55 protein-coding genes and 1 pseudogene are annotated in these 53778 nt (G+C 35.8%); 18 read left to right on the top strand and 38 right to left on the bottom strand.

Annotated features, from left to right (window positions below; translation table 11 throughout):
* Window positions 1–115: 115 nt before the first annotated feature.
* The 9 genes from ACP3VS_RS21780 to ACP3VS_RS21740 all read right to left on the bottom strand — a co-directional run bounded on the left by ACP3VS_RS21780 (window position 116) and on the right by ACP3VS_RS21740 (window position 5727).
* Window positions 116–487, bottom strand: coding sequence for a hypothetical protein (locus ACP3VS_RS21780; protein WP_426389945.1), 372 nt, complete (start codon window positions 485–487; stop codon window positions 116–118).
* A 23-nt stretch (window positions 488–510) separates the two neighbouring features.
* On the bottom strand, window positions 511–705 hold the full coding sequence (locus ACP3VS_RS21775; RefSeq protein WP_036217086.1) for a hypothetical protein: 195 nt from the start codon (window positions 703–705) through the stop codon (window positions 511–513).
* Window positions 702–1559 carry a DUF3102 domain-containing protein gene (locus ACP3VS_RS21770; RefSeq protein ID WP_426389943.1) on the bottom strand — a complete coding sequence of 286 codons (858 nt, stop codon included), beginning with the start codon at window positions 1557–1559 and terminating at the stop codon, window positions 702–704. Before ACP3VS_RS21770 ends, ACP3VS_RS21775 begins: the two co-directional genes overlap by 4 nt.
* On the bottom strand, window positions 1556–3097 hold the full coding sequence (locus tag ACP3VS_RS21765) for a PcfJ domain-containing protein (RefSeq protein ID WP_426389941.1): 1542 nt from the start codon (window positions 3095–3097) through the stop codon (window positions 1556–1558). Before ACP3VS_RS21765 ends, ACP3VS_RS21770 begins: the two co-directional genes overlap by 4 nt.
* Window positions 3098–3109: 12 nt before the next feature.
* The gene (locus ACP3VS_RS21760) at window positions 3110–3595 is read right to left on the bottom strand and encodes a hypothetical protein (protein ID WP_426389940.1); all 486 of its coding nucleotides are present in this window, start codon (window positions 3593–3595) and stop codon (window positions 3110–3112) included.
* On the bottom strand, window positions 3570–4502 hold the full coding sequence (locus ACP3VS_RS21755; RefSeq protein ID WP_426389939.1) for a rolling circle replication-associated protein: 933 nt from the start codon (window positions 4500–4502) through the stop codon (window positions 3570–3572). Before ACP3VS_RS21755 ends, ACP3VS_RS21760 begins: the two co-directional genes overlap by 26 nt.
* Window positions 4503–4790: 288 nt before the next feature.
* Entirely contained in the window at window positions 4791–5141 is a 351-nt protein-coding gene (locus ACP3VS_RS21750; protein WP_426389937.1) for a hypothetical protein, read from the bottom strand.
* Window positions 5135–5308, bottom strand: a complete 174-nt coding sequence (locus ACP3VS_RS21745) for a hypothetical protein (protein ID WP_426389935.1) — start codon at window positions 5306–5308, stop codon at window positions 5135–5137. The genes ACP3VS_RS21750 and ACP3VS_RS21745 overlap by 7 nt, the downstream gene beginning before the upstream one ends.
* A gap of 254 nt (window positions 5309–5562) precedes the next feature.
* Entirely contained in the window at window positions 5563–5727 is a 165-nt protein-coding gene (locus tag ACP3VS_RS21740) for a hypothetical protein (protein ID WP_426389934.1), read from the bottom strand.
* Between the two features lie 159 nt (window positions 5728–5886).
* On the opposite strand from ACP3VS_RS21740, the gene ACP3VS_RS21735 reads away from it, so the two are divergent.
* The gene (locus ACP3VS_RS21735) at window positions 5887–6261 is read left to right on the top strand and encodes a helix-turn-helix domain-containing protein (RefSeq protein ID WP_426389933.1); all 375 of its coding nucleotides are present in this window, start codon (window positions 5887–5889) and stop codon (window positions 6259–6261) included.
* A 149-nt stretch (window positions 6262–6410) separates the two neighbouring features.
* On the opposite strand, the gene ACP3VS_RS21730 is transcribed toward ACP3VS_RS21735, so the two are convergent.
* Window positions 6411–6590, bottom strand: coding sequence for a hypothetical protein (locus tag ACP3VS_RS21730; protein WP_426389931.1), 180 nt, complete (start codon window positions 6588–6590; stop codon window positions 6411–6413).
* Window positions 6591–7072: 482 nt separating this feature from the next.
* Here ACP3VS_RS21730 and ACP3VS_RS21725 point away from each other — a divergent pair, with 482 nt between their 5' ends.
* Complete coding sequence (locus ACP3VS_RS21725) at window positions 7073–8998, top strand: recombinase family protein (protein ID WP_426389929.1); 1926 nt, start codon at window positions 7073–7075, stop codon at window positions 8996–8998.
* A 198-nt stretch (window positions 8999–9196) separates the two neighbouring features.
* A complete protein-coding gene (mtaB, locus tag ACP3VS_RS21720; protein ID WP_036217111.1) occupies window positions 9197–10546 on the top strand; it encodes a tRNA (N(6)-L-threonylcarbamoyladenosine(37)-C(2))-methylthiotransferase MtaB in 1350 nt (449 codons plus the stop codon).
* A gap of 81 nt (window positions 10547–10627) precedes the next feature.
* Here the strand turns inward: mtaB and ACP3VS_RS21715 are convergent, their stop codons facing one another.
* The 13 genes from ACP3VS_RS21715 to ACP3VS_RS21655 form a co-directional block, all read right to left on the bottom strand.
* A complete protein-coding gene (locus ACP3VS_RS21715) occupies window positions 10628–11395 on the bottom strand; it encodes a CsxC family protein (protein WP_012295322.1) in 768 nt (255 codons plus the stop codon).
* A gap of 122 nt (window positions 11396–11517) precedes the next feature.
* Window positions 11518–12918 (bottom strand): BC_2427 family protein, encoded by a 1401-nt coding sequence (locus ACP3VS_RS21710; RefSeq protein ID WP_426389927.1) that lies wholly within the window; start codon window positions 12916–12918, stop codon window positions 11518–11520.
* Window positions 12919–13183: 265 nt separating this feature from the next.
* Window positions 13184–13984 carry a CsxC family protein gene (locus tag ACP3VS_RS21705; RefSeq protein WP_012295324.1) on the bottom strand — a complete coding sequence of 267 codons (801 nt, stop codon included), beginning with the start codon at window positions 13982–13984 and terminating at the stop codon, window positions 13184–13186.
* 252 nt (window positions 13985–14236) lie between these two features.
* Window positions 14237–14974, bottom strand: a complete 738-nt coding sequence (locus ACP3VS_RS21700; protein WP_012295325.1) for a 16S rRNA (uracil(1498)-N(3))-methyltransferase — start codon at window positions 14972–14974, stop codon at window positions 14237–14239.
* An 80-nt stretch (window positions 14975–15054) separates the two neighbouring features.
* On the bottom strand, window positions 15055–15996 hold the full coding sequence (prmA, locus tag ACP3VS_RS21695; RefSeq protein WP_031417048.1) for a 50S ribosomal protein L11 methyltransferase: 942 nt from the start codon (window positions 15994–15996) through the stop codon (window positions 15055–15057).
* A 21-nt stretch (window positions 15997–16017) separates the two neighbouring features.
* A complete protein-coding gene (gene dnaJ / locus ACP3VS_RS21690) occupies window positions 16018–17136 on the bottom strand; it encodes a molecular chaperone DnaJ (protein WP_012295326.1) in 1119 nt (372 codons plus the stop codon).
* 235 nt (window positions 17137–17371) lie between these two features.
* Window positions 17372–19207, bottom strand: coding sequence for a molecular chaperone DnaK (gene dnaK / locus ACP3VS_RS21685; protein ID WP_012295327.1), 1836 nt, complete (start codon window positions 19205–19207; stop codon window positions 17372–17374).
* A 75-nt stretch (window positions 19208–19282) separates the two neighbouring features.
* Window positions 19283–19855: a nucleotide exchange factor GrpE gene (grpE, locus tag ACP3VS_RS21680; protein WP_031417049.1), complete on the bottom strand. Its 573-nt coding sequence runs from the start codon at window positions 19853–19855 to the stop codon at window positions 19283–19285.
* Between the two features lie 17 nt (window positions 19856–19872).
* Entirely contained in the window at window positions 19873–20901 is a 1029-nt protein-coding gene (hrcA, locus tag ACP3VS_RS21675; protein WP_031417050.1) for a heat-inducible transcriptional repressor HrcA, read from the bottom strand.
* Between the two features lie 89 nt (window positions 20902–20990).
* Window positions 20991–22136 carry a radical SAM family heme chaperone HemW gene (hemW, locus tag ACP3VS_RS21670; RefSeq protein WP_099806032.1) on the bottom strand — a complete coding sequence of 382 codons (1146 nt, stop codon included), beginning with the start codon at window positions 22134–22136 and terminating at the stop codon, window positions 20991–20993.
* Window positions 22137–22436: 300 nt separating this feature from the next.
* The gene (gene chrA / locus ACP3VS_RS21665) at window positions 22437–23633 is read right to left on the bottom strand and encodes a chromate efflux transporter (RefSeq protein ID WP_422761886.1); all 1197 of its coding nucleotides are present in this window, start codon (window positions 23631–23633) and stop codon (window positions 22437–22439) included.
* Between the two features lie 52 nt (window positions 23634–23685).
* Window positions 23686–24546 (bottom strand): DUF4179 domain-containing protein, encoded by an 861-nt coding sequence (locus tag ACP3VS_RS21660; RefSeq protein ID WP_243432729.1) that lies wholly within the window; start codon window positions 24544–24546, stop codon window positions 23686–23688.
* A gap of 102 nt (window positions 24547–24648) precedes the next feature.
* On the bottom strand, window positions 24649–25851 hold the full coding sequence (locus ACP3VS_RS21655; RefSeq protein ID WP_426389923.1) for a DHH family phosphoesterase: 1203 nt from the start codon (window positions 25849–25851) through the stop codon (window positions 24649–24651).
* A gap of 127 nt (window positions 25852–25978) precedes the next feature.
* Here ACP3VS_RS21655 and ACP3VS_RS21650 point away from each other — a divergent pair, with 127 nt between their 5' ends.
* The 3 genes from ACP3VS_RS21650 (at window position 25979) to ACP3VS_RS21640 (ending at window position 30362) form a co-directional block, all read left to right on the top strand.
* On the top strand, window positions 25979–26686 hold the full coding sequence (locus tag ACP3VS_RS21650; RefSeq protein ID WP_036164248.1) for a polysaccharide deacetylase family protein: 708 nt from the start codon (window positions 25979–25981) through the stop codon (window positions 26684–26686).
* A 351-nt stretch (window positions 26687–27037) separates the two neighbouring features.
* On the top strand, window positions 27038–28681 hold the full coding sequence (locus ACP3VS_RS21645) for a pyridoxal phosphate-dependent decarboxylase family protein (protein ID WP_031417059.1): 1644 nt from the start codon (window positions 27038–27040) through the stop codon (window positions 28679–28681).
* Window positions 28665–30362 carry a methyl-accepting chemotaxis protein gene (locus tag ACP3VS_RS21640; RefSeq protein ID WP_012295336.1) on the top strand — a complete coding sequence of 566 codons (1698 nt, stop codon included), beginning with the start codon at window positions 28665–28667 and terminating at the stop codon, window positions 30360–30362. Before ACP3VS_RS21645 ends, ACP3VS_RS21640 begins: the two co-directional genes overlap by 17 nt.
* 80 nt (window positions 30363–30442) lie before the next feature.
* Here ACP3VS_RS21640 and ACP3VS_RS21635 read toward each other — a convergent pair whose 3' ends face one another.
* The 4 genes from ACP3VS_RS21635 to ACP3VS_RS21620 form a co-directional block, all read right to left on the bottom strand.
* Window positions 30443–30871, bottom strand: a complete 429-nt coding sequence (locus ACP3VS_RS21635; RefSeq protein ID WP_031417061.1) for a GatB/YqeY domain-containing protein — start codon at window positions 30869–30871, stop codon at window positions 30443–30445.
* 414 nt (window positions 30872–31285) lie between these two features.
* The gene (locus ACP3VS_RS21630; protein WP_197149925.1) at window positions 31286–32275 is read right to left on the bottom strand and encodes a zinc-dependent alcohol dehydrogenase family protein; all 990 of its coding nucleotides are present in this window, start codon (window positions 32273–32275) and stop codon (window positions 31286–31288) included.
* A 198-nt stretch (window positions 32276–32473) separates the two neighbouring features.
* A complete protein-coding gene (locus ACP3VS_RS21625; RefSeq protein ID WP_289449602.1) occupies window positions 32474–33157 on the bottom strand; it encodes a VOC family protein in 684 nt (227 codons plus the stop codon).
* A gap of 295 nt (window positions 33158–33452) precedes the next feature.
* Complete coding sequence (locus ACP3VS_RS21620; RefSeq protein ID WP_012295340.1) at window positions 33453–34217, bottom strand: SMI1/KNR4 family protein; 765 nt, start codon at window positions 34215–34217, stop codon at window positions 33453–33455.
* 220 nt (window positions 34218–34437) lie between these two features.
* On the opposite strand from ACP3VS_RS21620, the gene ACP3VS_RS21615 reads away from it, so the two are divergent.
* The 4 genes from ACP3VS_RS21615 to ACP3VS_RS21600 all read left to right on the top strand — a co-directional run bounded on the left by ACP3VS_RS21615 (window position 34438) and on the right by ACP3VS_RS21600 (window position 36594).
* Window positions 34438–34992 (top strand): GNAT family N-acetyltransferase, encoded by a 555-nt coding sequence (locus tag ACP3VS_RS21615; RefSeq protein ID WP_426389919.1) that lies wholly within the window; start codon window positions 34438–34440, stop codon window positions 34990–34992.
* Window positions 34993–34995: 3 nt separating this feature from the next.
* Window positions 34996–35448 (top strand): GNAT family N-acetyltransferase, encoded by a 453-nt coding sequence (locus tag ACP3VS_RS21610; RefSeq protein WP_012295342.1) that lies wholly within the window; start codon window positions 34996–34998, stop codon window positions 35446–35448.
* Between the two features lie 227 nt (window positions 35449–35675).
* Window positions 35676–35810 carry a hypothetical protein gene (locus ACP3VS_RS21605; RefSeq protein ID WP_255250367.1) on the top strand — a complete coding sequence of 45 codons (135 nt, stop codon included), beginning with the start codon at window positions 35676–35678 and terminating at the stop codon, window positions 35808–35810.
* A gap of 598 nt (window positions 35811–36408) precedes the next feature.
* Complete coding sequence (locus ACP3VS_RS21600; RefSeq protein WP_012295344.1) at window positions 36409–36594, top strand: hypothetical protein; 186 nt, start codon at window positions 36409–36411, stop codon at window positions 36592–36594.
* Window positions 36595–37029: 435 nt separating this feature from the next.
* On the opposite strand, the gene ACP3VS_RS21595 is transcribed toward ACP3VS_RS21600, so the two are convergent.
* Complete coding sequence (locus tag ACP3VS_RS21595; RefSeq protein ID WP_012295345.1) at window positions 37030–37218, bottom strand: hypothetical protein; 189 nt, start codon at window positions 37216–37218, stop codon at window positions 37030–37032.
* A 694-nt stretch (window positions 37219–37912) separates the two neighbouring features.
* Here ACP3VS_RS21595 and ACP3VS_RS21590 point away from each other — a divergent pair.
* The gene (locus ACP3VS_RS21590) at window positions 37913–38950 is read left to right on the top strand and encodes an Ig-like domain-containing protein (protein WP_197225076.1); all 1038 of its coding nucleotides are present in this window, start codon (window positions 37913–37915) and stop codon (window positions 38948–38950) included.
* A gap of 790 nt (window positions 38951–39740) precedes the next feature.
* Here ACP3VS_RS21590 and ACP3VS_RS21585 read toward each other — a convergent pair.
* A complete protein-coding gene (locus ACP3VS_RS21585; protein ID WP_426389915.1) occupies window positions 39741–40151 on the bottom strand; it encodes a hypothetical protein in 411 nt (136 codons plus the stop codon).
* A 536-nt stretch (window positions 40152–40687) separates the two neighbouring features.
* Here ACP3VS_RS21585 and ACP3VS_RS21580 point away from each other — a divergent pair.
* Window positions 40688–41017, top strand: a complete 330-nt coding sequence (locus ACP3VS_RS21580; RefSeq protein ID WP_031417072.1) for a hypothetical protein — start codon at window positions 40688–40690, stop codon at window positions 41015–41017.
* 430 nt (window positions 41018–41447) lie between these two features.
* Here the strand turns inward: ACP3VS_RS21580 and ACP3VS_RS21575 are convergent, their stop codons facing one another.
* Both ACP3VS_RS21575 and ACP3VS_RS21570 read right to left on the bottom strand, forming a co-directional pair.
* Window positions 41448–41759, bottom strand: a complete 312-nt coding sequence (locus tag ACP3VS_RS21575; protein ID WP_426389913.1) for a DUF2834 domain-containing protein — start codon at window positions 41757–41759, stop codon at window positions 41448–41450.
* Between the two features lie 270 nt (window positions 41760–42029).
* Window positions 42030–42212 (bottom strand): helix-turn-helix domain-containing protein, encoded by a 183-nt coding sequence (locus tag ACP3VS_RS21570; RefSeq protein WP_324611252.1) that lies wholly within the window; start codon window positions 42210–42212, stop codon window positions 42030–42032.
* Window positions 42213–42314: 102 nt separating this feature from the next.
* Between ACP3VS_RS21570 and ACP3VS_RS21565 the strand changes: the two genes are divergently transcribed.
* Window positions 42315–42479 (top strand): hypothetical protein, encoded by a 165-nt coding sequence (locus ACP3VS_RS21565; protein WP_012295353.1) that lies wholly within the window; start codon window positions 42315–42317, stop codon window positions 42477–42479.
* A gap of 45 nt (window positions 42480–42524) precedes the next feature.
* The gene (locus ACP3VS_RS21560) at window positions 42525–43202 is read left to right on the top strand and encodes a hypothetical protein (RefSeq protein WP_197149905.1); all 678 of its coding nucleotides are present in this window, start codon (window positions 42525–42527) and stop codon (window positions 43200–43202) included.
* Between the two features lie 529 nt (window positions 43203–43731).
* Here ACP3VS_RS21560 and ACP3VS_RS21555 read toward each other — a convergent pair.
* A complete protein-coding gene (locus tag ACP3VS_RS21555; protein ID WP_031416922.1) occupies window positions 43732–44265 on the bottom strand; it encodes a hypothetical protein in 534 nt (177 codons plus the stop codon).
* Window positions 44266–44859: 594 nt separating this feature from the next.
* On the opposite strand from ACP3VS_RS21555, the gene ACP3VS_RS21550 reads away from it, so the two are divergent.
* Window positions 44860–45465 (top strand): hypothetical protein, encoded by a 606-nt coding sequence (locus ACP3VS_RS21550; RefSeq protein WP_031416923.1) that lies wholly within the window; start codon window positions 44860–44862, stop codon window positions 45463–45465.
* 50 nt (window positions 45466–45515) lie between these two features.
* Here ACP3VS_RS21550 and ACP3VS_RS21545 read toward each other — a convergent pair whose 3' ends face one another.
* Window positions 45516–45791: a hypothetical protein gene (locus ACP3VS_RS21545; RefSeq protein ID WP_051800291.1), complete on the bottom strand. Its 276-nt coding sequence runs from the start codon at window positions 45789–45791 to the stop codon at window positions 45516–45518.
* Between the two features lie 242 nt (window positions 45792–46033).
* Between ACP3VS_RS21545 and ACP3VS_RS21540 the strand changes: the two genes are divergently transcribed.
* Together ACP3VS_RS21540 and ACP3VS_RS21535 are read left to right on the top strand one after the other, a co-directional pair.
* A complete protein-coding gene (locus tag ACP3VS_RS21540; RefSeq protein ID WP_426389910.1) occupies window positions 46034–46339 on the top strand; it encodes a hypothetical protein in 306 nt (101 codons plus the stop codon).
* 44 nt (window positions 46340–46383) lie between these two features.
* Window positions 46384–46536, top strand: a complete 153-nt coding sequence (locus ACP3VS_RS21535) for a tyrosine-type recombinase/integrase (protein WP_012295360.1) — start codon at window positions 46384–46386, stop codon at window positions 46534–46536.
* An 83-nt stretch (window positions 46537–46619) separates the two neighbouring features.
* Here ACP3VS_RS21535 and lepA read toward each other — a convergent pair whose 3' ends face one another.
* From lepA to gpr, 4 genes are all read right to left on the bottom strand, one after another.
* Window positions 46620–48446, bottom strand: coding sequence for a translation elongation factor 4 (gene lepA / locus ACP3VS_RS21530; RefSeq protein WP_031419709.1), 1827 nt, complete (start codon window positions 48444–48446; stop codon window positions 46620–46622).
* A gap of 258 nt (window positions 48447–48704) precedes the next feature.
* Window positions 48705–50588 (bottom strand): acyltransferase family protein, encoded by a 1884-nt coding sequence (locus ACP3VS_RS21525; protein WP_031419710.1) that lies wholly within the window; start codon window positions 50586–50588, stop codon window positions 48705–48707.
* A 414-nt stretch (window positions 50589–51002) separates the two neighbouring features.
* The gene (gene spoIIP / locus ACP3VS_RS21520) at window positions 51003–51845 is read right to left on the bottom strand and encodes a stage II sporulation protein P (protein WP_012295363.1); all 843 of its coding nucleotides are present in this window, start codon (window positions 51843–51845) and stop codon (window positions 51003–51005) included.
* 86 nt (window positions 51846–51931) lie between these two features.
* Entirely contained in the window at window positions 51932–52948 is a 1017-nt protein-coding gene (gene gpr, locus ACP3VS_RS21515) for a GPR endopeptidase (RefSeq protein ID WP_012295364.1), read from the bottom strand.
* 163 nt (window positions 52949–53111) lie between these two features.
* On the opposite strand from gpr, the gene rpsT reads away from it, so the two are divergent.
* Window positions 53112–53360, top strand: coding sequence for a 30S ribosomal protein S20 (gene rpsT / locus ACP3VS_RS21510; RefSeq protein ID WP_012295365.1), 249 nt, complete (start codon window positions 53112–53114; stop codon window positions 53358–53360).
* A gap of 203 nt (window positions 53361–53563) precedes the next feature.
* On the opposite strand, the pseudogene ACP3VS_RS21505 reads toward rpsT, so the two are convergent.
* Window positions 53564–53778 (bottom strand): annotated as a pseudogene (locus ACP3VS_RS21505) (transposase); the annotation flags it as partial.

Here is a 53778-nt window from a genome sequence, read left to right as displayed (position 1 = left end):
TGACTGTAGTGACAGCCCTCCCATTTCATGTATATACATTTATAGGGAAACGTTTCGCACACTGAACATTTTCTTTCGAGAAACTAATTACTACCCGCTTCGGAAACCGTTACCATTAGCTGAATTTACAAGTATCAATTCCGTTATACAAACCTAAGTTCTCACAACCTTCATCTAAAGCCCAATGTCCCTCGTCTTGGTCAAATCTATAACAAATGATTTCTCCATCTTTATTGATTACAGGAGCAGTCCATGTATCATAGCAAGGTCTTTCAGGGTTCCAGTAAGTCATTACTTCCCCTAAATGGGGGTGATGGATTTTGCCCCATTCAGCCCCATTCGACCATTTCAATTCCTTCCCGACTTCTGCTGTAGCATAATGTACCGTTTTACAACTACACTCTTTTTCATGCCAAGTATCTTTTTCTGAAAAAAGTTCTTCATTTTCTTTGCAAAGATATATTTTCACTTTTACAGCACCCATCATCAATTCCCCCATTAGAATGCACTCTATTGGCTTCTTTTTGTTTTAGACTTAGATATATTTTTGGGTTGTCCATATTTCTTCATTACTTCCTCGCGGGTCATACCATGTTCAATTCGACAGTGAGCAGCTGTAATAACGATACCTATATGGTTACAACCATTAACAGGACATTTGATATATCCCCCTTGTGTAGCACTCCAGTACAGCCCTGCCATCATGACACCTCTCCTTCTAAAGTAGCGCGCATTTTATCCATCAATCTGTGAACAGCGTTGGTATACATAGTCTTAGTTTCGCTATCCCCAATCCCATCAAGTGAACACAACGTTAAATCAAATTCATTCACTAATAACTCAAAACGCATTTTAAATTTTATCTCTGCAGGATCTGTTGACTCATTCATTTTGCTACGAAGTTGGTCTAGCTCCTTTTGTACTGATTCAGGAATTACCTCCACAGTTGCCGCTTCAATAGGTTTTGTTTTTAAGTGTTCTTCTAGTTTTTTCGCCCTCGATTCAGCAACAGCCAATTCTTGCGTTAACCTATTAATCTCTTTTTCGGAAACCTCATTCTCAACAGATTGCTCTCGAGCATGTTCTAACTGTTTTTCAAGTTCCTGAATATCCTTTTCTAATAAACTGTTTGCTTTTATGGCATCCGCTTCACGCTTGGCCATTTCCTTTTCAAGTTTCTGTTTCTCCTTAATGATTTTTTGAAGCTCTCGTGTAGACATTTCATCAACATCATTTTCTTGCAAAAATGCCTCTCGATCCTCAGAATCAATACCTAATAAAGCCACTGCTTTTGAATAACTCAAATCCCCAAACGCTTGGGAATTTGAACTATACTCCAAATGAATTTGCATTAAATTATTTGCTGTTGATTGACTGTACTCTACGTTCTCTTTTAACCATTTGCCCCACTCACCATGAGGTAATTGCTCTTTTGCTTCAATCAGCCTCTTTCCTATTTCAGCTGATGCCTGTAACATCATTGTTTGGGTTTGGAATTTAATCGCATTTATCTCAGCTGCAATAACATCTGCAGAACGTTCTGTGATTAATTGTGTCATACCGCTTTCCTCACTTTCTTAGTTAGTTTTTGCTTTTTAAATTCTTCAACAAATGTTTTCACTTCTTCTGTTGGGGGTTGATTCTTGATTCCACGTACCTGTGCTACTTTCTCGTTTTTAACTTCTACTGTGTAAAACGATTCATTAGGCTCTTTGATATTTCGTATGAATAATATTGTCGTCTGACCATCCACATGTCTTTGAGCATATCCTCCAACACAATGTGATAACTTACTACCTTCATCGATAATTTCTTTAGGAGTAAACGGAACAACTATTTTCAACTGGCCAAGTTCAAACTCGTAATGCTTAATCTTTTCATATCTATCTTTTGCCTTTTTACGCATTAACTCATCTTCATAGTGTTTCACTCGTTTAATAGTTTCTTCATGGGCCTTACGTAAATTTTTTGGGAAAATGTTTGTTTCATCTATATGAATCTTTAACTTTTGGCAATCATTTATATAATCCTGCCATGTGATCAATACTTGGTGACGCCTTACGAAATGTTTCCCATCCTTTTCAAATTGCTTGTTTGCGTAATTAAACAGTCGGTGAAGGGAAGTGAACTGTCTAATGAACTTAAATGTTTTCAAGTCATCTTCTACACTGAAGCTTTGCATATTTTTTTGAAGTTCATCTATATTCATTTTCGACTTTTCTTTACGCCATTGCTGAACCACCCAAGCATTAAAAAGAAAATCTCTTACGTAATACAATGAACTTTCGGGATTTTTCTCTCTTAACATTTGGAAGTCTTGTTTAGACATCTTGAAAATGTGATGCAATTTTGATTTCGACCAATTAACTGCGCTGTAAGTCTTATAACCGTATATTTTTGCTTTTACAAAACTATCTAAACCAGCTTTCGTTAGAATTTCTACACTTGGATATTTAGCTACAAGTGGCAGGTATTTTAATACATCTTCATAATCGTATCTTTGCCATCCGCTGTATTGGAATGGCGTCCCTGCTATACCATCCTCAAAGGTCCCATGCATGATATTCCTGGACATAAACGATCTATTTTGTAAGAAACTCGGTGTACTAAATCCGCTTTCCGTCCACCATCGACAACCGCAACCACCTTCAATTTTTTGGCACACTTTGCGGTCATAGTCGAACACATACCGCGCAACAGCTGCATACTCTGTACTCACATTTTCGAAACTCTCTCTATAATCCCTTGAAGCATATAGCCATTCCACTGTTACTACAGATGGATTTAATACAGATTTTTGGCAATGTAATATACAAGCTGTGTCGATTAAAGCCTTTCTCCCAAGCCAAGCTTTTTTGTATCTACATTTCGAAAAACATGCAGGGCATTCACCCTTGCCGTTTTGTTTGATTGGATTCTCAATAGGGAAAGTATTTCGACAATGTGTACAGTAGCCTGTCCGATTCTTTCCGCTATTAACAAAAATATACCTGCTTAATAACAACGCCTTTTCGTCTGCTTCAAACTGCACATGTTCAGGTACTTCGGCCGGAAAATGCGCAAGTAATGATTTAATAAATTCTTCATTGTTTTCCATCGATGTCACCCCTTATAAAAGTTCATCCAGTGATGCTTCAAAACGACGTGCAGGTCTTGAAGTAGCAACTGATTCTTTCGGTGTATGATTTGAAGTACTAGGCACAACAGCTGTATTAGTTGCCATGTTACCTGTTGGTTTAATACCAAAGTATTTAAGTACAATTTGAAAACCCTGCTCACTTGTTAATACTCCACAATTATTCACTTGCACCTTTTGAGCTTCCTTTCGTACTTCCTTCATACTGTCAATAATCGTTTTACCTTCAGCCATAAACTTTTCAGCAGAAGATGGATTATCCTCCAAGAAATCCATTAGAAAATTACCTACTGCCGCTACGTATGGATTCACTCTTTCCACTCTAAGTTCTGCACTTAATTTCGCCATCGCTTGTTCAACCATTTTTAACGCCTCCTGTTCCTTCTTCTGGTAATCCGCTTCAAAAATATTCATTTGCCCTTCCTGAATCATTTCAATGTGATGACCCTTCTTCTCCATCCTTATCTCCTCCGCTATTTACTTTTCTTTTGACAGACCTATCAATCCGCTTCATTTGCACATATAAATACGCTCCACTTACGTAATCAGAAAATGACACATTCATTTGTTTGAATTGATAATTTTTATACATTTTTTCAAAGATTTCTTGCGCTCCAATTTCTTCTGTTGCAATTTTAGCAGCGCGTCTACGAGTTAATTTCGTGTCTGATACCGTCACTTTTGTATGCTTATCTAAATTGCGCGAAGGTGTATATCCTTTTCTTGTCTTTTCTCCCTTTTCTTTAACTAGGTACTCCCCTAGCTTTTTAAAACCTAAATCATCATCTACTAAACGTTCTGATCTAGCTCGCCCACTATTCCATAGTTCTTCGGCTACTTCTCTATCTGGAAAGTTTGTGACCATATGATGATGTGCTCGGACTTTTTGGCCATTTCTTGCATGCTCTGTTGTGTATAAATATTTCAATTCAAAATCTGCATACTTCTCCTGTTTCTTTAGCCAATACTTCATACGCTTTATTAGATTTGACATATCTTTTTTTGCTTGCTCATAGTCTTTAGGTACATACTTGTCCGAATACGTGTATGTCATGTATAAATCGTGAAATGGACGAAAATTTGTATTCAGTAATCTCACTACATGTTTTTGCCTGTTCTTTTCATTTAACTTTTCTTGTGCCTTACTACTGTTTTTATCCGTTTTTACACGTTTATTTTGAGGTATCTCCCAATACGGATATGCCTCCACCTCTAAAACTGATCCACACCAAATACTTTTCACACGGTATCCCGCAATAGCCCTATCTAGTAAGCTATCTTCATGCATTTTTGTTAATTCTGTCTCAACAAATGCATCTTCATATGCCTTTAAAACATGTTTTACCTTATGCTGTTTATTCTTCATGGCTACTCTCTCCCGATGTATTAGTAATCTAGTATCCTTGTTATTTTTTGGATTTCGTCATAAACCTAATATCCATTACAAGGACGCTAATTGACTGTTTGCCATGAAAGTTGCTATACTAGCAGTAAGATGTTTGGCAATAGTCAAATAAAGCCGTACCCTTCATAAGTACGGCAAAGGTTTTAAGGTTTACTAACTATGTCCAGTAGTTAGTAATTGAAATCAGTAAATTTACAGGTTTTACATGCTGTTTAATCGCTCCAACGATTAAGCAGTTTTTTTTTGCTTTTAATTAGGTTTTGCATCGTTGCTCACCACATCTGCCAATTTACCTTGTTTGCGTAAATGACTAGCATTCTCAAATAGTTTATTTCTTCGATGTGCTGTAATCTGCATTTCTAACCGTTGAATGTACTTAGCTCTTTTTGTCAGAACATCGATCCGTTCCTTCGCTAAATCAAAGTGGCCTTTGCGAAAATGGTAATTAATAGCTGTTATCAAGTCCTTACAGCAAGCATTTTCTTTCTCTAACTCCATTTCCAGAACTTCAAATCCACCTATTATTTTCTTATTCACAAAATCAACAAACACTAGATTTTTCAATGCATGTCCATAAGCATGTTGTAATTGTTCTAACATTCTTGTCCCTCCAATACTTTCTTTGGCGGAACAGGTGAAACCATACATCCTATATTTAAAGGTTTCATATTTTTAATCGCTTCTTTCAACTGTTCCTCACTGAAAATTCCGTATTTTTCTAATGCCTTTTTGATTTTTTCTAGTTGAGTGTTCTCTACAGCTTTCATTTTTTACCTCCTGAAAATGATTTGACGTTGCTACCGTCTTATAAGCTATAAATTCCATTTATTTATACCGTCATCGGCTCGGTATCACAGCGCATTAATTTTTATGTATGATGATTCACATCGAGCAACTTGCAAAAAATAACAAAGTCTACTAATCAAACTTTCTTTTACAGGCTGCTCGACATGAGCGAGTTATGTACTCGCAAATGCCTTTTGCTTTTGTACATTTTTTCAATAGATTGCCCTCTAGGAAACTACGAAACTTTTTCTGTTTTTTTTAAGCTATGTTCTAACATCATTCCTGTCATGACACCTTTTGTAAGAGTTAACTGATCCTCATTCAATTGGAGCATTAATTGAAGAACTTGTTTCATCACTTCTTCTTTTTTGCTGTGTCGTTTATCATTTACAAATCCCATGCTGTTCACTCCTTATAAGTTAAATTCAATTCTATCGTTTTCGTCCTCTGAACATATATTATCATTCTATTTCGTCCTTAGTCAATAATATTTTTATATAAATATTGCCACAGGACGAAAAAGACAGTAAAATGCAACATAGGAGGTGGAAATATAGAAATGACTAATACTATTGGAGATAGAATAAAAGTATTACGAAATGAACTAGGGTTATCTATGGCAGCTTTCGGGGAAAAAATAAAGATGACAAATAGTAATATTTCGAAAATGGAGAAAGATTTACGTGTTGTTACAGACAGAACAATTGCTATAATTTGCACTGAATTCAACGTAAATGAAGAATGGTTACGAACTGGTGAAGGCGATATGTTTGTAGAGGAAACATTTGATGAAGAGTTCGCTAATATCATAGCCGAAGCAACTTTGAGTGGAAATGAAAAGATAAAAGAATTGATGATTATGGCTAGTAAACTAAACGATAAGCAATTAAAAGCTATTGTTAATTTCTTAGAAGCTATGGTAGAGGAAAAATAGTTTTATTATAACTAGAAACTTTAAATTTGATAATGGATTTTAATTATTAACGACTGAAAAAACATAAAGTAAATATACTTAAAAAACGACCTAATTAATAAATCTTTAAGTAGTACAAATTTTTAATTGTTAAAGCAAAGAAAAGCAACTCAATTGTGAGTTGCTTTTTTTACAAACTTATCTGATAAATTATTTAATAGCCCTAATGCTTTTTCATTGTCAATTTGTAATACCTTTTCGATGATGTCCGAATGTTCCTTCATTTTATTCCCCTGATAATTCTCTGTCATTATTATAAATCTTTGTCGTAACTCATCTCTTACCGGCATACAATCACCTCTATTGTTATTTTCTTAATTCCAACCACTTATGTACAACAGTCATTTTCTCTCTACGCTTTTTAACCACCTCTTACTTCATTATACAAGAACACATGTTCTTATCCAATCATAAATTATGTATCTAAAAACATTCAATAATGACAACATTCGACATTATTGGATTAATAATATTTTATATCCAAATACCTAATATTCATAATCCTTTTGTACGACTACCTTCGACATATGAAGAAATATTTTCCTCATTATACATTTCCTCCGTCTAGGACATACTATTTCATGTCGTATTTTGTAGTTTTTTGACACAATGTAATTACTGTCATTTTTCCTCTTTTTCAAATATTTTCTATTTTTTTATATAAATAAGGAATTAATCACAATACTATTGAAATCTTGCTCATTCCATGATTAATATACTATATGAAAGAGCTTACTAGTTTTCTTGCTCTTGTCTTTAAATGAAAGGAGCTATGTCATTGAAAAAGGCAGCATTATATGTACGGGTAAGTACATTGCATCAAATTGATAAAGACTCTTTACCCTTCCAGCGACAAGAGTTAGAGAATTATGCTAAATACGCTTTGAATATTGAAGAAGTTGAAATTTTCGAAGATGCAGGATATTCAGCAAAGAATACTGATCGTCCTAAATATCAAGAAATGATGAAGCGTATAAGAAGTGGAGAATTTACACATTTACTCGTATGGAAGATAGATAGAATATCTCGGAACCTCAAAGATTTTTCGGAGATGTATGAGGAATTGAAAGATTGCAAAGTTACTTTCGTTTCAAAAAACGAACAATTTGATACATCCACAGCAATGGGCGAAGCTATGTTAAAAATAATCCTCATTTTTGCTGAACTAGAAAGGAAACTAACTGCTGAACGTGTATTTTCAATTATGTTATCGCGTGCCGAAAAAGGACTGTGGAATGGTGCAACGGTCCCCTTCGGATATGTATGGTCAGAAGAAGAAAAGTTTCCAGTTATTGATCCTGATGAATCGAAAATCATTCAATATATTTTTAATTCATATGAATCATTACGTTCCACATTAAAAGTTGCATACCGTTTGCACGAAGAAAAAATAGCTACAAAACGTAATGGTCAGTGGACAGCCAAGACCGTCCGCGATATTTTACGCAACCCTTTCTATATTGGTACATATCGCTACAACATGCGTGAAAGTGGAGGTAGTAGAAGGCTAAAAAACAAAGAGGAATGGGTTGTTGTTGATAATAACCACCCTGGCATTATCGAAAAGGAACAATTTGATCGTGTAAACAAATTGCTATCTGACAATTATAGAGGATTAACTGATGTCCAAAGGGCAGATATTCATAAACACATCTTTTCTAAGATGTTGTATTGTGGCAAATGCAACTCACTACTTACCGCTGGATTAGATGCAGCTCGTAAAGACGGCTATCGCCCCTCTCGTTATACATGCGTTACATCAGGCGGTGCAAAACGATGCAGCAATTACGTTAGTGACATCATCATTGGACCATTTATTTTTAACTATGTCTCTAACTTAATTAGACTACAAGAGCGCATAACACCTAAACACTCTTTACGGGACATGGAAAGAGCCCTATTACGTGGTAATTCTTTTATTGATGTAGTTGGTGTCGATAATGAATCTTTGAAAGAAACCCACTTCGCCCTAACTGGCAATATGTCAGGACAAGGACAAGAATATTCGCTCAATGCTAAAGCCGAGATTGAAACACCTAATATTGAAATTGAACGTTTGCAAAGAGAAAAAACTAAATTTGTAAGAGCACTCAAACGCTTAGAGGATTTATACTATTTTGGCGAAGAAGAAGATGCTATTAGCCAAAAGGAATATATTTTTAAGAAACGTGATCTTCAAGAACGATTAGAAGAACTTGATGATGAAATCAATTTACTGAAACAAAAAAACGATGATAAAACCAGCGATGTATTCATTGACTACGCTCAACACTTTTTAATAACTAAAGAAATGCAGCAAGCCCGTCAAGTTGATTACCGCGAATTATCCGAAATAGTAGGTAGAGAAGCCTTATCAGATTTTATGCAAACGATCATTGATAATATTGTTGTTATTGATAAACGTGTCCAATCCATTACTTTTAAAAATGGTATTACCCATACATTTGCGTATAGATCACTTTTGCAAAGCAAATCTTCGGCACCGACTAAAAAACAATATAAAAATTACGAAGGCCCTGTATTAGAATATCTCAAAGAAAACGGACCCGCTTCACGTTCGGATTTGCAAAAAGCTACTAACATAACTCGTGACGGTATCTTTACTTTACTAAGTGAACTAATTGAGCGTGAGATCATTATAAAGACAGGACAATCTACAGCTACACGTTATCATTATAACGAAAAACAGAATAATTAGATTGAATATATAAATAACAAAGAGAAGGACAGATAGATTCTGCCCTTCTTTTTTCGTGTTTTAAATCTTCGGGACGAGTTTAAAGATTCTTTAATGTATTGATTTTAAACAGTTTATGTTATCATAATTCAAGTATCGAATATACTCAAAAGTTATTTAGCACAGGTACAAAGTGCAATTGAAAGGATGAATTAAATCATGTATAACGAGCTTACGAAAACCGTATCTCTATATACGTTAGGTTGTAAAGTGAACCACTACGAAACAGAAGCCATTTGGCAACTATTTAAAGATGAAGGCTATGATCGCACTGAATTTGATCAGCAGGCGGATGTTTATGTCATTAATACATGTACAGTTACTAACACTGGGGATAAGAAGTCACGTCAGGTGATTCGTCGAGCAATCCGCCAAAACCCAGATGCAGTTATATGTGTAACAGGCTGCTATGCACAAACTTCGCCAGCAGAAATTATGGCGATTCCTGGAGTCGATATTGTTGTTGGTACGCAGGACCGTACAAAATTACTTGGTTATATTGACCAATATCGTGCTGAGCGTCAGCCAATAAATGCTGTACGTAATATTATGAAAAATCGTGTGTATGAGGAGTTAGATGTACCTGCATTTACAGACCGCACACGTGCTTCCTTAAAAATACAAGAGGGCTGTAATAACTTCTGTACGTTTTGTATTATTCCGTGGGCACGTGGCTTAATGCGTTCTCGCGATCCACAAGAAGTATTACATCAAGCACAGCAATTAGTAGATGCAGGCTATCTTGAAATAGTCCTGACAGGTATTCATACTGGTGGCTATGGACAAGATTTAAAGGATTATAACCTTGCCCAATTATTACGTGATTTAGAAGCCAATGTTACAGGATTAAAGCGTCTCCGTATTTCGTCCATTGAAGCTAGCCAATTGACTGATGAAGTCATTGACGTATTACGTGAATCTAAAATTGTCGTAAATCACTTACACATTCCTATTCAATCTGGATCGGATACTGTGTTAAAACGTATGCGTCGTAAATATACTATGGAATTTTTCGGCGAACGTTTAACAAAATTACATGAGGCTTTACCTGATTTAGCTGTCACGTCTGATGTAATTGTCGGTTTCCCTGGTGAGACTGAAGAAGAATTTATGGATACGTACAACTTTATTCGTGATCATAAATTCTCCGAATTACATGTTTTCCCATTCTCTCCACGTACAGGAACTCCTGCTGCACGTATGGAAGATCAAATTGATGAAGACATTAAAAATGAGCGTGTACACCGACTCATCTCACTAAATGATCAGCTAGCTAAAGAGTATGCTTCTCGCTTTGAAGATCAGGTGTTAGAAGTTATTCCCGAAGAATTTGTTCATGATGGTAGTGAAGAGGAAGGCCTTTTAACGGGCTATACAGATAATTACTTAAAAGTAGTGTTTGAGGGTCCTGAAAGTCTCATCGGACAGCTTGTAAAGGTGAAAATTACACAAGCAGGCTACCCACATTCACAAGGACAATTTGTACGTGTTTTAGAGACAGTTAAATAATGAACAATAAATGGGTTGCCTGGAATATGGGCAACCCCTTTTATTGGTTTATTTTTCTTTATCATTTTTAACTAGCAATGATCAAGGGCTAGTAGGAGGTGTGAGTCCGAATAGTACTGGTGTTATAACACTACTTCCTACGCCTAAACGGATTTGTTGAACTTGCAATACTTTCACAGTTAATTCTAATACAATTTTTTCACGCAATGTGCTAAACGTACATTCTGGCGCAGCCATAATTGGTGAAAAATCAAGCTCAAAGAAGTTCGCTGCTACTAATTCCCCAAATGGTTGTTCATTGTATTTCACAAGATTTTGGAAGAAAGCCTTATCTAGACGAGCATCCATTTGAGTAGCTTCATTCAGGAAATTCGCTTCTGCAAACTCAGAAATTCCTAAAATGGGTGTTGAGCCTCCAATTATTTGTGGGAAAGTAAGATCTGTAAAACCAGAAAATGGAACGTCAGCAATTCTATCTCGAAGTGCTCCATTACATGCTGATGAAGCATATTCGATATTTTTACGAATATGTCCTGCTACAAATAATTTAGCTCTTGTTACTCTAAAGAAGTCTGTACCATCAATACGCGCAAAGCTAACTGGTACTAGCTTCACTTGATTTAGGAATACATTTTTTTTCACTCTTTTGATTTCAGTTGCTGCCGGAGTAAGTGTAATATCTGACTCTACAACGATTTGCAATGTTGGTTCTGCCAGCACAACTGGAACTTTTATAGTGGGTGCCAAAACCGGTGTAGTAATGACTGGTGTAATTTCATTTGTTAATGGTATTTGCTCCGTTGATGCTACAGGACAAGGTAGATTTTGATTTTCAAATTGTTCACTCAAAAAAATTTCCTCTTTTCATTTTTAGTATTAGAGAGCTCTCCTATCGCTAGAATATGTAGCAATTAAATCTATACATGGACGTATATATTAGAAAACGAACTTTTATACTGAATGAAATTCATTTATTGTCCAGAGTACAGACTGTCATATAGAACCCGAATTTTTTGTACTTGTATCATATGAATCGTTAAATCTAATACTATATTTTGACATAATTGATTGGCATAAGTTGTTGAGGCATTTTGTGTATCTAAAGCTGTATATTCAATACTCTGCTGTATATAGCCTTCTATCAATAATTTTCCATTTTTTGCTGTACATGTTCCATTTCCAAATGATTGGGATAAACGATTAGGTATAAATCTACAATTGGTGAGTGCTACTTCATTCGAGATTTCTTTCACCCCTACAATCCCTTTTTCAAATGGCATAACCTCTTCTAGACATATTTCAATTTTATATTCCCCAACTATAACAGGTACTCGAATATGTATTAAATCAGATTCGTATGAGGTGGCTTCCCCTTTTTTAATTGATGGTGAATGATGTAAGGGAGTGACCACTGATTGAAAGGATTGATGCTGCCCATTATTTTTATCATTCTTATCAGTTTGCATGATTGAAATCAATTGATTGATGTCTGAACGAACTAAACGACATTCAGGATGTTCAGGGTAATCTGTTGTCGTTTGGAAAAGCTTTGTTTCAAGCTGTGGAGTTAAGGGATCTTTTACGTTTAGAAATTCAAATGTAGTATTTTGAACATGGTCGCCATAAATAGGAGCATGTAGAAAATCATGAATTTCTACATACGTAGAAAACAAGCATTTTTGGGTGATGGAGTATATCTCCCCATCCAACGATTTAGAAGTAGGATTGTTTTTCTCCGAATTCCCTGTCCCCTCAAAATGCCATTTATGTTCAACTGTGGATTCAACATCTGAGTGAATTGCTAAATCTTGTTTTTCCACTTGGGATTCATCACGGTCAGAAGGAAATTCATCAATGTCCTCAACCGTCGTTTCTGTAGGTTCGGATACAATCTCTGTTACAATCGATTCCTCTACAGTCCCCTCTTTCATGTCTGGGGAGGGTTCGATTTCTCCCTCAATATTCGTCTCGGTTGAAATGGATAGGTCTTCATTGGCATCTGATAGGTCTGTTAAAGCTATTTCCTTATCAAGGTGCTGTTCACTATTTTGAAATTCCTCTTTAGGTATTGCTAAGTCTAGATCGGATAGTACATGGTCCTCCAAAGGATTCTCATTGCTACAAAGCTGGAGCTTGTTATCTACCTCAACAAACGTTTCTACAGAACTAGGTATGTCCTGATTGGAGGCTACAGGATCTGGTAATTCCTCTCCAAGCCTAATCTCATCTTTTATATCCCTAAGCAGCGTATTGCTTTCTTCTTGATTAGCTGGAGATTCATCATCTATTGTTTGATACGCCCAATCAGAGTATTTATTTAGCTTAGTGGATACTTCTCTCATTTCTCTAAAGTTAATCCATGGAGTATTCATTTATTCACTCCTAAACAATATTAAGTACATTTACAACACAATGAACAACGTTATTAATGTAAAGATTACCATTCTCATTACAATTTATAGTATGCTTGATTTTCCCTTTTGTCACAGTATCCCCGGGGTCATATGTTTATGGCTTTATTCCTTTTTTAGATGTAAAAAGGCAGTTAAAAGTTCGGGTACATCCGAACTTTCAACTGCCAGCTAAAATAATGAATTTTTATTAGTGCCCTGTTATGACTCTATTCAATATTTGAGATTAACAAAATTCTGAAGGAGGCGTAGGATTAACTATTGGTGAAGCTGGTGGTGTAAGTCCTGGAAGAACAGGCGTTACTACGCTACTTCCAGCTCCCAAACGAATTTGTTGAACTTGTAATACTTTCACAGTTAATTCTAATACGATTTTTTCACGTAATGTGCTGAAAGTACCTTCTGGCGCTGCCATAATTGGTGAAAAATCAAGCTCAAAGAAGTTCGCTGCTACTAATTCCCCAAATGGTTGTTCATTGTATTTCACAAGATTTTGGAAGAAAGCCTTATCTAGACGAGCATCCATTTGAGTAGCTTCATTCAGGAAGTTCGCTTCCGCAAACTCAGAAATTCCTAAAATGGGTGTTGAGCCTCCAATCGTTTGTGGGAAAGTAAGATCTGTAAATCCTGAAAACGGAACATCTGCAATTCTATCTCGAAGTGCCCCATTACATGCTGCTGCAGCATATTCGATATTTTTACGAATATGTCCTGCTACAAATAATTTAGCTCTTGTTACTCTAAAGAAGTCTGTGCCAGCAATTCGTGCAAAGCTAACTGGTACTAGCTTCACTTGATTTAGAAAGACATGTTTTTTGACTCTTTTGATTTCAGTTGCTGCCGGAGTAAGTGTAATATCTGACTCTACAACGATTTGTAAAGTTGGCTCTGCCAGTACAACTGGAATTTTAATAGTTGGCGCTGTTACTGGAGTAGCAACCAGTGGCGTAAAATCATTCGTCAATGGAATTTGTTCTGTTGATGTTACTGGACAAGGTTGAATCTGACTATCAAATTGTTCACTCAAAAAAATTACCTCTTTTCAATTTATAGTTTTAGTGAGCTCTCCTATCGCTAGAATATGTAGCAATAAAAACTATATATGGACATTGAACTTGTTCTCTTACATATTTTATTTGGAATTTTTGCGCCTAAATTTTTTTATGAATTTGATTCCACTCCTTTTACCGTAGTGGGAAACCCATAAAAAAACCACCTAAATTAATATTAGGTGGCCTTCTTATTGCTCCTCATGAAAGAATTTATATATGACTCAGTATTATTCAAATTCATATGAGATGGCAGACAACGCATACAGTGGTGCTGTTTCTGCTCGTAAAATTCTTGGTCCTAAAGACATGGTTTGAGCACCTGCTTGTAACAAGGCCTCTGCCTCTTTACGAGAAATGCCACCCTCTGGACCAAATATAATAAGGATTGATGTTAATTTTTTCTCATGCACAAGTTTAAGCTTGTCCGCAAATCTGGTGCGTTTCTCAGCCTTTGCATCCTCTTCGTCTGCAATAAAAACGGCATCAAATTGGTCTATATCTTGTAACAATTGTTTAAATGTAACAGGTTCATACACCGCTGGAATATGTGTACGATGGGCTTGTTCAGCCGCCTCTTTTGCAATTTTTTGCAATCTTTCTTGCTTTTTAGCCCCTTTTTTCTTGTCCCATTTCACAATTGAGCGTTCGGCTTCGAATGGCAGTAAGGCAAACATGCCAAGCTCTGTCGCTTTTTGTGTAATCAGCTCTAGCTTATCACCCTTTGGTAAGCCACATGCTACTGTTATTTGAATAGGTAGCTCAGAAGAAGGGATTGTTTCGCCCGTAGCGTCAATCGCTACCTCATCACCTTCAAAGCCTGTAATCTTACAAATATGAGCAATATTTTGTGCAACAACAATGATCTGATCGCCTTGTTTCATGCGCATCACTCGTTCAATATGCCGTGCATCTTCTCCGCTAATACGTGCATTCTCTATGGCTGTTTCAATAAAATAACGTTGCATGCTCCACAGTCCTTTCTAGCAAGAAATAAAGCACCAAATCACCAGCACATGGCTTACGATTTGGCGCTTCCTCCGTCAAGTTATAGTGGACGACGGGCAATGATCGCTACCCAATCTTCCATTAATAATACTTCTTCAATCATAAAGCCTGAAGCCTCAAGAGCTACTTTAACATCATCGCGTTTGGCACCGATAATGCCTGAAGTGACATATAATCCACCTGGTTTCACAATGGTAAATGCATCGTCAGTGAAGGACATAATAATTTCTGCCAAAATATTTGCGACAACCACATCTGCTGGTTCTTTAACAGTGTCTAATAAATTTCCATGGAAAACAGCTACTTTGTCTTCTACTTTATTTAAGGCAACATTTTCTTGTGCTGAGCGAACTGCTACCTCATCTAAATCAAGGGCATGCACATTTTTAGCCCCAAGTAATGCCGCTCCAATAGACAATACGCCGGACCCTGTTCCAATATCAACAACTGTATCCCCTTCTTTAATGACCTTTTCAAGTCCTTGTAGACACATGACTGTAGTTGGGTGTGTTCCTGTACCAAATGCCATCCCTGGATCTAATTCTATAATTAATTCATCTGTAGAAACAGGCGTATATTGCTCCCATGTAGGGACAATGGTAAAGCGTTCAGAAATTTTAACTGGATGGTAGTATTGCTTCCATGCAGTTGCCCAATCCTCTTCGTTGACCTCAACAATTGATACTACATTTTCACCGATATCAATGTTAAAGTTCGTTAGATTCGTAATAGCTGCTTTAATCTCCTCGACCGTTTCATTTAAGAAACTAGACTCTGATAAATAAGCTTTAACAATGACGCCATCCTTCGGGAAATCCTCTTCATTTAGTGCATAAATTTCACCATATTGATCTTCACGGGGCTTCGCAAACTCTGCAGAATCTTCAATAACAACACCACTTGCTCCTGCTTCATGCAAAATATTCGAAATTGCTTCTACCGCTTCATTTTTTGTATGAATGGATAATTCTGACCACTTCACGTAGCTCTTCAGCTCCTCTAATTATTCACCTTGGAATTTTTTCTTAATTTTATCGAATAGTGAACTTCCTTGCTCTTCAGGGATATCGCCACTAATTTCTGCAAATTCTCGTAATAATTGCTTTTGTTTTTCCGTTAACTTCTCTGGTGTCATCACCTTCACGGTAACATACTGGTTGCCCATGCCATAGCCATGAACATTTTTTACACCTTTGTCTTTTAATCGGAATTGAGCTCCTGACTGTGTTCCGGCTGGAATGCGTAGTTTTACTTTACCGTGAACAGTTGGTACTTCAATTTCATCTCCAAGTGCAGCTTGCGGGAATGTCAATTTCAACTCGAAATAAATATCATCCCCATCACGTTCGAAATCATTATGACCTTGAACACGGAACATAATATATAAATCCCCTGCTGGTCCACCGTTTATACCTGGCTCACCTTGACCAGATACACGAATTTGTTGACCATCATCGACACCAGCTGGAATTGACACTTTAATTTTTTTGCGTTTTTGAACTTTTCCTTCTCCACGACAAGTTGAACATTTTTCTTTAATGATCTTCCCTGTACCATGACAAGTTGTACAAGAACGACGGTTCATCATACGACCAAATGGTGTATCCACTGCTTGGTTGATTTGGCCAGCGCCATTACATGTCGAACATGTTTCAGGTTGCGTACCAGGCTTTGCTCCTGAGCCATGACAAGTCTCGCAAGTTTCATCTTTAGGAATTTCAATTTCTGTTTCTTTCCCAAAAATAGCTTCTTCAAATTTAATATTCATGCGATATTGCAGGTCGTCACCTTTGCGTGGCGCATTTGGGTCCTGACGACGTCCACCTCCGCCAAAGAATGAACTGAAAATATCCTCGAAGCCGCCAAAGCCGCCGCCTCCAAAGCCACCACCAAAGCCAGCATTTGGGTCCTCATGACCAAATTGGTCGTAGCGTGCTTTTTTCTGATCATCACTTAATACTTCATATGCTTCAGCGATTTCTTTGAATTTTTCATCTGCACCCGGCTCTTTATTTAGGTCAGGGTGATATTGCTTTGATAATTTACGGTATGCTTTTTTGATTTCATCTTTTGTTGCCGATTTTGTTAGGCCAAGCACCTCGTAATAATCGCGTTTCTCCATGATTCACACTCCGCTCTGTTTGCATAAAATCTATTGTAACATGCAGTCGATAAAACTGCCTTATTTTTTCGAGTAATCGCTCTATAAATTTGAGGTTTTTACTACTTCCTAGCAGTGTTAACGTATGCAAGTATTCCTTAATTGGTACCTTTACTAGTTCCATAACCTTACTTCATGACAAAAGCCAAAGCCGCAAGCGGTCTTTGGCTTTTTCACTTTACTGTGCTTTTAATTCTTATTTATCGTCTTTTACTTCTTCGAAATCAGCGTCTACAACACCATCATCTTTTTTACCAGCACCAGCGTCTGCTTCTCCGCCTTGTGCTGCTTGAGCAGCTGCTGCTGCTTGTTCATAAACTTTCATAACTAATGGCTGTAAAACACCTTCTAATTTTTCTTTAGCTGCTTTAATGCCTTCTAATTCGCCAGCTTCAAGTGCCTTTTTCAATTCATCACGAGCATCTTCTACAGATTTTTTCTCGTCTTCTGTAATTTGTTCACCTAGGTCAGTAATTGTTTTATCCACTTGGAATACTAATTGGTCAGCTTCGTTGCGAAGATCTGCCTCTTCTTTACGTTTAGCATCTGCATCAGCATTAGCCTCTGCGTCTTTTACCATACGTTCAATTTCTGCCTCTGATAAACCTGAATCAGATTGAATTACAATTGTTTGCTCTTTGTTTGTACCTAGGTCTTTCGCTTTTACCGATACGATACCATTTTTATCAATATCGAAAGTTACTTCGATTTGAGGTACACCACGTGGTGCTGGTGGAATATCAGCTAATTGGAAGCGACCTAATGTTTTGTTGTCTGCCGCCATTGAGCGTTCACCTTGAAGTACGTGAATATCTACTGCTGGTTGGTTGTCAGCCGCTGTAGAGAATACTTGTGATTTAGAAGTTGGGATTGTCGTGTTACGGTCAATTAATTTTGTGAACACGCCACCCATTGTTTCAATACCAAGTGAAAGTGGTGTTACGTCAAGTAATACAACGTCTTTCACATCACCTGTTAATACGCCACCTTGTACTGCAGCACCCATTGCTACAACCTCGTCTGGGTTTACACCACGGTGAGGTTCTTTGTTAGTTTCTTTACGTACTGCTTCTTGTACTGCAGGAATACGAGTAGAACCACCAACTAAAATAACTTGATCAATTTCAGAAGTTGAAAGACCTGCATCAGATAATGCTTGTCGTACTGGACCAACTGTACGATTTACTAATGGTAATGTAATTTCATCAAATTTTGCACGAGTTAAAGAGATTTCTAAGTGTAAAGGACCTGCTTCACCAGCAGTAATGAACGGTAAAGAGATTTGAGTGGATGTTACACCAGATAAATCTTTTTTCGCTTTTTCAGCAGCATCTTTTAAACGTTGCATCGCCATTTTATCTTTTGATAAATCAATGCCATTTTCTTTTTTGAATTCTGCTACTAGATATTCGATAATCGCGTCATCGAAATCATCCCCACCTAGTTTGTTATCACCAGCTGTTGCTAATACTTCAAAGACACCATCACCTAACTCAAGGATCGATACGTCAAACGTACCACCACCAAGGTCAAATACTAACACTTTTTGATCTTGATCTTGTTTATCTAAGCCATAAGCTAGCGCTGCAGCCGTTGGTTCATTGATGATACGCTCTACTTCTAGACCAGCGATTTTACCAGCATCTTTTGTTGCTTGGCGCTGTGCATCGTTAAAGTAAGCAGGAACTGTAATTACTGCTTTCGTCACTTTTTCACCTAGGTAATCTTCTGCATAACCCTTTAAATATTGAAGAATCATAGCTGATACTTCTTGTGGAGTGTAATCTTTGTCTTCCACCGTCACTTTTTCAGCTGTACCCATTTTTGATTTAATAGAAATGATTGTGTTTGGGTTTGTTACTGATTGACGTTTTGCTACTTCACCAACTTGACGTTCGCCATTTTTAAATGCAACAACAGATGGTGTAGTACGATTACCTTCTGGATTTGGAATTACTTTTGGTTCGCCACCTTCAAGTACAGAAACGCAAGAGTTTGTTGTTCCTAAGTCAATACCAATAATTTTGCTCATTAAAATTTCCTCCTATTAATTCGACGCACGGGATGCGTTTTTTCACTAATTTTAATTGACTAAATAGTGCTAAGACTATTCGTTCACAGATACCATTGTTGGGCGTAACACACGATCTTTTAAGATATATCCTTTTTGTAGCTCGCGTAAGACTACACCCGTTTCTTTTTCACTATCCTGTTCCTGCATAACAGCTTGGTGGATATTTGGATCAAATTGCTCGCCTTCTGCTTTTATCACTTGCAGGCCTTCTTTTTCTGTAGCTTCTAGCAATGAGCGATACACCATTTCAATTCCTTTAATAATAGATGCAGTTTCTTCAGAAGTTGTCTCCACCTGTAATGCACGCTCAAAATTATCAAGGACTGGCAATAAATCAGATAATAAGCTTTGCGCTCGGTACTTTTCAGCAGCCTCACGATCTAGTTGTTGACGACGACGCATATTATCGAAATCTGCACGTAGGCGTAAATGTCGGTTTTCCTCGTCATCTAGCTTTGCTTGTAATTCAGCAAGCTTCGCCTCATATTGCTCTTCCACTGATAATTCAATTTCCTCTTGAACCTCTGAACGTTCTACTTCCTCTGTTGCCGTTTCTGCTTGTACATCCTCTTGTACTAAATCTTTGTTTTCAGTTGTTTCCGTCACTTGAATCCTCCTCATTATCATTCACTACGATTCTTCGTAAATGCTTGTGTTAAGTCCAAGCGTATTACGTCTAATAATGCCACCACACGCTTATAATCCATGCGTGTTGGACCAATAATAGCAATGGCCCCCTGTTGATCATCACCAATAGAATAAGTAGTGGTAATGACACTGCAATTTTCCATTTCTAGCTGTTTATTTTCTGAGCCTATTCGAATATGAATTCCTGATTCATTTGGATGGAATAGTGACTGCACTTGGCTGGTCGTTTCCATTAAGTCCAATATCATACGGACTTTATTTAAATCATGAAACTCAGGTTGGTTAAACATATTCGTTTTACCACCATAGAAAATTTTACTTTCTGAATTATGCATTGTCGCTGTTACGAGTGCGTGGATAAAATCATCCGCTGATTGTACATGTTGCTGTAATACTGCCAACACTTCAGCTTCAAGGCTTTTATGGAGCTCTTCTAATGACACACCTATTAAGCGATCATTCAAGATATTGACCATTTTTTCTAAATCCGAAGCGGTAAAATCAGGTGGTAAATTAAATAAGCGATTTTCAACATGTCCATTATTCGTCACGATAATCGCTACTGCTGTATCACTAGACAGTGGTACAATCGAAAATCTTTTGACACGATGTCTTTGAACATCAGGCCCTAATAGTATGGAAGTATAAGATGTCAGCTCTGATAGAATATTGGCTGACTTTCGGATAATATGCTCTACTTCTACAAGTCGATCATTGAAAATCGATTGGATCTGTTGAATGTCTCTCGAATTAATACCTTGAGGACTCAACAAATGATCTACATAAAATCTGTAACCCTTTTCCGAAGGCACTCGACCAGAGGAAGTGTGTGTTTTTTCTAAATAGCCTAATTCCTCTAAATCCGCCATTTCATTTCGAATTGTGGCTGGACTAAATGTAATCCCTTGTTTTTTGGAGATTTGGCGAGAACCTACCGGCTGTGCAGATAAAATAAAGTCATCTATAATTACTTGCAAAATCTGTAACTGCCGATTTGTTAGCATGATTATCACCTCTGTTAGCACTCAACCAAGAGGAGTGCTAATACTATTATTAAATTATCAAATCCCACAATTTATGTCAACGATATCGCTCATTCTTCTAGCAAAAATTGTTGAAATACTTCATTCCCCACAAAACGTCCTTTTCTTGTGAGTCGAACACCTATATCATCATGTTCTAAAAGTCCTTTTGATACTAGCTCTTTCAGAACAGAATCATAATGAGCTACGATTGGTGTTTTCAACTTTTCTTCATATATTCTGTGCTTAACTCCATCTGTTTTACGCAGTCCTAAAAACATTTGTTCTTCTCTTTTTTCAGCCTGCGATACCTCATGCTCATGGACAATTGGAAGCTCCCCCGCCAAAACAGTTTCCATATATTTTTTTAATGGTCCATGATTGGAGTAGCGTACACCTGCTAGATATCCATGAGCACCAGCACCAAAGCCAGCATATTCGTCATTATCCCAGTAAATCTTGTTATGTTCTGAATGATAACCAGGCTTCGCAAAATTACTAATTTCGTATTGTTGGAGACCATGCAATTCCATTTGCTGCATTAAAACATCGTACATATCTGCTTCTAAATCCTCTGTTGGTAAAAGGAGCTTTCCTTTTGCGTACTGATTATAAAAAATCGTTTTTGGCTCCACAATAAGGGAATACGCAGAAAAATGAGGCAAATCAAGGGCCAATGCTTTTTCTAATGAGTCCTTCCATTGGGCCATCGTTTGTCCTGGCAATCCATACATTAAATCAATACTAATATTTTGGAAGCCGATTTTTTTAGCTAAAGCTGTTGTTTTATACACATGCTCATTACTATGTGTGCGTCCGATTTTTTGTAACAGTTCTTGATTGAAGGATTGCACGCCCATGCTTAGTCGGTTGACACCGCCATCAAACAAAACTTGCAATTTCTCCGCAGACAATTCATCTGGATTAGCCTCTGATGTAAATTCTGTCACACTATTCATTGGAATATACGTATGAATTAATGTTAGAAGTTTGTCCAATTGCTGTGGTGATAATGCTGTGGGTGTTCCCCCACCTAAGAAAATTGTTTCGATATGACGAAAGCCTTCGGGATTTTTTTGCGTTGCAAGCGCCATTTCCTTTCCAAGAGCTTCTATATATTCATCCACTGGTTGATTTTTAAAGTAAAATTTATTGAAATCACAATAATTACAGATTTGATGACAGAAAGGAATATGAATGTAAACACCTCGTGCCATAGCTATCCCTTCTTTCTCGTTAAGTCTTTTCCATTTCTACATTATAACGAATCAATAGAAGGAACGCTATGAAACCATCTAGTGGGTTTACACAAATATTCTCCCCCATTATTTTTTTACAAACTAAAAACTAGTAGCCAAAGATATTCCTCTAGCCTACTAGTGAACAAATGATTCTATGATGTTATAAAAATACCTACAGTAACAAGTCCTGCTTTAATGGAGAAATGCGAAAAAGAAGCAAAAAAATTAGCTAATTTCCTAAGTAAAGCATGAATCGAGCACTAGAAAAAATGTAATTCATGAATAACAAACGATTCCGACTACTATACCTAAAAGCACCAATAAATAAGGCTGCATTTTCCATCGAATTAAACCCCATAAAAAGACCGCGACAAAGATAATATCTAAACCGTTTTGAATAGTCTGTGTCACAATCGGATGGATAAAGGCGGCGGTCAAAATACCAACAACTGCCGCATTGGCTCCTGCCATTGCCCCCTTCAGTCGGGTATGACGACTTAAGCTGAACCAAAAAGGAAGGGCGCCTATTACTAACAAAAATGCCGGCAGAAAAATTGCCAAAGTGGCTATCATTGCTCCTGGTACACCTGCAATAGCCATGCCGATATAAGCTGCAAATGTAAATAAAGGCCCTGGAACTGCCTGTGTCATACCGTAGCCTGCTAAAAAGTCTGCTGTACTCATTTGTCCACTTTGAACAAACTGTGTCTCTAATAAAGGTAAGACCACATGGCCCCCACCAAATACCAATGCACCTGCTAGATAAAACTTCTCAAACATTGTTATCCATTCATCATTCCATAAAGCACTTATCATCGGTAAGCCAAAGAGCAGTATTAAAAAAAAGCTTAATAAAACAATACCCGTGGATTTAGAAATAGGTACTTGAATCACTAAAGGGGCATCTTCATTACTTTTTTTTATTTGTTGAAAACCGATACAAGCAGCTAGTACTATCGCTGCTATTTGTGCCAACGGATGGATCCATACTAGCACGATGATGAGCGCCATTATAGCCATTAACCAATGTAATTTTGTTGACAGTAATTTTTTGCTCATATCAAATATTGCATTTGCCACAATCGCAACAGCCACTAACTTCAAGCCATGAATCCAATCCATTTTTATTTCTGTATACATGGAAAAATAGGCAAATACCATCAATAACAACACAGAAGGTAGCGTAAAGCCCAAAAAGGAGAGTACACTTCCTAATAAACCACCCCTTAATAAGCCAATTCCCATACCTACCTGACTAGATGCAGGTCCTGGTAAAAATTGACTCAATATGACAAGCTGGCTATAATCCTGGGCTGATAGCCATTTACGCTTTTGCACATATTCTTGTTGAAAATAACCTAAATGAGCTGTTGGTCCCCCAAACGAGGTACAGCCTAATTTTAATGAAACATAAAAAATCTCCCATAGCGTTCGCAAACTCTCCACTACTTTCCATAGCTTTTTATCCATCATACATGGAAAATAGATTTTTTCAGATTAAGAGTTTGTAAATTTTCATTCATTGCTAATCTTTTTTTATTTTAATGGTGGTATCAAGTTTACGGCCATCCTTATCGACAGGGGTTAACGTATAATTTTTCTCAGATAAGTATAGTCCATCCACACGGCTTCCCCATTTTGTTCCTTCTTTATTTAAAGGATAGGGTGTTTCAAAAGTCCATGATTGCCCTCCTTTAGATTGAATTTTAAAGTGTAAAGCATCGTTGACAATACTCTTCTCCGTAGAAAAATAAATTGTAGTTGAGATAGGTGTGGAAACAACACGATCAATCATTAATTCCTGCTGATCAATATGTTTTACTTTTTTTTCGATTGAAAAAATGTGTCGATCTTCTTGTAATTGCTCTTGTGATGCCTCTACTTGAAATTCCCACGGCTTTTCAATGCGTGTTTCTACATTCCAATCTTTATAACGAATGTCCAATTCCACATGTTCATCTGTCGGGAAATCATCCATTTTGATGCTATTGTAGATGGTATAAACATTTGCAGATTTGGCAATAGACTGCCCTCCATTACGAACCATATAATCCTTACCATTCACAAGTATTTGAGGAAAGAAAAACACCTGATGATCTGGCTTAAACTCTTTGGTTGGTTTGAAGGTTGCATTCAGTAAAATTTGATTGTCATCCATGATTACTTCATTTAATGTTAAACGCCCTAAACTATTGTTAGCTGTTTCCCCTACCTCTGTTTTATAAGCTTCAAAATCCACCCCCCTATCCCGCAGCCAATACAGCAAAGAGGAACTACTAACTACTAAGACTAATAAGAATACAACAACAATTCTCCACTTTTTGCGTCCTCGATTTTCCTTATTTAAATCTACAACTCGAAAGATATCATCGGACAACAAGTACACCTCTTTTTTTTAAATAGTTATGTTTTATTGTAGTTAGTAAAGAGTCATTATATAACCTGAATAGAAAGCATAGTTGGACAAATTCAATATGAATAAAAGGAATCATTCAATCCCTTTTTTTAGTTGACGCACCTTATTTACTTCTTCCATTAAATAGTCCACGAATAGATCATCTCTTACTAGCCAAGCCTGGTAAAATCGCTTTACATACCATTCGGCATCCTCAAAGCTCCTATAGGTTTGCTCAAGTCGATTTTTATTTATTTCAATGATCCAATTCATTTCATTATTTAAATAAAGAAGAAAAAATTCATCATGGCGATTTTTATAGAGGGTTCCAAAGGTGGCGCCCTTAAGGTTATAGCGATTTCTTTTTGCGTCCTCAGGAATTGGCTCTAGGTGGAATGTTTCTAACACAAATTGCTTATATGCCTCCACTGTTAATGAGCACCCTGCTGCTTTTTGATGCCCTCCTCCACCAAATATGGCTGCGATGGAAGCCACATTAATATGATCATGTATCGTACGGAAGGAAACTCTTTTACTCCCCATGTTAATCATTGCAATATAATCAAGATGTACATTTTCTTTTCCTAATTCATTGCCAAGCTCAGAATGATAGGATTCTGCATAAACCACTCCACCATAGAAGTCACCTAAATTAGTTTGTATAAGCTCACGTTTTTTTCGGCGAATATAACGTTCTATTTTCTCCTCTTCCATGCTTAAAATTTTCTTTTCGAATTCATCAAAGTCGAAATGAGACTGACTTTTTAAACGATCCAGCATTTTCTCTTCGAATTCCTCTATAGACACTAAAAAAAAGAGTGCATTCAATCGTTGAGCCTGATAATTTCCATTCTTTTCCCATTCCCATGTATCATATTGTCTCACTAACTCAACAAACTCTGTAAGAACATCTGTTTTTTCTAACAGTCCATGCATGACAAGATATTGATAAAATAATGATGTGGCAGACGTTAAAAGGCCATGCTCATCTTCCATTACAACCTTACCCCACTCGTACTGATTGAGGTGGAGGGCTGTTTGATGATGGTCTAAAAGCTGCACGTTCCCAGTAGCCTGAAAGTAATCATCAATTCTTTTTTCGTTCCCCTCATTCGGAGAAAGATCTGTAATAAATAAAAAAGTTTTTGACTGTTCATGGTCCAAAAAGAACTCAATCTCGCGGTCAAGTGCCGTAACAGAGTTATACCGTATTTTCACCTGATCGCTAAACGCTAGCTTAGCTAGAATCCCACAACCTACACCATCTAAATCGTTATGTGATAGTAATTTATACATATCTTCACCTCCGATATAGTATGGTTACTTTTTTGTTATTCAAACAATAAATGTCATTGAAAAAGAATACGTGATGACATACATTTACTTCAGATACACAAATTCATATTAGAAGGAGATATTTTTCATGAAACGTAGGCTCGTCTATTGTGGAATTGTCACTTTAATAATACTCACTTTAGCATTTTCCTCCTATAAACTAATGAACGCCCGCAATTATCAATTATTTGGAAACCTAACCTCTCATGTTGAAACAAACAACAAAGTTGTTGCGTTGACTTTTGATGATGGACCCACAAAAAATTCGGATGCTATTTTATCGTTACTAGACGAGTATCAAGTGAAAGCAACTTTTTTTCTAATCGGAAAGGATATCGAGGATCAGCCTGAAGAGGCAAGAAAAATTGCTGAGGCAGGTCATCAAATTGGTAATCATACGTATTCACACAAACGTATGGTATTGAAAAGTCCTTCCTTTATCAAACATGAAATCGAAAAAACCGATGATTTAATTGCTGATATTGGCTATACGAAATCAATCGTAGTAAGACCTCCATACGGCAAAAAACTAATTGGACTTCCCTATTACTTAAATAAACACCAGCGAGAGACGATTACATGGAACTTAGAACCTGATACGTTTTTCACTCAGGCTGATGAAAAAGTGAGGTATGTAAAGGAAAACATCCAACCGGGTTCCATTATTTTAATGCATCCTATGTATGATGCTACAGATAATGAATTACAGGCCATAAAGGAGATTTTACAGACATTGAAGGATGAGGGTTATACATTTGTAACAATTGATGAACTTTTAACCATCAAAAACGATTAATAAAAAAACACTAAGGAATCTGTGCCTACTATAGGACAGATTCCTTAGTCAATAATAGCCATGAAGCAGCAATATTTAGGACATCTACTATAATATTAACATTATAGCATTTTATATTATTTACTCTCCTACTATTCCACCTTCACAAATTTTACACAGCCTATATTCCCTTATTACAAAGTTAAACAACAAAATTCCTCAATGTTGGATTTTTCAGAAATGTTAATATATATTTTTTCAGTAAAATATAATCACCACCTCTGCTAAAATATGCTATTATACTTTTAGTATAAGGACCTATTTTCATTTAATTGAAAATAGAGGAAATATGAACTACGAAGGATGATGATGATGCAAAATATCCAACAATTATTCCAGAGCGAAGATGGAAATGTTCAACAAAGAGAGAATTTTTTATCCTTATTAGAGAAAATTGTTTCTTCATTAGATAAGTTAAAGGATCCAAATAAAACTACACTAGGTCCAATGAAAGACCGCTCTGCTAATTTTTATCAAGAGCTGATGCAGGATCATCAAGTGCCAACTACTGGTGTTGGGCTCGATCAAGTGGTAGAAGAATTAACACAATTAATGCAAGGGCATCCTTATCATACGCGTAACTTTGTCACTAATGTTTTACCTATGGCCAGCATTCCTGGCGTATTAGGCCAGTTTACAAATGCCCTTCTGAATGGCAATAACTTATGGGACGTTTATGGACCGGCTGCCGCTGAATGCGAAGTAAAAGTAGTGGCCATGATGTCTAAATTAGTAGGCTATGATTACACGAAAAGCTTTGGCTATACTACATGGGGCGGTCAAGGGGCTGTTTTCAGCGGATTACGTCTAGCTATTGCAAAGCAATTCCCACACGCTAAAGAAGATGGTATTCCTAATAATTTATATTGCTTTGCTTCAGAAAACGCACATTATAGTCTTTTGAAATCTATTGAAGCAGTAGGTATTGGTAGTAAACATTTAGTACGCGTAAAAGCAGGCAAAGATCACGCAATGGATGTGGAAGACTTACGCGCACGTATGACTGAGGTCATTGAAAAAGGCGGTATTCCTGTCTATGTCGTAGCAACAACAGGTGCAACAGATCAATTTGGCATTGATGATGTAAAGGCGGTAAAAGAAGTCACAACTAGCCTTGAGCAAAAGTACAATCTACAACCAGTACATATTCACGCGGACTCAGCTTTAGGTGGTTTTTATGCATTCTTCAATGATTATGATTTCAAGAAAAACCCACTACAATTTGAAGAGGATGTTTTACAAGGTCTGTCACAGATCCATGAACGTATGCAGCATCTAGCAATTGCCGATAGCCTATGCTTTGATTTCCAAAAGCTTGGACAAACACCTTATTTAACAAGCTTATTCTTAATTAAAGACGGTAAAAGCTTACAGCTATTAGATATAGAGGACTTTGATACACCATATGTTGGTAATCGTGGCTACGGCTCCTATCATACAGGTTACACGTTAGAATGTTCTCGCATGGGTAGCTCTATTGCCATTTTGGCTGCTTTGCAGGCATTTGGGAAGGAAGGCTATCAACAAATACTAGCCAATTATGTACGCGTGAATTTAGCATTCCGTTCACAGTTAGCTGCAAAAATACCAAGCCTACAGGTTGTCAATGAAATGAATATTGGGCCAGTCACTGCCTTCCGTTTATACCCAGATGGTTTGAGCTGGCAAGCAGAACAAGCTGGTCACTATTCACAAGATCAAATTGAACGTATTAATGCTATCAATGCTTCTTTATTTGAGATTATCGGAGAAGGTCGAGACGAAGTATTTTTTGGTGATACAACTCGAGTTTGCACAGTACGTACAAATGATACAACACAACATGTCCCAGTGGCTGCGGCAAAGTTCTTCTCCATTTCACCCTATACAGAAATTGAGCATATCCCTAATATGATTCAGTTCTTACAGAAAAAGCTTCAAGTATTGGAGGCGTCTCAAATTGCGTATCGTCAATAAATTTAAGAGTTCTTTACTCTATAAATATATTGCTAGCTTTACTATTCCGATAGCAATTATTTCATTAATATTTAGTATTGTATTGTTTGCTGTTTCGTATCGTATTATCGACAATTTTGTTATTAAACAATTTGAATCGACATTAGAAATAACATCGAGCACTATATTTGAAGATATCGAGAAAAATGATGTAAAGGCTGCGGATAATGGTAGTCCTGATAAATATAAAAAATTATTAGATCAATTGAACGCAACAGTTAAAAAATACGATATTGAAAATGCCTATGTGCTTTCTAATGCAAATGGTAAAGAGCATATCGTCGCTTTAAGTGATACTGACAATCATCAACAAGATTATGAATTTAGTGAAGAAATGCGTGAAGCTATAAACACAGGAACGATCCAAACTAGTGATATTTATAAAGATGAGTATGGTATCCATAAATCCATATTTATTCCATTTAAAGATACAGATATTATTTTTGGTTTAGATATGGACGCATCCTTCATTTCTAAACTTCAAGCAGAAACACTTTGGATTTGTATTATTATGACGGTTATTTTTGTGATTTTAGGTATCATTGTTGCTTACTTTATTAGCGTAGGCATTACGAAGCCAATCAAAAAAATGACGCAATATGTAGGACAAGTTGCACAGGGAGAATTAGCGGTTGAACCTCTTAAAATAAAGGGTTCCAATGAAATTGCTCAACTTTCATCAGGCATTGAAAATATGACAGAGGATTTACGCATTTTGATTCAGCAAATTGCTCAAAATGCTGAGCAAGTGGCAGCCATGTCTGAGGAATTAACGGCAAGCTCTGAACAAACAAGTGCATCCATACAGCAAATTACTTCTTCTATGCAAGAAGTTGCAGCCGGTTCAGAAAAACAAACCCATTCAATTGAGGAAGTCGAGAGTCATATTACATCTATCTCGGGCAAAATGTCTGAAGTTGTGACAAGCGTTACGGATGTGACGGAAAAGGCCTTTGATGCGTCAGCGATTTCAGAAAAAGGCAATACGACCATTAAAGATGCCACTGAAAAAATGGCCGTTACCTCTCAAGCTATTCAAGAATCCGCAACAGTTGTGGAGCGCTTAAGCACATACACAAATGAGATTGGAGATATTGTAACATTAATTACACAGATTACGGATCAAACCAATTTACTTGCTTTAAATGCTTCGATTGAGGCAGCTCGTGCAGGCGAACATGGGAAGGGCTTTGCAGTTGTTGCAGAGGAAGTACGTAAACTAGCAGATCAATCATTAGATGCAACAAATAGTATTCGTACACGCATTGAAACGATTAAAGAGGAATCTGCGCAAGCCGTGAAATCAATGGCGATTAGCAGTAGCAATCTCGCGGAAAGCTCCACAACCTTCAATGCCTCAGGCGAAGCATTTGCTGATATTTACGCCCACATCACAGACCTGACGAAAGAAATGGATCATGTGAATAATATTATGTCCAATATCAACGAAGGAGTTAGCAGTATTGCTGTTTCTGTTGAACAAGTGGGAGTCGTAGCTGTCCAATCATCAGGCAATATTCAAAACGTGGCAGCTGCTTCCGAGGAGCAATCTGCAAGTATTGAAGAAATTACTGCATCCTCAAATAACCTAGCTGAAATGGCACAAGAACTTCGTCATATCATCCAGAAATTTAAATTATAAATAAACAAAACCGCTGTGCTCAAAAAGGCATAGCGGTTTTGTTAGAGGACAAAAAAATCTCCTACCAAGATGGTAGAAGATTAAGCAATAATACTTTTTACAACTTTTGAAATCACTGCACCCTCAGCTTGACCAGAAAGTAATGGTTTAGCAATTTTCATAGCTTCTCCCATATTCATTCCTTTTTCAACACCAGCGGCTACTAATTTTTCAGCAATCTCTTCTTCCGATAGTTGCTTTGGTAAGAAAGATTTCAAAAGTACTAATTTAGCTTCCTCTTTCTCGATTAAATCTGCTCGCTCAGCTTTTTGAGCACCCTCTAAAGCCTGATTTGTTTGTTTGACCTCTCGATTTACAATGGCCATTTCTTCATCTGCAGTTAAAGGCTCTCCTTTTTCTTTTTCAGCCAAATCTAAAGCTGATTTTAATAGAGATAATACACCCTTTGCTAAAATATCTTTTTCTTTCATTGCCGTTTTTAATTGTTCAAATACCTCAGTTTTTAACAATGTTCTCACTCCTTTAAGCCTTTATAGTCCACAAAATTATACCATAAAACCAGCCTGAACACTTTAATCAAATAACTTTACTTACTAATGGAGCATTCCTTTTAATTTCCCTAATAAGATTTGCAGATTCGTACAATAAAGACAAAAAGAGCATGGACTTTGCATCTGCTTCACTCAACCGATTTATAACCTCTTTCAGTTTGTTCCCCTTTTCTAAATACAGCACTTCTGGTTATTAACTTTATATGACGGAACAAAAAGTGTTTCTTCAAAAAACAATTCTTGATTCATTCATTTTTAAATAGGATATTTTTGTATCGAGCCATTTCCTTGCATAATAAATCCTCACCAATAAAAAACACACTAACAAAATTAGCTTAACATGCTGCTGTTTGTTAATGTGTTCTTCTTTTATTAAGTTGTTAAAAAAACCTTTCCTTTATTAATATGGGCAGATTCAACAGCATCTATGGCCTTGTGAATGTCCAATAATGGAAAGCAGGTATTTACGCTCATCATTGCTAATACCCCATTATGTACGAGGTTTATCAGCCGTTGCATGAATTGTTGCCATTTCTCTGGGGTCGACTGATGTTGCCAGTGGCGTAAATGAAACATCCTAGCCTGAACCTTTGCTTCATTCACAATGGTTGCCCAATTTACCTGTACTCCTGATAAAAGACCAATGGCTAAAAAATTCCCACCAGGTTTCACACAAAATGCAAGTTGATTGCCAGCGTCTCCTCCTATGGAATCGATGGCAGCATCCGCACCTTTTCCATTCGTTAATGCCATCACGGTCTCATAAAGTGGCATATGAGACGTATCAATGACATAGTTGGCGCCAAGTTGCTGTAAGGCATTTGTATGCAGACCATTTCTTGTAACCGCAATTAATTGGAAACCTAATACTTTCGCGAATTGCGCATAAAGATGTCCAATAGCAGAGCCACAAGCGTTCACTAATAAAACATCACTTGATCGTAATTTTAAAACCTCTGTACAAGTTACAAGTGCTGTAAGGGGATTAATATACATTTGTGCCGCAGTAAAATTATCCATCTCAGTAGGAATAGCTACAGCAAACGCAGCTTGTGTTTTCACCATTTCTTGCCAAGTTCCCTCTCCACGTAAAGGCAGCACTCGCTGACCAAGAAGCTTGGGTGTAACAAGCGGTCCGACAGCCTCTACAATTCCAACGCCCTCATAGCCAGGAACAGTTGGTAAAGTGATTCGATGAGCATATTTTCCCCATATTGGTATTAGATCAGAAGGATTGATCGGCCTTGCTAGCATACGCACAAGAATTTCCTGTTGAGTAGGAAGTGTAATGGTTTTATTTTCAACTCGTATTACCTCTTTAGGATTTCCATATTCATATATTTTAAGAGATTTTACTTTCACTATTACTAGCTCCTTTATGGATTATCTATTAAACAGCGTCATTCCAGTGGCTCGTTCGTCACATTCTTTTCCTGCTGACAATGATTTAACTGAAAATCCGAGTGCACCATCACATCACTGATCACATACAAATAATAACCCGCCCTAGCTATCAGAATGAACATACAATTTATACATATTTAATCAAAATTCAAGGTACTATAATTTGACGACAGTTAGATGACCTATTTCATCCATTATTAATTGGAGAGTGTCATTTATTTCTATACATATGGGGCTGACCTGCGCAATCTTATCTGAAAAATACCACAGACGAGCACTAGGTCCTACTAAAATATTGGCTCCATCTTCATAGTTGCCTAGAAAATTCAGGGAATCTTGTTGAATATTTTTGTTATTAATAGACTTTATACCATATTCATTTAACTCTCCTGCTACTGCTAAAATATCATCTGTTGTTAAATTAATTTCACCAATATGTAACACTTGATCGATTGAAAAAGTCGTTGTATTGAGCTTTGGATTCACTTCCTGTCTAGAAATAAACTCCACTATATTGCCCTCAGGATCATAAAAATAACATGAATAGGCTTTTAAAAATTGAAAATAAACTTCATCCTGACCTTCCGAAAAAAGTAGGCCGACTCGTTCATTCGCCCAATCCTTTGCTTGTTGAAATAAATTACTTGGAATGTTTAAAGCAAAATGATATTGTTTTTGTATTTGAGAAGAGACCTTCTCGAAAGTCATCTCACTCTCCCCAACAGCTATTGTAAAATAATCCTCTGTACCTTTGACCAATGCAAATCCCATTTGCTCACAATAAAATTGCTGCATTTTTTGTACATCATGAACAACTAGTTTAACCCTCGAAATTTTCATAAAATCCACCCCTTGCGTTTTAGTTAACCCTACTATACTAGTCAGACAAGGCGTTTACTTCGTACAAAAGAATGAAGTTTTATCTAGATAACTTACAAACCACTTCTGCCAGTAGGCTGAGAAAAAAACAAAAACTCTACATTCTCCTGCGAATCATTTCGTATCTGGTGTGGCTGATTCGCTGGAATTTCAATCCCTTCCTGTTTCGATTAATTCAGCTATTGCTTTATTTACTTTCATCGTTACTCATCCTTTCAGGTATATCATAAGAAATTTAATGAATTTGCTGAATTTCTCATGTTAAAAATTCTGCTAAGCTTATTTTCTTTTTTTGATAATCTGCGCTAATCGCTTGTAGTTCTTTTTCTAATTGAAGCACCCCCGCTTCCACACCCCTATAAATTAATATCGGCGTCTGTTCTAAAGACTTTCTGGCTATTGAATAATCACAGGACATTATTTTTTTAAGTAGTAATAAAGTTTTAAGCTTATCCTTCCCATTGCCGGTAATATACACTTCATAGTAATTGTAAGAATGCTCCTCCAGCTGCTCCTCCTCTAAATGCGATGGTACTAGAACACTCTGAAGAAACGCTACGAGATGATCATAGGCCATTTCAAAATCCCACCTTCCTGCACCATGATAGGCGGTAAAAATAGCCGTATCTCCTCTCGATAAATCTATACAATATGGATCTCCCTCATCCGTAGCAATGACTAAATAATGTTGGGGCCAATCTGAAATGACTTCTTCTGTGACAGGATTATAATTGTACCCATCCTGTCCTCGCACTAAATCCGTAGCCCCAAAAATTTGTAGGTTTAAATAGTCACCTGTATTCCACGTAATTCCTTCCACCACATAATGTTTCAAAAAGTAAATATATTCTTCAGGTAATTGCCAATGGCTCTCCAACAATCGACTACTCTCATCTTCTATTGGATCGTGAAAAACCATTGGGTATACAGCGTAAAATGAAGGATCTTGTTTTTGAATCTCTGCAATAAAACTACGCATGTTCTCTATTACTTCATCTATGTCCCTAAGTACTTCTTTCATTTGTAGTTCCCTCCTTACTGCTTTGCATTTTATCATACCCTATCATTACCCAATGCAGGAGAACATGTTATAATTTTAAAGTGCACAGCCATAATTATTTCATAAATTCGTCTGTAATCTTAAAACTTTTATCCAAGCCGTAACTACATTTAGTGGCTATAACTTGCCACTGATTGATAAGACTAGATTTTGATTAAAACATAAAAAGGGGAATTCTTTTTTGAGAAAAATATTCATCAGACGCCCTGAGCAAACAGATACTCCTGCGTTACACCAATTCTTTTTATATGTTATTCAGGATACTTTTGCTAAAGAAGGACTTGCAGAGCTGGTGGACGATCAACAACATGAATGGGCGACGAAAAAACAATACTTAGCTGCTGACTTTGGCAGTCAGGGTCAAAAAAGGTTTTTCTGGCTGGCTGAGGATGCAGATACAAAAGAAATTGTGGGCACCATCGAGTATGGGGAGTCCAATGAATTCATTCAAAAAATGATAAAGGAAGACCTGTCGAATTGTCCCGAAATTGGGACTGTTTATGTTCATCCAAGCTACCAAGGTCGTGGGATTGGAACGATGCTAGTAAACAAAATGCTAACAACGTTAGAAATGAAAAACGTCCCTAGCTTTTGTTTAGACAGTGGCTATAAACAAGCACAACTGGTTTGGCAGAAAAAATTTGGACAGCCAAACTATGTTCTTGAACATTTTTGGGGAACAAATAATCACCATATGATTTGGAAACGCAATTTACCATTTCAACTAAAGGAGTAAAAGATGTCCTTACAAATTACACAACAATTAGATGCAAAAAATAAATCTTATGTTAATCACATGCTTTATGAATATAATGTAGAACACTTTCCAAAAGACCTACAAGGGCGCTATAAGGAAATTAATTTATTCCTAACAGACCAAGACAATCAAATTTTTGGTGGTATATTAGGGGAAGTTTGCTGGAACTGGTTAGAAATACACACGTTAATGGTCGATGAAAAATTTCGTGGTCAAGGATATGGTTCTAAACTGTTAGCAGCCATTGAGCAAATTGCATTAGAGAATAAATGCGATTTCATTAAGGTTGACACCTTAAGCTTTCAAGCATTAACATTTTATGAAAATCATGATTATGAAATTTTTGGGACCCTCGATCAAGTAGGAAGAGACTTTAAGCATTATTATTTAAAAAAGACTTTACAATATGATATGGATGATGCAAGCCGTGATTAAATCTTTGATGATGGGTAGCTCTAAATCATTGCCTTCCATCTATGTGAGCAGTCCTAAATATTTGTTATACATCTAGATGAATGTTAGTATTGTTTATACAGATTTAGTTTTAAATAGTGAGATAGTTAAAAATATGTAAGATTTTAATAGCTTCAACAGTAACGTTGAGGCTTTTCTCTTTCGCAATTTGTAAGTGCCTATACTTATTATGTTTGGAGGGAAATGAAATGTTAAAATTCATTGATGATTTAGCCGGTGCGATTTTCGATGTATTTATGCTATTTTGTTATTTCTTGGCAGGCGTAATAATTGTAGGGGTCCCTATCTTTTTATTGGCTAAATTTTTCCTATTGTTTCAATAAATATTTCACGCGAAAAAAATGCTAAAAGGAATCACCCATTGTATGGTGATTCCTTTTTTGTTTTGTTATAGAGCAAGCCATCCACCAGATCTATATGAAGTTCATATTACTAGAATTATTAAACTTCTACACATACACAAAAACAATAAAATAAACTAAAACTACAGGAATTGCGTAAGAGGAAATACCTATTAAACTCCATTTCCCTTCATCAAGAGACCAAAGAAAAATAAATAAAGTAATCATAGTAATCCCAAAAGCGCTCATGATAATATTTAATAATCCAATATTCCCCATCCCCTTTGTTCTACTTTTCATTAAAGCTAGTATATTCCTCATACAGTTAGGCCATGCTAACTGCCTCCATCATATTTTATTTACAAATAATTTCTATTTTTATAACAAAAAGTATTTATCCTTCACGACAAAATGCCTATCAAGATACAGCCTTTAATGAAACTCACTATGTCGAAGTAAGTTTTTAAGTGTGTAACAAATAATTGCTAAATATGTTTTAAAAAGCTTGTTGAAAAAATTTGAAATAAACGAGGGATATTTAATTGGAATACGTTAAATAATATTTGGAGGAGGTGACAAAATGAAAAGAGATAAAAAAGATACAGAATTCGCAACAGATGAGCCAACAAAACAAACATTTTCTACTGGTGCAGAACCAGGCAACATGAAAGAATCTACTAGGGGTAAAGGATATACTGAGCCCCCTCACCCGGATAAAGAAGACCTTATTATTAATGAGAAAAAAGGAAAGTCCACTTCATTATAATCTAAGACTATTTAACGTTTTACCTATTTAGACCGCTCATTCAAAGTGGTCTTTTTTCACATTCGTATAGAGCTTTACTAATCAGATAAAGGAACCTATTCATTAATGCTAAAGATTAATGAAGCCAACAACTGATACACTTTTGAAAACAAAGAATAAGGCATAGCAAGCTGCCGCAACAGAATCGCTATGCCCATTTTACTGATAAAATGCTTAAAAATGTTACAAATACCTTTGACATATTCCCATATGATATAAAAGAATGGCTAAAATTTTTTAGTGATATACGTTCCTAACAGATATAAAAGCACTTAATTAATATGAGTGCTTTTAATTTATTCATGGATATTTTTATTGATATTTTTATTTATTAAATGGTGGGAATATATAAACAGAAAGACCCCCCATATCGGAGCGGCCTTTCTTATGTATCCTCTAAAATAATAGAGATATCGATAAAAGAACTGAAAATGTAAAGCCGATACTCCATAACGAACCTAGTATTTTTTGATTTTTAATATCTCTATCTTTTTTTAGTTTTTCCATTAACTGAACTAAATTGATAAACCATAGTAAAGAAAATAACAACGGTAAAAAATAATAATAGAAAAATAAATCAGCCATTTCAAATCTCCCCTTACAAATCCTGCTCTGTTAGTTTAATAACCTGATAACACTCTACCTTGGTTACCCTGAAAGTAAAAACCACATAGCTCATAAAATCAACCAAATTACTGCTATACCTATTAATAAACGTTTCCTACTCCCCCTATCAAGTCATTCTTCTTCTAATCTGTTTTGTTTAGTTTTATTATACCTCTTTTTACATTCATATGGATATTATTGACTATTTAGCATTCCCATCAATATTCTAAATTTCTTGGTGAACTACTCATAGATTGTATCCTCCATGTCAAAAAAGATGTGAAAGCAAGGAATGAGGCAGCATAAGAAATTAATGCAAAATACAGATCGTAGGATGAATATTCAACAGAAAGCTTTATTACTAGACTATATGCACCTTCAAATTCACCTCTTAATTTTAAATGCAAATCTATTAATCCCATTATTGATTTCATCTAAAATCGCGTGTTCACACACATGCAAAGGGGCTATTTTTAATACAAATGAATGGCGATATGAAAGAGCCGAATTTGGGAAGTTTAAAATTCAAAAATTAGTCACTCAAACAAATGGCTTTTTTATTATCAAAAATAAACGATTTTTATTATGGTAAATAAGTCTTTTATTGTTTAAAGTTGTTTTCGTAGGTTTTTTTTAGAAAATCCTATATATAATTATAAAGGAGGATACATAAGTGAGTAAGTTATTGAAAAAAGGTTTTATTTATCTAGCATTTATGTTAGTAGCACTGGTTAGTATAAGTATTGAGAATGCATATGCAGCAGAAGTTGTAGATTATGAAGAAGGGGTAACTAATTTAAATAATACACCTGAAAATAGTGCGGTAATCGGAGATCAGTTACTTAAACCTGAAAAAGGATGGAAGCGATATGATGATTCAAACCCATTAATAAATTATACAAACATGTATCGATTTGCGCACGATGATTTGTACAAAAAAAGTCGAGTACAAGGTTATGATAAAGATATGAGTTTAACCTTCTATTTTGTGGGAACTAAATTTATGTTATTAGATTACATTGCTTATAATAGGGCGGATTTCACAGTGACTATTGACGGTGTTTCTGAAGCAGCTTCGGCAAAAGGTTATGGTATAAAAAGTCAGTCTATATACTATAAAAAAGTAGATTTACCTTATGGTAAACACAAAGTAGAGATAAACATAACAAATAATGTAAACAACGATACTTTTGCTCTAGATGCTATTGATGTGGATGGATTTTTAATATCAGAAAATGATGTTCCGAATATTGATTCCATAGCTTTAGACAAAAATAATCTAGAATTACTTGAAGGTAGCCAAGATAAGCTAATAGCAACAACTACATCTGATACTGCAAAAGTAATCTGGTCATCAAGTGATGAATCAATTGCTACAGTAGATCAGGATGGTAATGTCACAGCACTTCACGAAGGTCAAGCAATAATTACTGCCAAAATTGAAGGTACTGATATTGCAGCCACAAGTACAGTGATTGTTAAAAAACCAAACAATGAATTTTCAAATGCTATTTTAAGCATTACATTAGTAAACGGTATAACAAAAGAATATGATGTTACAAATACCGTTTTAAACAACTACTTAAATTGGTTTGATAGTGCAAAAGGAACTTCAACATTTAAATTTTCTAAAACAATATCTCCTTATAAAAAAGTAACAGAATATATTGTACATGATAAAATTGCTTCATTTGAAATAAGAGAATATTAAACAAAAAATGACCAGGTACTCACTATCAATTGAGCGCCTGGTGTTTATTTTGGTAACTGATTAATAATTTTTCTACCTAGCTATATGATCTTTTGCCAAAAGCATTTTTGAATTGTAATAATCTTGCCTGATGGCATTTAATAACTTATCAAGGATTGGTAAATAAACTTTACTTATTTTCAAATTTTCAATTACTGAGAAATTACGTCGCAATGATTGAACTGCCATTTCTAGAATTCATTGTAAGCGTGACTTAGAATCATTTGAGGTTTCTTCACAAACTTGTCTTTTTAAAACCTAATTAATTATTACTACTTATATGCTTATTTATTTTTTCTTCTATCAATGATAATCCATTTTAAGATTACAATTATTAGTATTAAAAGTGGCATTCCCTGGACGATAAGAAATCCTGTCCAAAAATCATTCATAGTACTGGTCGGTGAAGCTGTTGCCATTCCACCTATAAAGAAAGCCAATGGGGTTGCGATTACATTCAATCCCAAATCATAACAAATGTTAATTTTTTACTTTTAATATTAGGTAATCCAGCCGACCAAAATAAAAATATTGCAACTACCAAAATCAAAACACCATAAACAGCCAAAACCTCTACCTCCTAACTAAACCCATTCTACTTTCCCGGAAAGATGAAGATATACTTATCTTCTATTATTTAAAAAACCCATATCGTTGTTCAACTAAACTACCCCATTAGTTGCATAGCAACCATCTTTTCGAAAACAGCCAATATTAAAAAGCCACACCATGTTAGATGTGACATATAGTTTTATTTAACTGTAATTCCAGCTTCAGATAGGTAACTATCAAAATTAAAGCCTATTTCATTTAAAAGTATATTCACGATTTTCCCAATGGAATACTGTTCACTAGTAATCGTCATATCTTTTCTATCCGGAAACGGAATGTAGCTTCTCCCTCCATCTACAGAAGCTGTGAAGAATGGTTCAATCATGTCTCCATTGTAGTTTAAGAAGAAAATTTGTTTTGTTGCTTTTTTATCAGAGTAATTAGTCACCCACGATTCGTAAAACTCTTCGTTAAAGCTTTCCTCACGTCTATCTGCTGTAATGGAAATACTGAGGTCATTTAAGTAAATATATTTACCGAACTCATCATCATAGAGCCAATTCTGCGGTCTAGAGTTTACTATTGTTGATTTGAATTCTTCAAAGCTCATAATCCAATACCTCATTTCCGAATATTATATCCTGTATTATAGTTTAAAAGGGATAGATTGTCATAAAAAAAGACTATCAATTTAGTAGTCTCAATTGCTTGTTTCCGACATACACGTACTAGCAAACGTGTATTAATTAGATTTTAAGTCATTTATTTTATGTGCTCACTCACGTTCAGCAGCCTCAATAATTTCTTCTAATTGAGCTCCATGGCTTTCTGAAGTTAATTTTACTTTTGTTAAATCGCCCTCCACCAAACGTTTCAATTTTTTTACAACGTTCTAAATTAAATTCGATGTCTGCAATTTCATCCTCTAATTTTTGATAGTTTACTAACCACTCGTAATGCATAGTCAGCACCTACCTTTTTTACTGAAATTTTATTTATTTCTCTTATTTACATGGCAGATATGAATTTACCACCATTAACAACCCAATAATTTACATAGAAATATTTTCTATTTATTGAAATTAAATGACAATTATGTTAAAACTAAAACTACTAGGGGATATTACTAGAATGGAGGAAAAAATAATGTTAAAAAAGATTAAAAGTAATATTGGTATTAGTTTACTAACAGCTTTACTTCTTGCTTTATTCATCTATCCATCAGGTAACGCTTCGGCTGCAGAACTTACAATTCACAACCCTATTCCAACTATAGATCAATTTGCTTCTAACCCAAGTTCTTATTATGTCACAGTTAATAAAACGTTTAGTTCATTTCCGCCAGGAACTATTTATCATAGTGAGATGAGAGGTAGTTTCCTATATGGAGGAGACTTAAGTTTATTTAATTATGCTAAAGAGGGCGAATTTAATGTCTATTATGCTGTATACAAAGGTTATATTTACGCTAAATAATTTAGCTTAATAAAATCCTAATCCCCTAGTGTTTTTAACTGAGAAACTTTTCGCATTATCATCTTAAATTAAATTTCCAATCCACTAATGCCACTATTGCACTTACCACAAATTTTACATGTTCACTATGGTTAGAACGCCCTCTCTTTGGTGGGAAACCCCACCAATTTGATATAAAATCAATTGTTTAAAACCCCTATAAAGGCTGTCATACCAATATTACTTCGTATCATCCATCTTCAGTACAGCCATGAATACCTCTACACGGTGGCATGGAGGTGGCAAAAAACATCAAGACCACCCATCACGGAGTGGTCTTTTATGGTTTATTCAACTAAAGCCTTCGTTTGCCATCCATGTAACGCAAAATCAACACTACACCACATAATATGTAAGATTTTTACGTTCTTTCATTGAAGTTTAACAACACTTATTTCTTTATGTATGGATGTCTGAAAAACAAAAATAACGGTAATGCCAATGATAAACCAACTGTAAACAAAGTTAATAGACATATCCACTTTTCTTTAATGTTATACTTTCTTGACTCATTGAACATAAAGATTATAAAAACAAAGCATGAAATAAAATAGTCAACAGCGAAGAAGGTCGATATTGAGTTTATAAATAATAAATCTATTAATAACCCTAAATCAAATCCGTTTTCGTTCAAAAATTTCACTAAAAAATAATACGGAAATACTGTGCCAATAATCGCAAATAACAGGTACACTTTTCTCATTTAAAATAAACTCTCCTCTCTATGATTTTTACAAATATTATACCTCATAAAAAATTATTTTGAACAAATATTTCCATTTATCCTTCAAGCCATTTCCCTAAATTACTTGGTCTACTGCTTATCGATTATGGGAGGCTATCACGTTCCTTTAACCAGTATAGAAAGGTACTGGACGTTCTTTATATGGGGTTTCTTCTATATAAGACGATTTATTTAACTTTCTATTAGAAAGCTCTACATCCATTCTATACGCCCCTACAAATACGGCTTTTAATGTACTGTACTAGTAACTGTCAGAACGCCTCGATAAACAGCTTTTGTGCTGATTTCCAATGAGGTAGCTATAGTACTCGCTTTCAAGTGGCATACACCAGTGTGTTCTAAGCTGTGTGATGCAAGTTTAAATACGATAGCTCGTTCTGATTCTGTTAAGTTGTAATAGTGACTAGCCATGTGGTCTTCGACACTCTTATTGATCAACTAGTAAATGTTTTCAACATTAATGATATGTACGAATTATTTAAGATTATGGATGACGAAAAAGAGGAAATCTAAATGAATAAATTAGAGCAAACAACCAAGGATTTGTTAGGAGCCGGTTATTCGATAGAAGAAATTAAAACAGCTTTTGAGGAACTCATTGAACAGGCAAACAAACCAACTCTGATTACAGGACAGATAACTAAAAAAGGTTGTCTGTTTTTTTGTATGTACTTTTAGTACATAATTTCCTAAAATGGAAATATAGAGAGGGGTTATTTACTAATGAAACAACTAGTATTTAGTACAGTGTTAGTTTTAAGTTTAGGTTTAGCTGCATGTGGTGAAGAAAAACAAGATAGTGAAATAGTAGGAGCCTATAGTCGTGAAATTACATCAGAAGAAAAAGAATATATTCAATTAGTAATGAATGACGATTTCGATACTTTAATTACTAAAACAGAAGAAAAAGCAAACGAAGTACAACAAGACTATAACAATCTTGCATTAGCATATGAAAAATTCAATGGTATAGATGAGGACCTACCGAGTGTATTCACAACAGCGACTCAACTAAAATACGTTTACGTAGTTGAGAGACTTGAGGAGATAAAATATATACCAGATGAGATTAAAGAAAAAGTTAATGAATTAAAAATTGTAGCAAAGGATAAAGAGGAAGAGTGGAGTGAGAAAATAGAAGAAAATAAAGCAATACGCAAAGCAGAATATGAAAAAAGTGTAGCTGAGTCTAATCTTAAATCTAAAATTAATGAGAGAACTATGTATCCTAAAGCAGTTTATATTGGAATGACAAAAGAAGAAGTTTTGGCAGAAGGATGGGGCAGACCAATAGATATTAACAAAACAACTACTACATATGGTGTAAGTGAGCAATGGATTTATTATGATTATAAATATTTGTATTTTGAAGATGGAATTTTAACTACTATTCAAGAGTAATATATAGGAGGCTAGGACAAAAGGTTTAGTCAATGAAAATTGTTTGAAGGGCAAGCGATTATTACAGCTATAATAGAAAACACAGATTTTAAAGAAGCTATATCTCCTTATAAAAAGTAACAGAATATATTGTAAATGATAAAATTGCCTTTAGGTTTTTTTATATCCGACAAACCTTTATTTTTCAAGGGTTTGTCGGTTTCTTTATACCATATTATATTTTTCTTTATCTCCTAATGTGTCACGTTTACTCTCTGAACACGGTGGCATGGAGGTGGCAAAAAACATCAAGACCACCCATCACGGAGTGGTCTTTTATTAATATAAATTACGCCTTTAACCTTGCTAGTAACAATCAAGTATATAAGGAGGTAACGATTATTAGCTATTTTTCCTAAAAAAAGAGAAATCGAATACAATCGATTTCCCCTTTTCTTATCAAGAATGCTTTTTATAAATTGCTCAATAGCAATCAACATAGAAATTATTTGTATTCACTTTCAACGAAGTTGCAACCATATCGGTGAAATTATTCAATATATCCAGAAAACGTATTTGGTCCAGTAAATTCAATGTAATAGTTAGAAGACTTATCCAATGTCAAATTAATAGTAGTATCTTTACCTAATGCTAGTTCGTATGATTCTACCGTGTTATCGAAAACAAGGTCCTTACGTTTTACTTTAAATTTCAATGAATATTGATGATCATTATTTCTTACATAAATTTTAACTGAACTTTTCCCAGTTAATAAATAATCTGTGTATAAAGTAGAACTGTTAGAGCTTCCGTTAAAAGAGTATCTACCCTTTTTAGAAAGATTCCAAGTAGAAGTTGGCTTTGAAGTACCATAAGGTACAATTTGATTTGGTTCACCTACGCCTGGTCCTATATCATTTACACCTACATTTTCTTGTGTTTCATAGACTACTTCATTCTTAAATTCATTAGAATCTAGTGCCTGCGATTCTAATTCAGCAGCGCTTGCATTAACGCTAAATCCGCTACCTACAACAGCCGTAGCTAAAGCTAGTGAAGATAATTTAGTGAAAATTTTACTCATAAAATCGCTCCTTATTATTGTAAATATTAGAAATTGTATTTCCCAATTATTATCATAACATACTAAATCAGAATATGGATAATTATTTACATTTTAACCTAAAATTACCTAATTAAAATAACCTAACTACAAATAAAGTCCTACAAATGAAACACTTAAAATATACGTTAGGTATTGTTCAGAAACTCTAAAATGGTTAATTATTCCTGCCGCTCCATGTATTCAAAATGAGTCAATCTCCTTTTTGTTCTTGAAAATTCAGGTCAGTTAAATTTCAACCACTGACAATCTGTCCATAGTTGGAATACGATGACTTAGTTATATAGATGCCGTCAATATGACGGTACCTGCAATTTACAAGTACCTACATATTGTGTTCAGGTACCCCCTTTTCCGTGGGTACTGAATAAATTACCATTCAAGCCAGTTCTCTAACGATGGTTCACCTTGCACTATTGATTGTGGGAGGCTATCACGCTCATTAGCCGTTATTATTTCGATTACCATGTTTAGGTTTAATATCAGTAAATGTGGTTTAGCCTTTGTTCCCCTTCCATTTACTACATAGGATAAAGACAAAAAGGAGATAATCCTATGAATAACTGTGGATGTAATAATGAATCATCGACATTTAAATGCAATAGGCTCGGAACATTTACAGCTAATGATGTAAACTGTATAAACCCTCCCATTCCTGCTGATAGCTCAATAATTCCTTTTTCCTCTGGAATCTCACTATCTAGAATTACCGATAAATTTGGGAATAGAGAGGTAAGCTTGTTAGGGTTCGGGACCGCAACTCTCTTAATGTTGATGAAAAATAATACAATTGATTTAACTAACCTTTTCAATGAAGCCTTCCCAGTTCCATGTGATGGTAAAATCACAGCGATTTCAGCGTCATTTTTTCCATTTGATGAGTTTATTTTTGAAGGCTCTATTACGATTCGAGCGCAAATTTTCCTTGCACCTAAAGGTAGTAATATTTTTACTGGCACAAGTGCTAGCGTTGATTTAGCTCCACCTATAACAGATCCTTTTCCATTTGGACAAATAGCTTTTGCTTCAGCTAATATCCCACCGGTACCAGTAACTGTAGATGACCGTTTATTAATGGTATTTTATATTTCGTCGGCAACAGATACTTTTGGAATTGCTGATATTCTTGGCAAAGCAAGTGCAGCAATTAATATTGTTTAATCACAAATCCCCTTTCCTCTAACCAATAACAGAAAGGTACAGGACGTTCTTTAGATGGAGTTTCTTCTATAGATAACGATTTTACTTAATCGCTCTACAGCCCTACTATAAGCTCGCACAAATTCCGCTCTTAATGTACTTGCTACTGTTAAAGTACCCTCTTTAATATCCATAGCAATTTTAAATAGCACGTTTTTAGCTTTTACAAATTCCTTTGCACTTTGAACATGAGTACCTAATACAACCTTGTGCAATTCATCTATTAAATTATCTGCTAATGGTAGTGAGTTCAGGAAATCAAATAGCGTTCTCTGATACTCATTCATGTACTCTTTTTTCTTTTCAGCTTGCAAAGCTAATTCATTGCTAAGACTCTAATAATTAAAAATGCCCGCTGTTTGATTAGCGAGCACTAGTAGTAATGAGATTTATGACATCCAAAATTGCTTATGTTGAAGGCGTAATTTCCAGTTGATTTCTATATTTATAATTTCATATAGGATTTCATTGTGGAGTTCGAGTCGGGGAAATATGTGGACTTGAATGGAAGTATATAAACTTCAATGAAATGACAGTAGCAATTGAACAGCAATTCATTAATAAAAAGATTACAGATGGAAATGGAATTGAATACTTTAAATGGGTTGTTGCTACTCCAAAATCTAAAACTGGATATCGTACTATTCCAGTTGGCAGAATTTTAATGGAGATATTTAAGAAAGCCAAAAAGAAACAAATTGAAAATCGATTAAAGTATGGAGAATTTTATCTTCAAGACCCTGATCATGATTTTGTTTGTAAAAAAGAAAACGGAGAACATTACACCCCTGCTGTTATAAAGTATCAAACAAGAGCTTTAATCAGAAAAAGTTAGGTATCGATTTCAATGATCATTCTTTACGACATACCCATGCAACGATGTTAATTGAAAGTGGACAACCAATAAAAACTGTTCAAAAAAGATTAGGACACAGCAGATCAGCAATTACTGAGGTCTGCTATGTCCATTTAACACAGAAGATGGCAAGAGATGCTGCCGATATATTTGATTCCATCGCTGAGGATTTATAAATTACTGGCAATTCGGTGGCAATCTCCACCCAACTGATACAAAACTATTTAATTAAACCCCTATAAACACTGTTACATCAACCTTACTTCGTATCATCCATCTTCAGTACAGCCATGAATGCCTCTTGAGGGACCTCGACTGAACCTACTTGTTTCATACGTTTTTTACCTTCTTTTTGTTTATCAAGAAGCTTTCGTTTACGTGAGATATCCCCACCGTAACATTTTGCTAACACGTTTTTACGGATAGCTTTAATAGTTGAACGTGCCACAATTTTTTGTCCAACTGCTGCTTGAATTGGAACTTCAAATTGTTGACGTGGGATTAATTCTTTTAATTTTTCAACGATAATTTTACCACGATCATAGGCAAAGTCACGGTGTACGATAAAGCTTAGTGCATCGACTTGCTCACCATTTAGTAAAATATCCATTTTCACTAATTTTGATTGCTGATAACCGATTAATTCATAGTCAAATGATGCATAGCCTTTTGTATTTGATTTCAAATAATCAAAGAAATCATATACGATTTCGGATAAAGGCATTTCATAAATAATACTTACACGAGTAGTATCAATATAATCCATTGTCATGAAATTACCACGCTTCATTTGACAAAGCTCCATGACCGCTCCTACATAATCATTTGGTACCATAATTGTAGCTTTTACATATGGCTCCTCTACTCGATCAATTTTTTGTGGATCTGGCATAAAGGAAGGATTATCTACTTTGATGGAAGAACCATCTGTCATATGAACTTCGTAAATTACCGAAGGCGCTGTTGTAATTAGGTCAATATTGAATTCACGCTCAATTCGCTCCTGTATAATCTCCATATGTAGTAATCCTAAGAATCCACAACGGAAACCAAAACCAAGTGCTTGAGATGTCTCAGGCTCATACTGGAGAGCCGAGTCATTTAACTCTAATTTTTCTAAAGCCTCACGTAAATCATTGTATTTGGCTGTATCAATTGGATATAAACCACAGTAAACCATTGGGTTTAAGCGGCGGTAACCTGCTAGCGGCTCAGTAGCAGGACGATTTGCAAAGGTTACTGTATCCCCTACGCGTGTGTCCCCTACATTTTTAATAGATGCTGTTAAATAGCCTACATCCCCAACTGTTAATTCAGTTTGTGGCACAACTTTTGGTGTATGTACCCCAACTTCTATCACTTCGAATTCCGCTCCTGTTGCCATCATGCGAATTTTATCTCCAGGCTTTACAGTCCCGTTGATAACACGAATGGAGATGATAACGCCTTTATAGGCATCATAAATTGAGTCAAAGATTAAGGCTTGTAGAGGTGCATCTGGATCACCAGTTGGTGCTGGTACCTTTTCAACGATTTGCTCTAAAATATCCTCAATCCCAATTCCTGCTTTAGCAGAAGCTAATACTGCTTCAGATGCATCTAACCCGATTACATCCTCAACCTCTTGACGTACGCGTTCAGGATCTGCTGCTGGTAAATCAATTTTATTAATAACGGGTAAAATTTCTAGATCATTATCAAGAGCTAAATAAACATTTGCAAGTGTTTGCGCTTCAATACCTTGTGCAGCATCCACAACTAAAATGGCGCCCTCACAAGCAGCTAAACTACGGGAAACCTCATATGTGAAATCGACATGTCCTGGTGTGTCGATTAAATGAAATGTATATACTTCACCGTTTTTCGCTTCGTACTTTAATTGAACTGCATTTAATTTAATCGTAATGCCTCGCTCACGCTCTAAATCCATTGAGTCGAGGAGCTGTGCTTTCATTTCACGGGATGTTAATGATTTTGTTTGCTCTAAAATACGGTCAGCAAGCGTTGATTTCCCGTGGTCAATATGTGCAATAATAGAGAAATTTCGTATATTCTCTTGTCGTTTTAAACGTGCTTCTCGGTTCATCTTTTCCACTCCTAATTAAACTATAATGAATTATACTATGAACGCTATGCAAAGTACAACAGCAACTAGACTAGAAAGCCTATAATATCAATACTTTCAATGTTTACGCCTGTTATTAAATTTCATAGTTTTAAGTATATAAATACAGTAGGATTGGACGCCTCATAAAGTATGGATGAAAAAATTTATTTTATTCTACAAAATAAAAAAAGTCAGTTACACAGACCGAAGCTGTATGTCCCGACTTTTTTCATTAGTTTAATTGTTGATAGATTGCTGAATAAGATTTGTTAAAACTTCTACACCTTTTTTCTCTAAATGAACACCGTCTGGAGCGAAGTATTCTGGATGATTAAGCGCTTCCGCATGCCAGTCAATTAGTGTAATATTTTCATGTTCCTCTGCCTTTTCAAGTAAAGCTGCATTCACTTTCCCTTCCCATGGACGAGGCACACGTGTATTCACTAAATAAATATCAGCATTGGCAAATGCAGCGAGAAGTGTATCTATTTGGTCATTGGTAAAATAGCCATTTGTCCCCAATTGGATAATTATCGCATTATTAGTTTGGTTAAAACTCGCATAATTTGGTGCTAGTTTAACAGCTTGTGAAACTTGACGACCTATCTTTCCATCAATTGTGATATTTGGAAAAACCTTATGTAAGCTCGTTGCTATATCGATCATAACGGAATCACCAATTGCTAGTATGTTTTGATAAGTATCATCTTTCTCGGGCACAGCATTTGTTTCGTTTTCTTCTGGCTTTGGTGTTTCTATATTTGGCACTTCAACTACTTCTTCCTTACTAGGCGAAGGATTGTCAGTCGTCTTGTCTGGTTGCTTTATTTGATTAGCAGTAGGTTCATCACCATTAATTTTAACGGCAGTTGGATATGAATCCTTAGAAGTTTGCTGGCCTTCTCCCACGACCCCTGTAATCCCTGTGAAAAATACAAGAAGGAAAAGTGGAACGATGACAGTAGATACTTTTCTTAAAAATGTGAGGCTTTCCCATTTCTTTTTATTGAATACGAAATAGTTCCGATAATATGCCCAGAACCCATCTTTTCGGATTGGCATCTCAATGAAGCGATAGGAACATTCTGCAATTATCACAATCAGTATTATCTGAAGCACTATTCGCCAATAGGAGGGGTTTCCAATCTCATGTATAGGTGTGCCTAATACCATGACTGGGTAATGCCAAAGATAAATTCCGTAGGATCGTGAGCCAATCCAACATAGAGGTTTCCACGCAAGTATTCTTCCTAAGATACTAACGGGATGACAAATACAAGCAATTAATACGGCTGCATTCAAGCAAAACAGGAACATTCCGCCTCTATAAAGGAATGTTTGAAATTCATCCACATACATAATGCAGACAAGAAAAATAGTAAACGTAATAAAGCTAATAGCATTTAATTTGTTCATATGGCTTGTTGATAATTTTTGTGATGATAGTCTTTTCATTGGCCAAACAAGCGCTAACCAGCAGCCAATTAATAATTCAAAACAGCGCGTGTCCGTTCCATAGTAAACCCGACTTGGATCGGCACCTGGCTGGTAAAGTATCGCCATTAATAAGGCCGAGCAAATTGCCCCAATAAAAACAACCTTTGCTAATTTACTTTGCTTTTTTACAACATACAGCCCTATCATTAAAAGCAATGGCCAAATCACATAGAATTGTTCTTCAATGGCTAATGACCATAAATTTTTTATGGGTGATGGAGAACCGAAACTATCAAAATAAGAGAGTTTATGAAAGATGAACCACCAATTACTTGAATAGAAAATAGAAGACAGCGCATCTCCACGTAATGTATGAAGGAGCTCTTTATGAAAGAGCATTGCCCAAACAAATGATGTAATAATCATAACGTAGGCAGCCGGTAGTAACCGTCTAAATCGTCCAATCCAAAATTTCTTTAGACTGACTGTTAATTGGTTGCCCTTTAAAGGTAAAATGGTAGAGGTGATTAAATAGCCTGATAGTACAAAAAAGATATCAACTCCTAAAAAGCCACCTCTAGCCCAACTGAAGTTAAAATGATAAGCAATAACTGCTAATACGGCTAATGCTCGAATCCCGTCTAGTCCAGGAATGTAACGATGATTTAATGACTTGCCTGACATACTATTCCTTCCTTCAATAATCTATAAAACCTATTGTCAAGTAATAAGAAACCTTGATTGAAAACCATCCCCTCTCAAATGATTAGTTTGTTCACTTATATGTTTGACGTTTGAGAAACGATAAAAGTTTTAGAGAAATAGGGAGTGTCATTACTTTTCTAGTCTCTTATAAAATTCATTCTCTACATATGTATTTTCAAAAAGGCATTACCATAAATGGAAGATACTACAAAAGCTATTTTACCCTGTTACCATATGCCTTCATCCATTATAAAATCGTGAGCCAACTTGAAAATTATAAGGCAAGAATGGAGCAATGGAAAGCCCAATAATTAGATTTTTTTCTGGAAATTTTTATTATTAGAGAATATCAAAAAGTGAGCCAATATGAGACTCACTTTTTGAATAATATGTTTATTTTTTTGAATCATTAACAAATGCCTTTGATATGGCTTTCCCGATTACCGCAATCGTTCTATTTACCTCATCTTCTGTATTGCCAATCCCACCGATTTCAATAATCATCATTTGCTTTGCTAAATCTTGATTATATCTTCCATCGACACCATCTCCACTTTTGGAAATAACACCTTTTGATATTTTCGGAACGATGGCATTCAATGTCGATGATAAACTTTCTGCATAGGCTGTGTTCCAGCGATAATTAGGATGCTCTGCCCCAACAACGATAGCAATTTTCGCATAGTTTTCCCCATTATATGAGATCGTTGTAAGATCATGTTTTAAGGAATCACGATGTAAATCTAGTATTAAATCATAATTATTGGTTTCTAAATGTTTACTAAGAAAAGGTCTTATTACATCATAGGATTGATGATAGCCCTTTCCCTGTGCTTGTAATTCCTTCATCGTATCTACATCAAGAACATCAGTCTTTAAACCATTTACATTAAAATGATTCACAATCTTATCCTTCAAACTCATAATGTTAACCGTTTCATGAGAAGTCGCTACCTTACCACTCACAGCTTTCACCATCGGTTCATATGCTTCATGGGTATGCGTAAATAATACTAACACCTTAAACGGATCTAAATCTGGTTCGGGCTCTTTCGTTTGTTCAAGTACATTCTGTTCTTCTAAATTAGTAGCGGCAAACACGACTTGTTTATCTTCAGGTTGTTTAATCGGAGTCGATGCTTGCTTGTTGAACGGAAGTTGCCCAGCAATGACAGGTAATACGAAAAAAAACAATAATATACCAAATGACCATTGTAGTTTTTTTAGCAAAGTCACACCCTCCTCCCCATATCGTATGGAGGGGGGGTGTCATTTAGAACGTAAAAATTTTTCTCTATTTATGCATATAGCAAGCTTATTTTTTATAAATCGCTTGCCCAGTTCATCAGCATTGAAGCAACTAAATTGGCGTAGCGATCTATCCAGTAGTCCGCTTCTTTAGGCGTTACCATCAATTGTCTATGTGAGGCTGCAAAGGTTTCTTCAAACAATTGTTGACGCTCTTCTCTTGTCCATGTCGCCCATTCACCGAAAATTGGTTCAACTAAGGACATGTCAAGCTCCTTGTCTATATTTGGCTGCCATGAGGATAAGGATAGCTTCGATGAAGGATTACTACGTTCAGCTACACGAGCCGCTATTGATCGCAGCATGACTTCTACCGCATCAGCAATTAATACAGGCGCATCTACCACTGTCGGTATACCAATGGCTGTTACAGGGATACCAAGCATTTCGTAGGAAATTTCTTGCCTTTGATTCCCTACACCTGACCCTGGATGTATGCCTGTATTCGTTAATTGAATGGTTTTACAAAGTCGATTACTAGCTCTTGTAGCAAGGGCATCCACGACAATGACTAATTTTGGCTTGAGTCGCTCTGCAATAGCAGCTACAAACTCTCCTGTTTCATAGCCCGTTTGTCCAGTAACGCCTGGGGCATACATAACAAACTTATCATCAATGACATCTAAACTATGCAAATGATCAATCAGATACGGACCAATCGCATCAGGTGTAATAGTACGATTGCCCAACCCAATTATTAAAATTTTGTCGTTCTCTTGCCAGGAGAGCGATTCATGCAATTTTTTAAAATTCACAAGCAATTCTTGCTCCAGCTGTTCAAATCCGTCCTGATCTTCTAATGTCAGTGTCGGAACAGAAAGTGTAATATATTGGCCTTCTTTTTTGCCAATTTGTTTCTCACCTTCTCTATCTACTAGCACATCCGTAATTTTCACGCGACCGGCTGTTCGATCTTCAATTTGAACGCCACTCGATTGTTTAAGCTTTTCTTTTTGCTCTTTCGTCTGATGGACAACTACCTCTTCAGATTCATCGATTAAATCTGTTCGATACCAGTTTAAATTTTGCATACAAATCACCTCAAGCAGTAGTTTGTTCAAACTGTCAAGTAAATATTCTTTGCATTTATCTATTGCAATTTAGCCTAGCGTTTGTTAAAATGATTTTTGTTGTATTAACACAAGAAATCAATGAGAAGATATCATCTCGTACCTAATTTAGGAGGTGAAATATATGCCAAACATTAAATCTGCGATTAAACGCGTAAAAGTTAACGAAAAAGCAAACATTGCTAATTCTCAAGCGAAATCTGCTATGCGTACTACAGTGAAAAAAGCTGAAAACGCTGTTGCTGAAAATGCTGAAAACAAACAAGAACTTTTACAAGCAGCTTTCAAATCTTTAGATAAAGCAGCTTCAAAAGGACTTATCCACAAAAACGCGGCGGCTCGTAAAAAGTCTCGCCTTGCTAAAAAAGCGTAATTGTTTAAAGGATCAGATGCTCTATTAAGAGTAGCTGATCTTTTTAATTTTTATAGAAATACAAAAGCTGTCGAGAAGTTCATTCTCGATGGCTTTTGTCATTTTTCTTTCTCTTTCATATTCATTATTTGGTATATCATTGCTGTATCCAACATCCTCTTCGAGCATAGATGCTCTCTTAAGCTGTCTGCCATGTCCAAGTAGCTAGTTTTAACATGCGTGGAATCGATAAATAAATGGTCTGCATGGAGGAGTCCTTGATGCATAATCTCTTTTAAAATACGATAGAATATCTGCTCAAATATATCGGTGTCTTGAAAGCGACGGACATAATTTTTACTGAAGGTAGAGAAATGCGGGACTTCTGTATGGAAGCCAAATCCTAAAAACCAACGATACGCCATATTCGTTTCAATTT

The organism is Lysinibacillus sp. VIII_CA (assembly GCF_049943995.1).
In the GTDB taxonomy this organism is placed as follows: domain Bacteria; phylum Bacillota; class Bacilli; order Bacillales_A; family Planococcaceae; genus Lysinibacillus; species Lysinibacillus pinottii.
This window is presented reverse-complemented; position numbering and strand designations above follow the sequence as displayed.

What these genes read in the sequence shown, in the direction of transcription:
- ACP3VS_RS21645 (WP_031417059.1), top strand. Translation starts at nt 27,038, where the DNA reads ATGCAAAATATCCAACAATTATTCCAGAGCGAAGATGGAAATGTTCAA.
- ACP3VS_RS21620 (WP_012295340.1), bottom strand. Translation starts at nt 34,217, where the DNA reads ATGAAAGAAGTACTTAGGGACATAGATGAAGTAATAGAGAACATGCGT.
- dnaK (WP_012295327.1), bottom strand. Translation starts at nt 19,207, where the DNA reads ATGAGCAAAATTATTGGTATTGACTTAGGAACAACAAACTCTTGCGTT.
- ACP3VS_RS21755 (WP_426389939.1), bottom strand. Translation starts at nt 4,502, where the DNA reads ATGAAGAATAAACAGCATAAGGTAAAACATGTTTTAAAGGCATATGAA.
- ACP3VS_RS21625 (WP_289449602.1), bottom strand. Translation starts at nt 33,157, where the DNA reads ATGAAAATTTCGAGGGTTAAACTAGTTGTTCATGATGTACAAAAAATG.
- ACP3VS_RS21765 (WP_426389941.1), bottom strand. Translation starts at nt 3,097, where the DNA reads ATGGAAAACAATGAAGAATTTATTAAATCATTACTTGCGCATTTTCCG.
- ACP3VS_RS21605 (WP_255250367.1), top strand. Translation starts at nt 35,676, where the DNA reads ATGTTAAAATTCATTGATGATTTAGCCGGTGCGATTTTCGATGTATTT.
- dnaJ (WP_012295326.1), bottom strand. Translation starts at nt 17,136, where the DNA reads ATGGAGAAACGCGATTATTACGAGGTGCTTGGCCTAACAAAATCGGCA.
- ACP3VS_RS21655 (WP_426389923.1), bottom strand. Translation starts at nt 25,851, where the DNA reads ATGTATAAATTACTATCACATAACGATTTAGATGGTGTAGGTTGTGGG.
- chrA (WP_422761886.1), bottom strand. Translation starts at nt 23,633, where the DNA reads ATGATGGATAAAAAGCTATGGAAAGTAGTGGAGAGTTTGCGAACGCTA.
- gpr (WP_012295364.1), bottom strand. Translation starts at nt 52,948, where the DNA reads ATGCAAAATTTAAACTGGTATCGAACAGATTTAATCGATGAATCTGAA.
- ACP3VS_RS21780 (WP_426389945.1), bottom strand. Translation starts at nt 487, where the DNA reads ATGATGGGTGCTGTAAAAGTGAAAATATATCTTTGCAAAGAAAATGAA.
- ACP3VS_RS21760 (WP_426389940.1), bottom strand. Translation starts at nt 3,595, where the DNA reads ATGGAGAAGAAGGGTCATCACATTGAAATGATTCAGGAAGGGCAAATG.
- ACP3VS_RS21735 (WP_426389933.1), top strand. Translation starts at nt 5,887, where the DNA reads ATGACTAATACTATTGGAGATAGAATAAAAGTATTACGAAATGAACTA.
- ACP3VS_RS21700 (WP_012295325.1), bottom strand. Translation starts at nt 14,974, where the DNA reads ATGCAACGTTATTTTATTGAAACAGCCATAGAGAATGCACGTATTAGC.
- ACP3VS_RS21710 (WP_426389927.1), bottom strand. Translation starts at nt 12,918, where the DNA reads ATGAATACTCCATGGATTAACTTTAGAGAAATGAGAGAAGTATCCACT.
- ACP3VS_RS21740 (WP_426389934.1), bottom strand. Translation starts at nt 5,727, where the DNA reads ATGGGATTTGTAAATGATAAACGACACAGCAAAAAAGAAGAAGTGATG.
- ACP3VS_RS21560 (WP_197149905.1), top strand. Translation starts at nt 42,525, where the DNA reads ATGAAACAACTAGTATTTAGTACAGTGTTAGTTTTAAGTTTAGGTTTA.
- ACP3VS_RS21545 (WP_051800291.1), bottom strand. Translation starts at nt 45,791, where the DNA reads ATGAATGAGTATCAGAGAACGCTATTTGATTTCCTGAACTCACTACCA.
- ACP3VS_RS21745 (WP_426389935.1), bottom strand. Translation starts at nt 5,308, where the DNA reads ATGAAAGCTGTAGAGAACACTCAACTAGAAAAAATCAAAAAGGCATTA.
- hemW (WP_099806032.1), bottom strand. Translation starts at nt 22,136, where the DNA reads ATGGCACGAGGTGTTTACATTCATATTCCTTTCTGTCATCAAATCTGT.
- ACP3VS_RS21550 (WP_031416923.1), top strand. Translation starts at nt 44,860, where the DNA reads ATGAATAACTGTGGATGTAATAATGAATCATCGACATTTAAATGCAAT.
- ACP3VS_RS21750 (WP_426389937.1), bottom strand. Translation starts at nt 5,141, where the DNA reads ATGTTAGAACAATTACAACATGCTTATGGACATGCATTGAAAAATCTA.
- ACP3VS_RS21600 (WP_012295344.1), top strand. Translation starts at nt 36,409, where the DNA reads ATGAAAAGAGATAAAAAAGATACAGAATTCGCAACAGATGAGCCAACA.
- ACP3VS_RS21595 (WP_012295345.1), bottom strand. Translation starts at nt 37,218, where the DNA reads ATGGCTGATTTATTTTTCTATTATTATTTTTTACCGTTGTTATTTTCT.
- ACP3VS_RS21575 (WP_426389913.1), bottom strand. Translation starts at nt 41,759, where the DNA reads ATGAGAAAAGTGTACCTGTTATTTGCGATTATTGGCACAGTATTTCCG.
- ACP3VS_RS21585 (WP_426389915.1), bottom strand. Translation starts at nt 40,151, where the DNA reads ATGAGCTTTGAAGAATTCAAATCAACAATAGTAAACTCTAGACCGCAG.
- rpsT (WP_012295365.1), top strand. Translation starts at nt 53,112, where the DNA reads ATGCCAAACATTAAATCTGCGATTAAACGCGTAAAAGTTAACGAAAAA.
- lepA (WP_031419709.1), bottom strand. Translation starts at nt 48,446, where the DNA reads ATGAACCGAGAAGCACGTTTAAAACGACAAGAGAATATACGAAATTTC.
- ACP3VS_RS21535 (WP_012295360.1), top strand. Translation starts at nt 46,384, where the DNA reads ATGTTAATTGAAAGTGGACAACCAATAAAAACTGTTCAAAAAAGATTA.
- mtaB (WP_036217111.1), top strand. Translation starts at nt 9,197, where the DNA reads ATGTATAACGAGCTTACGAAAACCGTATCTCTATATACGTTAGGTTGT.
- ACP3VS_RS21770 (WP_426389943.1), bottom strand. Translation starts at nt 1,559, where the DNA reads ATGACACAATTAATCACAGAACGTTCTGCAGATGTTATTGCAGCTGAG.
- ACP3VS_RS21555 (WP_031416922.1), bottom strand. Translation starts at nt 44,265, where the DNA reads ATGAGTAAAATTTTCACTAAATTATCTTCACTAGCTTTAGCTACGGCT.
- ACP3VS_RS21540 (WP_426389910.1), top strand. Translation starts at nt 46,034, where the DNA reads ATGACAGTAGCAATTGAACAGCAATTCATTAATAAAAAGATTACAGAT.
- ACP3VS_RS21730 (WP_426389931.1), bottom strand. Translation starts at nt 6,590, where the DNA reads ATGCCGGTAAGAGATGAGTTACGACAAAGATTTATAATAATGACAGAG.
- ACP3VS_RS21725 (WP_426389929.1), top strand. Translation starts at nt 7,073, where the DNA reads ATGTCATTGAAAAAGGCAGCATTATATGTACGGGTAAGTACATTGCAT.
- ACP3VS_RS21775 (WP_036217086.1), bottom strand. Translation starts at nt 705, where the DNA reads ATGATGGCAGGGCTGTACTGGAGTGCTACACAAGGGGGATATATCAAA.
- ACP3VS_RS21570 (WP_324611252.1), bottom strand. Translation starts at nt 42,212, where the DNA reads ATGGCTAGTCACTATTACAACTTAACAGAATCAGAACGAGCTATCGTA.
- ACP3VS_RS21565 (WP_012295353.1), top strand. Translation starts at nt 42,315, where the DNA reads ATGAATAAATTAGAGCAAACAACCAAGGATTTGTTAGGAGCCGGTTAT.
- ACP3VS_RS21525 (WP_031419710.1), bottom strand. Translation starts at nt 50,588, where the DNA reads ATGTCAGGCAAGTCATTAAATCATCGTTACATTCCTGGACTAGACGGG.
- ACP3VS_RS21610 (WP_012295342.1), top strand. Translation starts at nt 34,996, where the DNA reads ATGTCCTTACAAATTACACAACAATTAGATGCAAAAAATAAATCTTAT.
- ACP3VS_RS21650 (WP_036164248.1), top strand. Translation starts at nt 25,979, where the DNA reads ATGAAACGTAGGCTCGTCTATTGTGGAATTGTCACTTTAATAATACTC.
- ACP3VS_RS21580 (WP_031417072.1), top strand. Translation starts at nt 40,688, where the DNA reads ATGTTAAAAAAGATTAAAAGTAATATTGGTATTAGTTTACTAACAGCT.
- hrcA (WP_031417050.1), bottom strand. Translation starts at nt 20,901, where the DNA reads ATGCTAACAAATCGGCAGTTACAGATTTTGCAAGTAATTATAGATGAC.